General features: G+C 71.9%; 40 protein-coding genes, 1 rRNA gene and 1 other RNA gene (1 of these 42 running past the window's edge). 31 read left to right on the forward strand and 11 right to left on the reverse strand.

What is annotated here, in order from left to right; genetic code table 11:
• Window positions 1-148: 148 nt before the first annotated feature.
• Window positions 149-265, forward strand: a 5S ribosomal RNA gene (gene rrf, locus AB0F13_RS10060).
• Between the two features lie 158 nt (window positions 266-423).
• Here the strand turns inward: rrf and AB0F13_RS10065 are convergent.
• Window positions 424-1,560 carry a hypothetical protein gene (locus tag AB0F13_RS10065; RefSeq protein WP_362078112.1) on the reverse strand — a complete coding sequence of 379 codons (1,137 nt, stop codon included), beginning with the start codon at window positions 1,558-1,560 and terminating at the stop codon, window positions 424-426.
• Window positions 1,561-1,757: 197 nt separating this feature from the next.
• Between AB0F13_RS10065 and mtnA the strand changes: the two genes are divergently transcribed.
• The 7 genes from mtnA (at window position 1,758) to AB0F13_RS10100 (ending at window position 10,332) form a co-directional block, all read left to right on the forward strand.
• Window positions 1,758-2,888 carry an S-methyl-5-thioribose-1-phosphate isomerase gene (gene mtnA, locus AB0F13_RS10070; protein WP_362078115.1) on the forward strand — a complete coding sequence of 377 codons (1,131 nt, stop codon included), beginning with the start codon at window positions 1,758-1,760 and terminating at the stop codon, window positions 2,886-2,888.
• Window positions 2,885-3,562: a two-component system response regulator MtrA gene (mtrA, locus tag AB0F13_RS10075; protein ID WP_031076503.1), complete on the forward strand. Its 678-nt coding sequence runs from the start codon at window positions 2,885-2,887 to the stop codon at window positions 3,560-3,562. Before mtnA ends, mtrA begins: the two co-directional genes overlap by 4 nt.
• Before the next feature lies 1 nt (window position 3,563).
• Complete coding sequence (mtrB, locus tag AB0F13_RS10080) at window positions 3,564-5,651, forward strand: MtrAB system histidine kinase MtrB (protein ID WP_362078120.1); 2,088 nt, start codon at window positions 3,564-3,566, stop codon at window positions 5,649-5,651.
• Entirely contained in the window at window positions 5,635-7,464 is a 1,830-nt protein-coding gene (locus AB0F13_RS10085) for an LpqB family beta-propeller domain-containing protein (RefSeq protein ID WP_362078123.1), read from the forward strand. The genes mtrB and AB0F13_RS10085 overlap by 17 nt, the downstream gene beginning before the upstream one ends.
• 147 nt (window positions 7,465-7,611) lie before the next feature.
• Window positions 7,612-8,337, forward strand: a complete 726-nt coding sequence (locus AB0F13_RS10090) for a phosphoribosyltransferase family protein (protein WP_362078126.1) — start codon at window positions 7,612-7,614, stop codon at window positions 8,335-8,337.
• A 337-nt stretch (window positions 8,338-8,674) separates the two neighbouring features.
• On the forward strand, window positions 8,675-9,364 hold the full coding sequence (gene raiA, locus AB0F13_RS10095; RefSeq protein ID WP_362078129.1) for a ribosome-associated translation inhibitor RaiA: 690 nt from the start codon (window positions 8,675-8,677) through the stop codon (window positions 9,362-9,364).
• A 224-nt stretch (window positions 9,365-9,588) separates the two neighbouring features.
• A complete protein-coding gene (locus AB0F13_RS10100; RefSeq protein ID WP_362078132.1) occupies window positions 9,589-10,332 on the forward strand; it encodes a response regulator transcription factor in 744 nt (247 codons plus the stop codon).
• Between the two features lie 4 nt (window positions 10,333-10,336).
• Here the strand turns inward: AB0F13_RS10100 and AB0F13_RS10105 are convergent, their stop codons facing one another.
• Window positions 10,337-11,584 carry a crosslink repair DNA glycosylase YcaQ family protein gene (locus AB0F13_RS10105; RefSeq protein ID WP_362078135.1) on the reverse strand — a complete coding sequence of 416 codons (1,248 nt, stop codon included), beginning with the start codon at window positions 11,582-11,584 and terminating at the stop codon, window positions 10,337-10,339.
• A gap of 14 nt (window positions 11,585-11,598) precedes the next feature.
• A complete protein-coding gene (locus AB0F13_RS10110; protein WP_362078138.1) occupies window positions 11,599-12,192 on the reverse strand; it encodes a GNAT family N-acetyltransferase in 594 nt (197 codons plus the stop codon).
• A 224-nt stretch (window positions 12,193-12,416) separates the two neighbouring features.
• On the opposite strand from AB0F13_RS10110, the gene secA reads away from it, so the two are divergent.
• Complete coding sequence (secA, locus tag AB0F13_RS10115; RefSeq protein ID WP_362078141.1) at window positions 12,417-15,248, forward strand: preprotein translocase subunit SecA; 2,832 nt, start codon at window positions 12,417-12,419, stop codon at window positions 15,246-15,248.
• Window positions 15,249-15,343: 95 nt separating this feature from the next.
• Here the strand turns inward: secA and AB0F13_RS10120 are convergent, their stop codons facing one another.
• Window positions 15,344-15,784 carry an Rv3235 family protein gene (locus AB0F13_RS10120; protein ID WP_362078144.1) on the reverse strand — a complete coding sequence of 147 codons (441 nt, stop codon included), beginning with the start codon at window positions 15,782-15,784 and terminating at the stop codon, window positions 15,344-15,346.
• A 291-nt stretch (window positions 15,785-16,075) separates the two neighbouring features.
• Here AB0F13_RS10120 and AB0F13_RS10125 point away from each other — a divergent pair, with 291 nt between their 5' ends.
• From AB0F13_RS10125 to AB0F13_RS10140, 4 genes are all read left to right on the forward strand, one after another.
• Window positions 16,076-16,579, forward strand: coding sequence for a hypothetical protein (locus AB0F13_RS10125; RefSeq protein WP_362078147.1), 504 nt, complete (start codon window positions 16,076-16,078; stop codon window positions 16,577-16,579).
• 49 nt (window positions 16,580-16,628) lie between these two features.
• A complete protein-coding gene (locus tag AB0F13_RS10130) occupies window positions 16,629-17,291 on the forward strand; it encodes an HAD hydrolase-like protein (RefSeq protein ID WP_362078810.1) in 663 nt (220 codons plus the stop codon).
• A 334-nt stretch (window positions 17,292-17,625) separates the two neighbouring features.
• The gene (locus tag AB0F13_RS10135) at window positions 17,626-22,632 is read left to right on the forward strand and encodes an NAD-glutamate dehydrogenase (protein WP_362078150.1); all 5,007 of its coding nucleotides are present in this window, start codon (window positions 17,626-17,628) and stop codon (window positions 22,630-22,632) included.
• A gap of 83 nt (window positions 22,633-22,715) precedes the next feature.
• The gene (locus tag AB0F13_RS10140) at window positions 22,716-23,873 is read left to right on the forward strand and encodes a hypothetical protein (protein ID WP_362078153.1); all 1,158 of its coding nucleotides are present in this window, start codon (window positions 22,716-22,718) and stop codon (window positions 23,871-23,873) included.
• Here AB0F13_RS10140 and AB0F13_RS10145 read toward each other — a convergent pair.
• Window positions 23,801-24,298, reverse strand: a complete 498-nt coding sequence (locus AB0F13_RS10145; RefSeq protein WP_362078813.1) for a GtrA family protein — start codon at window positions 24,296-24,298, stop codon at window positions 23,801-23,803. The two genes, AB0F13_RS10140 and AB0F13_RS10145, sit on opposite strands and share 73 nt — an antisense overlap.
• Window positions 24,299-24,471: 173 nt before the next feature.
• Here AB0F13_RS10145 and AB0F13_RS10150 point away from each other — a divergent pair, with 173 nt between their 5' ends.
• From AB0F13_RS10150 to AB0F13_RS10175, 6 genes are read left to right on the forward strand one after another with little or no spacing between them, the layout of a single operon-like run.
• Window positions 24,472-25,551 (forward strand): NDP-sugar synthase, encoded by a 1,080-nt coding sequence (locus AB0F13_RS10150; protein WP_362078156.1) that lies wholly within the window; start codon window positions 24,472-24,474, stop codon window positions 25,549-25,551.
• Between the two features lie 58 nt (window positions 25,552-25,609).
• The gene (locus AB0F13_RS10155; RefSeq protein WP_362078159.1) at window positions 25,610-26,449 is read left to right on the forward strand and encodes a polyprenol monophosphomannose synthase; all 840 of its coding nucleotides are present in this window, start codon (window positions 25,610-25,612) and stop codon (window positions 26,447-26,449) included.
• 3 nt (window positions 26,450-26,452) lie between these two features.
• Window positions 26,453-27,952: a hypothetical protein gene (locus tag AB0F13_RS10160; protein ID WP_362078162.1), complete on the forward strand. Its 1,500-nt coding sequence runs from the start codon at window positions 26,453-26,455 to the stop codon at window positions 27,950-27,952.
• Window positions 27,949-29,190 carry a glycosyltransferase family 87 protein gene (locus AB0F13_RS10165; RefSeq protein WP_362078165.1) on the forward strand — a complete coding sequence of 414 codons (1,242 nt, stop codon included), beginning with the start codon at window positions 27,949-27,951 and terminating at the stop codon, window positions 29,188-29,190. The genes AB0F13_RS10160 and AB0F13_RS10165 overlap by 4 nt, the downstream gene beginning before the upstream one ends.
• A gap of 3 nt (window positions 29,191-29,193) precedes the next feature.
• On the forward strand, window positions 29,194-31,980 hold the full coding sequence (locus tag AB0F13_RS10170; RefSeq protein WP_362078168.1) for a CDP-glycerol glycerophosphotransferase family protein: 2,787 nt from the start codon (window positions 29,194-29,196) through the stop codon (window positions 31,978-31,980).
• A complete protein-coding gene (locus AB0F13_RS10175; RefSeq protein WP_362078171.1) occupies window positions 31,977-33,131 on the forward strand; it encodes a glycosyltransferase in 1,155 nt (384 codons plus the stop codon). The genes AB0F13_RS10170 and AB0F13_RS10175 overlap by 4 nt, the downstream gene beginning before the upstream one ends.
• A gap of 209 nt (window positions 33,132-33,340) precedes the next feature.
• On the opposite strand, the gene AB0F13_RS10180 is transcribed toward AB0F13_RS10175, so the two are convergent.
• Entirely contained in the window at window positions 33,341-34,990 is a 1,650-nt protein-coding gene (locus tag AB0F13_RS10180; RefSeq protein ID WP_362078174.1) for a glycosyltransferase family 2 protein, read from the reverse strand.
• A 510-nt stretch (window positions 34,991-35,500) separates the two neighbouring features.
• On the opposite strand from AB0F13_RS10180, the gene AB0F13_RS10185 reads away from it, so the two are divergent.
• Complete coding sequence (locus AB0F13_RS10185) at window positions 35,501-36,946, forward strand: glycosyltransferase family 39 protein (RefSeq protein WP_362078177.1); 1,446 nt, start codon at window positions 35,501-35,503, stop codon at window positions 36,944-36,946.
• A 256-nt stretch (window positions 36,947-37,202) separates the two neighbouring features.
• Here the strand turns inward: AB0F13_RS10185 and AB0F13_RS10190 are convergent, their stop codons facing one another.
• From AB0F13_RS10190 to AB0F13_RS10205, 4 genes are all read right to left on the reverse strand, one after another.
• The gene (locus AB0F13_RS10190) at window positions 37,203-38,084 is read right to left on the reverse strand and encodes a carbohydrate ABC transporter permease (protein ID WP_362078180.1); all 882 of its coding nucleotides are present in this window, start codon (window positions 38,082-38,084) and stop codon (window positions 37,203-37,205) included.
• Window positions 38,084-39,424: an ABC transporter permease subunit gene (locus AB0F13_RS10195; protein WP_362078182.1), complete on the reverse strand. Its 1,341-nt coding sequence runs from the start codon at window positions 39,422-39,424 to the stop codon at window positions 38,084-38,086. The genes AB0F13_RS10190 and AB0F13_RS10195 overlap by 1 nt, the downstream gene beginning before the upstream one ends.
• 13 nt (window positions 39,425-39,437) lie before the next feature.
• The gene (locus tag AB0F13_RS10200; RefSeq protein ID WP_362078185.1) at window positions 39,438-40,853 is read right to left on the reverse strand and encodes an ABC transporter substrate-binding protein; all 1,416 of its coding nucleotides are present in this window, start codon (window positions 40,851-40,853) and stop codon (window positions 39,438-39,440) included.
• 158 nt (window positions 40,854-41,011) lie between these two features.
• Complete coding sequence (locus AB0F13_RS10205) at window positions 41,012-44,233, reverse strand: FtsK/SpoIIIE domain-containing protein (RefSeq protein WP_362078816.1); 3,222 nt, start codon at window positions 44,231-44,233, stop codon at window positions 41,012-41,014.
• A gap of 456 nt (window positions 44,234-44,689) precedes the next feature.
• On the opposite strand from AB0F13_RS10205, the gene AB0F13_RS10210 reads away from it, so the two are divergent.
• The 4 genes from AB0F13_RS10210 (at window position 44,690) to AB0F13_RS10225 (ending at window position 50,690) form a co-directional block, all read left to right on the forward strand.
• Entirely contained in the window at window positions 44,690-46,474 is a 1,785-nt protein-coding gene (locus AB0F13_RS10210) for a serine/threonine-protein kinase (protein WP_362078188.1), read from the forward strand.
• Window positions 46,475-46,645: 171 nt separating this feature from the next.
• Window positions 46,646-48,037, forward strand: coding sequence for a serine/threonine-protein kinase (locus AB0F13_RS10215; protein WP_362078191.1), 1,392 nt, complete (start codon window positions 46,646-46,648; stop codon window positions 48,035-48,037).
• 275 nt (window positions 48,038-48,312) lie between these two features.
• Window positions 48,313-49,419, forward strand: a complete 1,107-nt coding sequence (prfB, locus tag AB0F13_RS10220) for a peptide chain release factor 2 (RefSeq protein ID WP_362078194.1) — start codon at window positions 48,313-48,315, stop codon at window positions 49,417-49,419.
• Between the two features lie 251 nt (window positions 49,420-49,670).
• On the forward strand, window positions 49,671-50,690 hold the full coding sequence (locus AB0F13_RS10225) for a hypothetical protein (RefSeq protein ID WP_362078197.1): 1,020 nt from the start codon (window positions 49,671-49,673) through the stop codon (window positions 50,688-50,690).
• 110 nt (window positions 50,691-50,800) lie between these two features.
• Here the strand turns inward: AB0F13_RS10225 and AB0F13_RS10230 are convergent, their stop codons facing one another.
• Entirely contained in the window at window positions 50,801-50,995 is a 195-nt protein-coding gene (locus tag AB0F13_RS10230) for a hypothetical protein (protein ID WP_362078200.1), read from the reverse strand.
• A 275-nt stretch (window positions 50,996-51,270) separates the two neighbouring features.
• Here AB0F13_RS10230 and ftsE point away from each other — a divergent pair, with 275 nt between their 5' ends.
• From ftsE to AB0F13_RS10265, 7 genes are all read left to right on the forward strand, one after another.
• Window positions 51,271-51,960 (forward strand): cell division ATP-binding protein FtsE, encoded by a 690-nt coding sequence (gene ftsE / locus AB0F13_RS10235; protein ID WP_071961958.1) that lies wholly within the window; start codon window positions 51,271-51,273, stop codon window positions 51,958-51,960.
• A 19-nt stretch (window positions 51,961-51,979) separates the two neighbouring features.
• The gene (gene ftsX, locus AB0F13_RS10240) at window positions 51,980-52,891 is read left to right on the forward strand and encodes a permease-like cell division protein FtsX (RefSeq protein ID WP_362078204.1); all 912 of its coding nucleotides are present in this window, start codon (window positions 51,980-51,982) and stop codon (window positions 52,889-52,891) included.
• A gap of 67 nt (window positions 52,892-52,958) precedes the next feature.
• On the forward strand, window positions 52,959-54,182 hold the full coding sequence (locus AB0F13_RS10245; protein WP_362078207.1) for a S41 family peptidase: 1,224 nt from the start codon (window positions 52,959-52,961) through the stop codon (window positions 54,180-54,182).
• A gap of 18 nt (window positions 54,183-54,200) precedes the next feature.
• Complete coding sequence (smpB, locus tag AB0F13_RS10250) at window positions 54,201-54,692, forward strand: SsrA-binding protein SmpB (protein WP_362078210.1); 492 nt, start codon at window positions 54,201-54,203, stop codon at window positions 54,690-54,692.
• A gap of 118 nt (window positions 54,693-54,810) precedes the next feature.
• Window positions 54,811-55,180: a transfer-messenger RNA gene (ssrA, locus tag AB0F13_RS10255) on the forward strand.
• A gap of 212 nt (window positions 55,181-55,392) precedes the next feature.
• Window positions 55,393-56,649: a hypothetical protein gene (locus tag AB0F13_RS10260; RefSeq protein ID WP_362078213.1), complete on the forward strand. Its 1,257-nt coding sequence runs from the start codon at window positions 55,393-55,395 to the stop codon at window positions 56,647-56,649.
• Window positions 56,650-56,890: 241 nt separating this feature from the next.
• Window positions 56,891-57,671 carry the 5' portion of a LysR family transcriptional regulator gene (locus AB0F13_RS10265; protein ID WP_362078216.1) on the forward strand. 179 nt of this gene lie beyond the right edge of the window, so 781 of the gene's 960 nt are visible here — the first part of the coding sequence; it begins with the start codon at window positions 56,891-56,893; its stop codon lies off the right edge, out of view.

Consider the following 57,671-nt stretch of genomic DNA (forward strand, 5'->3'; position numbering starts at 1 on the left):
GGTTGATAGGCCAGGTGTGGAAGACCGGTAACGGTTGGAGCTGACTGGTACTAATAGGCCGAGGGCTTGTCCTCAGTTGCTCGCGTCCACTGTGTAGGTTCTGAAGTAACGACCTGTGTTATTGCCGGGTTGGTTAACTTCATAGTGTTTCGGTGGTCATAGCGTTAGGGAAACGCCCGGTTACATTTCGAACCCGGAAGCTAAGCCTTTCAGCGCCGATGGTACTGCAGGGGGGACCCTGTGGGAGAGTAGGACGCCGCCGAACAATTTTTGAGAAAGCCCTGGTAGGAGCCGAAAGGTTCCTACCAGGGCTTTTTTGCGTTGTCCCCACGTTGTCGCCCTTTAATCTCTCCCCGCCCACTCCCTTCCGTCTCCGGGTGTCCGTACACCCGGAGACGGCGCCATGTGCTCAATGCCCTGTTCTCACACCTTGCAGACGGCCGCGTTCGCAAGCTCAATGTCGAGTGATTCGCGCCGGATGCGCTGGTCCATGTAGAGGAGCGCGGTGATACCCGCCGTAATCGGCAGCGTAAGGGCGGAGCCGATGGTTGCGGCGATTCCGCTGATGATCAAAGAGGGCCAACTCGTCGAGGCGACCTCGGACGAACCGCCATTCAAGATCAATTCCATGAAAGCGGCCGGAACCTCGGCAATTGAGCCGACCACGAAGACCAGGAGAGTAGCCAGGATCTGTATCCCGAAAATCCGCCCCCAGGAGCCGCGTACCAACTTCGCCGAACGCTGCATCGCGTCGAGGACGCCCTGCTTCTCCAGTATGAGAGCCGGTGCGGCGAGGCTGTAGCGAATCCACAGCCACGCCGCTCCCGCCGTTCCTGCCAGCCCGCCCAGGCCGGTGAGCGCGATTCCAGGGCCCTCGAATCCGGCCCGCATGAGCAGCAGGCCCGGTCCCAGTCCCAGCGCGAAGGCGCCGGTGATGAGCAGCGCGAGCAGACAGAACAGCCCCGTCAGACTGAGCAGACGGGGGCGGGCGCTTACCCAGACGTCACTTGCCGAGGCCGGTCGGCCCAGAACGGCGCGGCTGACGACCACAGTGAGCGTGCCTGCGGCGATGACCGAGCCGATGAGGCCGGCCAGCGACGCGACCGCGAGGCCGCCCAGGGCGTTCTTGAGAGCTTCCATCAGCTCATGGACGGTCACCGTGTCCTGATCGGCCAGGTTGCCCAGGCCTTCCAGGCCGCGGCGCCACAGACCCGTGACGGCCGTGTTCACCGACTGGGTCACGACCGCCACCGCCAGCGACACCCCGAGTGCGGTCCGCCAGTATCTGCGTGCCGTGGTGAAGGCGCCGTCAAGGATTTCCCCGACACTCAACGGCCGCAGGGGAATCACGCCGGGCTGGGGCACCGGCGGGGCCGCAGGAGACCAATGGCCACCGCCCCAGCCACCCGCCGGTCTGCCCCAGCCGTTGCCCGTGCTGCCCCTGCCCCCGTTGCCCCAACCACCGCTGCCCCGGCCGTCGTGTCCGTCGTCGTCGCTTCCACCGCTGTGGGCGCGCGCCCGGTCCCGGCCGGTCGGGATCCGGCCCGGAGAGTCGTTCATCTTCTGCTGCTCCTTCTGATGCCCGTGTCTTCGCCGTTCGGCCGGCGCCCGGGCCCGGTTGCCAGTCCGGCCATCGTGTCACGCACCTTCCGGGGCGCCCGAGGGCTCGTAAGGGCCCTGCTTCCGGGGAGCCACGTAAGGGGGAGCGGGGCGGAGGAGGCCTTCAATAGTTGGTCTATGCGGGGCAGACTGGACTAATGGCTGATCAGCACTCGGCACCCGTGTCCTTCACCGGATCCTCCACCGCCCCTTCTCTGCGTTGGGAGGACCTGCCCGAAGGGCCCGTGATCGTTCTGCTGGACCAACGGCGGCTTCCCGCGGACGAGACCGAGCTGGTCTGCACCGATGTACCGGCGCTGGTCGAGGCGATCAGTTCGCTGGCTGTGCGTGGCGCTCCGCTGCTGGGTGTCGCCGGCGCCTACGGAGTTGCCCTCGCGGCCGTGCGGGGCTTCGACGTGGACCAGGCGGCCGTGATGCTCGCCCATGCCCGCCCGACCGCAGTGAACCTGGCCTACGGCGTCCAGCGGGCCCTGAAGGCCTATGAGGGTGCCCTGAAGAGCGGCGCGGGCACCGGCCCGGCCGCTGCCGCGGCACTCGACGAGGCGCGCGCCCTGCACCGCGAGGACGCCGAAGCGAGCGACCGCATGGCGGAGCACGGCCTGGCGTTGTTGCGGGAGCTGCTGCCGGGCGGCGGCTTCCGTGTCCTGACCCACTGCAATACGGGCGCCCTGGTGTCGGGCGGCGCGGGCACGGCGCTGGCCGTGGTGGGGGCGGCGCACAGGATGGGCAAGTTGCGGCGGCTGTGGGTCGACGAGACGCGGCCGCTGCTGCAGGGGGCCCGGCTGACCGCCTACGAGGCCGCGCGGGCCGGAATGCCGTACACGCTGCTCACGGACAACGCCGCGGGCTCGCTGTTCTCGGCGGGCGAGGTGGACGCGGTGCTGATAGGCGCGGACCGGATAGCGGCCGACGGCTCGGTGGCCAACAAGGTGGGCAGCTACCCGCTGGCCGTGCTGGCCCGCTATCACCATGTGCCTTTCATCGTCGTGGCGCCCACCACGACGGTCGACCTGGAGACCGCGGACGGCGCGGGGATCGAGGTGGAGCAGCGGCCGGGCCAGGAGGTCACCGAGCTCCCGGGCGCGGAGGCCGGAGTGCCCGTGGCGCCCCTGGGAACGCAGGCCTACAACCCTGCGTTCGATGTCACACCGCCGGAGCTGGTGACCGCCATTGTCACGGAAAACGGGGTTGTTTCCCCTGTGACGGAGGCTGGTTTGGCGGAGCTGTGTGACAGGTCACGATCGGGTAATGGGATGATGTCGATATGAAGGGACGCGTCCTTGTCGTCGACGACGACACAGCACTGGCCGAGATGCTCGGAATTGTGCTTCGTGGTGAAGGTTTCGAGCCGTCGTTTGTAGCGGACGGCGACAAGGCACTGGCTGCATTTCGAGAGGTCAAACCTGATCTTGTATTGCTCGATCTGATGCTGCCCGGCCGTGATGGCATTGAGGTGTGCAGACTGATCCGGGCCGAGTCCGGGGTTCCGATCGTGATGCTGACGGCGAAGAGCGACACCGTCGATGTGGTGGTCGGGCTGGAGTCCGGCGCCGACGACTACATCGTCAAGCCGTTCAAGCCCAAGGAGTTGGTGGCCCGTATCCGGGCCCGTCTGCGCAGGTCGGAGGAGCCGGCGCCGGAGCAGCTGACCATCGGTGACCTGGTCATCGACGTCGCCGGGCACTCGGTCAAGCGGGACGGTCAGTCCATCGCACTGACGCCGCTCGAGTTCGACCTGCTGGTGGCCCTCGCCCGTAAGCCGTGGCAGGTGTTCACCCGCGAGGTGCTGCTGGAGCAGGTCTGGGGCTATCGCCATGCCGCCGATACGAGGCTGGTCAACGTGCACGTACAGCGGCTGCGCTCGAAGGTCGAGAAGGACCCCGAGCGGCCCGAGATCGTCGTGACCGTCCGTGGTGTGGGCTACAAGGCCGGGCCGAGCTGACATGACCGGCAACGGTGCCGCTCCGGAGCGGGACACGGGGCGGCCCGTCGACACGGCGGCGGGCGGCATATCGTTCTTCCGGCGCCTGTGGCGAGCCGGAAGGATGCTGTCCGACGGCGCGGGCGCGGCACCGGTGCACCCGCTGCTGCGCCTGTACGTGCGCTGGGTGCGGCGCCCGCTGCTGCCCGCGATGCGGCTGTGGCGGCGCAACATCCAGTTGCGGGTCGTCGCGACCACGCTGGTGATGTCGCTGGGTGTGGTGCTGCTGCTCGGTGTGGTCGTCATCGGGCAGGTGCGCAATGGCCTGCTGGACGCCAAGCGGCACGCTTCGCAGAGCCAGGCCGAGGGCGGGTTCAAGGCGGCACGCGAGGCCGCCGACCCCGGGGCCGAGGAGCGTGGCCCGGACGGTTCGCAGTCCGGGGGCCGGGGGACCGACTCCGGGACGTGGCTGACCGCGACGGTGCAGCAGCTCGCCAGCGGCGGGCAGGGCGTCTATCACGTGGTCGCGCTCAGTGCGGGCGGTCCGCGTGCCTCCGGGGACATCGATCCTGAGCACAGCGTGCCCGCTGATCTGCGAAAGCAGCTGGACCGTCACCCGGGCACGTTCGAGAAGTCCGGCACGATCAAGCGCGGCGCCTCCGACGAGGGTGAGCCGGCGCTGATCGTCGGCAAGCAGATGTATGACGTCAACGGGAAGCCGTACCAGCTCTACTACCTGTTCCCGTTCACCCAGGAGGAGAAGTCCCTCAGCCTGGTCAAGGGCACGCTGGCCACGGCCGGGGTGTTCGTGGTGGTGCTGTTGGGCGCCATCGCCTGGCTGGTGGTGCGGCAGATCGTCACGCCCGTGCGCATGGCGGCGAGCATCTCCGAGCGGCTCGCGGCGGGTGTCCTTCAGGAACGGATGAAGGTCACCGGCGAGGACGACATCGCACGTCTGGGTGAAGCCTTCAACAAGATGGCGCAGAACCTCCAGGTGAAGATCCAGCAGCTGGAGGAGCTGTCGAGGATGCAGCGGCGGTTCGTCTCTGACGTCTCGCACGAACTGCGGACGCCGCTGACGACCGTACGGATGGCTGCGGACGTCATTCATGAGGCGCGTGGCAGCTTCGATCCGGTCACCGCGCGCTCGGCGGAGCTGCTGTTCGGGCAGCTGGACCGCTTCGAGTCGCTGCTGGCCGACCTGTTGGAGATCAGCCGCTTCGATGCGGGCGCGGCGGCGCTGGAGGCAGAGCCGGTAGACCTGCGGGATGTGGTCAACCGTGTGCTGGACGGTGCGTTGCCGTTGGCGGAGCGCAAGGGCAGCCGCCTGCTGGTGCGCGGCGGGGAGCAGCCTGTGATCGTCGAGGCCGATGCCCGGCGTGTGGAGCGGATCCTGCGCAACCTGGTGGTCAACGCTGTGGAGCACGGCGAGGGCCGGGATGTAATCGTGCGGCTGGCGACGGCCGGTGGCGCGGTGGCGGTCGCGGTGCGCGACTACGGCGTGGGGCTCAAGCCCGGCGAGGCGACGCGGGTTTTCAACCGGTTCTGGCGTGCCGATCCGGCCCGGGCCAGGACGACCGGCGGCACCGGCCTGGGCCTGTCGATCGCGGTCGAGGACGCCCGCCTGCACGGCGGCTGGCTGCAGGCCTGGGGCGAGCCGGGCGGTGGCTCGCAGTTCCGGCTGACGATGCCGCGCACGGCGGGTGACGCGCTGCGGGGTTCCCCGATCCCGCTGGAGCCCGAGGACTCGCGGCGCAACCGTGGCCTGAGCGAGGCCGGGGTGCCGCCTGCGCTGCCGGGCCGGGCGACGCCGGTACCGGCGCAGAACACAAACGTACGGCCTACGGCCGATCCGACGGCGTTGCCGGGCAGCGGCGCGCGGGTGGTGACGCGCCCGGGCGGGCCGCATGGCGGCGAGAAGGCCGGTGACAAGGCGGAGGGCAGTGGCGCGAACGGCAGGTCCGGGAGCAGGACGGGCGACACGCCGGAGCGCGGCACTTCCGGCGATGTGGAGAGCAGGACGCCCCGCGGCGGCGACGGCCGGGGCGGCGACAGGCCGGGCACGCGCGGCGGGAGCAGGACCGGAGGCGACCGTGACGGTCAGGGCTAGGGGCGGCCGCGGCCGCCGGGCGGCGGGCCTGCTGGCGCTGGCGGCGGGCGCCGGGCTGCTGGCCGGCTGTGCTTCGATGCCGGACAGCGGCTCGGTCAACTCGGTGGACTCCTCCCAGCGCGCCGACGCCGACGCGCAGGTGCGGGTGTACGGGGTGCCGCCGCGCAAGAACGAGCAGCCGCAGGAACTCGTAGCGGGCTTCCTGGAGGCGACGACCAGCGACGACCCGGACTACGACACGGCCCGGATGTATCTGGCGAAGTCGGTGAAGCGCCAGTGGGATCCCTCGGCGTCGACCACGGTGCTGGCCCAGACGCCACAGGTTCGCGTGGACCGGGCCGGCGGGGACCGCGAGCAGGCGTACACCGTCACGCTCACCGGCAAGCAGCTCGCGAAGGTGGATGCCAAGCACGCCTACAAGCCCGAGCAGCGTGACTACAAGGCGCAGCTCCACATCGCGCGGGAGGACGGCGAATGGCGCATCGACGGACTGGACGCGGGCCTGGTGCTGGGCGCCTCCGAGTTCCAGCGCATCTACCGTTCGGTCAATAAGTACTACTTTGCCGAGCTGGGCTCCGGTGGCGGCGGAGGCAAGGCGCGGGACGTGCTCGTCGCCGATCCGGTCTATCTGCGCAAGCGGATAGACCCCGTGACGTCCACGGTGAGGGCTCTGCTGGACGGGCCGACGACGTGGCTCGACCCGGTGGCGGGCACGGCTTTTCCGACCGGTACGCGGCTGGAGGACCACCGGCTCTCGCCCGACGACTCCAACACCCTGAAGGTGCGACTGAACGAGCGGGCGGCGGGCGCCAACCAGGAGCAGTGCCTGCGGATGGCCGCCCAGCTCCTCTACACCGTCCAGGAGTCGGCCAAGGTCGCGGATGTGACGTTGCAGCGCAAGGACGGCTCACGGCTGTGCGCGCTCGGCAAGGAGCAGGCGAAGTGGTACGCCCCCGACCAGACCTCCGGGCGGCTGGACCGGCAGTACTTCGTGGACGGGCAGCACCGGGTGGTGAGCCTGGCCGACGGTGACGAGGAGCCGCGCCGGGTGGCGGGGCCGTTCGGTGCGGACGGTCCGGTGCAGTTGCGTTCGGTTGCCGTGGACCGGTCCGAGCGCCGGGCGGCGGCTGTGTCCGCCAACGGGCAGTCGCTCTACGTCGCCCCTCTGCAGGGCGGCGCGGCGCTGGGCGATGCCCGGCTGAGCGTGCACGGCGGCACGTCGGCGAAGGCGGGGCTGACCGCGCCGAGCTGGGACGGTCTGGGCGATCTGTGGGTCGCCGACCAGGATCAGGACCGGCCGAGGCTGTTGCGGCTGCCCGGCGGCACCGGTGCGCCGGAGGAGGTCCACGTGCCCGGGCTCGACGGGCGGATCACGGGACTGCGGGTGTCGGCGGACGGCGTGCGGATCGCGCTGCTGGTGACGAAGGGCGACCATACGGTCCTCAAGCTCGGCAGGGTCGAGCGGCAGGGCAGCGCCGGCCGGACGAACCTGTCGGTGCAGGAGCTTCGCTCGGTGGCGCCGCGCCTTGAGGACGTCAACGCCGTCTCCTGGGCGGGCGCGAGCCGGCTGCTGGTCGCTGGCAGTGAGCAGGGTGGCCTGCAGCAACTGCAGTACATCGAGACGGACGGTTCGCAGACGAACGGCTCCGGGCTGCCGGGGATCACGGGTGTGCGGGGTGTGGCCGCTTCGGAGAACCCGGGCAAGGCGCAGGCGCTCGTCGCTGAGGGCGAGGGCGGGATCGTGCGGCTGCTGCCGGACACGAACTGGAAGCTGGTGGGCAAGGAAGGCTCGGCGCCGGTCTATCCGGGATAGACCCTGCTGCGCGGCCTGCCTGTCCGCGTGCCTGCCGGCAGGTAGGTGCAGGGACGGAAGTGGCCCACGTGTCGTCGCTGGTCGCGGGGGTTTCCGGGGTTATCCACAGGGGTGGCGGGTCCTGCCCGCTGGCGGGACAGTGGATCCATGCGCGGGTGGTGGCAGGAGATCGCCGGACTGGTGCTGCCGGCCGATTGCGCGGGGTGCGGCCTGGCCCGGACGGTGCTGTGCGGCCGGTGTCGTGCGCAGCTTTGCGGCCGGGCGCCACGGCGGGTGTGGCCGGAGCCGGTGCCCGCCGGCCTGCCGCCCGTGCACGCGGCCGCACGGTACGGCGACGCGGTGCGCTCGCTGCTGCTCGCGCACAAGGAACGGGGCGGACTCGTCCTGGCGGAGCCGCTGGGTGCCGCGCTGGCGGGCGCGGTACGGGTGGCCGGTTGCTCAGGTGCGGGATGGGGCGTAAGGGCGCGCAGGAGGCCATTGCTGCTCGTGCCGGTGCCCTCCGCGCGACGCGCGGTGGCCGGGCGTGGGCACGACGCGGGCCGCCGGATCGGCCTCGCGGCGGCGCGGGCGCTGCGGGAGGCCGGAGTGGCCGCGCGAGTGGCGGCGGTGCTGCGGTTGCGGCGGGCCGTCGCGGACCAGTCGGGGCTGGACGCCCGCCAGCGCAGGGTGAATGTGGCGGGGGCGATGGGGGTAGCCGGGGGAGTGGATCGCCTCTGGCGGGAAGGAGGGCGGGTCGTGCTGGTCGACGATCTGATGACGACTGGGGCCTCGCTCGCGGAGGCGGCCCGTGCGGTCTCGGCAGCCGGCGGGCTGATCGTGGGAGCCGCCGTCGTCGCCGCTGTTCCGCGGGCCTTCGAATCGAGCCGGAACTGACGGAGAACGCCCTTCGTTGCTGAGGGAAACGGCGGGAAAACACCTGAATGGAGGTACGTCGCGGTAGGGGGTACCGACGGGCTTCCGAGCGAGATATGTTCGGTTGTGAGGAATGGCAAGAGCTATGCCTCATATCTCCGATTGGCGCGCTTCGTATGCCTTCGCTGAAGCTTGGAACAAGCCCGAAGAGCCGGGAAGCCGTGGGGTGTAAATCTTGTCGACGGGGGAGGAGGAGGTGAAAACCGCCTAGTCGGTGGCTCCGGGTATCCCCGGGGCCTGATGCAAGAGGGATGCGCTCCGCAACCTTCGGCGGAGCGATCCGGGAACGGAGTTCTGCGTGGACATCGTCGTCAAGGGCCGCAAGACAGAGGTCTCCGAGCGGTTTCGCAAGCACGTGGCCGAGAAGCTGAAGCTGGACAAGATCCAGAAGCTCGACGGCAAGGTGATCAGCCTCGACGTGGAGGTGTCCAAGGAGCCCAACCCCAGGCAGTCCGACCGCTCCGACCGCGTGGAGATCACCGTGCGTTCCCGTGGACCGGTGATCAGGGCGGAGGCCGCAGCGACGGATCCCTACGCCGCGCTCGATCTCGCGACGAGCAAGCTCGAGGCGCGGATGCGCAAGGAGCACGACAAGCGTCTTGCCCGCCGGGGCAATGGACGCATTCCGGCGAGTGGCGTCGGAGCGCTGGTCAACGGCGCGGCGGAACTCAACGACAAGGGCGAACTCACCGCGGAGCAGGACACGGGCGAGGTGCCCGTCACCCACATGGGACCGCTGGAAATCCGGGGCGAAGGCCCCCTGGTGGTCCGCGAGAAGACGCACTCCGCGGCCCCCATGGCGCTCGACCAGGCACTCTACGAAATGGAGTTGGTCGGCCACGACTTCTATCTGTTCGTCGACTCCGAGACGAAGATGCCCAGTGTCGTCTACCGGCGGCACGCATACGATTACGGCGTCATCCGTCTCAACAGCGACCCCTTCTACACCGGGGAGCCCGGTGGTGCGGGCGGTGAGCTCGGCGGCTGATCCGCGAGGCCCCGGCCGCTGTGCGCGGCCGGGGCGCGCGTGAGCCGCGGACCCGCCATGGTGCCCTCGGAGCGCTGACCGCGCTCCCGGGGCACCATCCATGCGGCCATGGAAGTGCGGTCCGGCATGGAATCATGGTCGAGTCCAACCGCCGGTCCGCCGGTACCGGTTGGTGCGGCGCAGACAGCGCAACCGAGGGGCCATGGCCTTCAGGGGGAGGAACGATGGCGGACAGGTTCGGACCCGTGACCGGGCCCGGCGAGGACGACGACGAGAGCGCCCGCGCGGACCGGGGCGCCACACGTGAGGAGCCCATCAGGGTCCTGGTCGTGGACGACCACGCCCTCTTCCGCCGGGGACTGGAGATCGTCCTGAAGCACGAGGAGGACATCCAGGTCGTGGGGGAGGCCGGGGACGGCGCGGAGGCGGTGGACAAGGCGGCCGACCTGCTGCCGGACATCGTGTTGATGGACGTGCGGATGCCCAAGCGCGGCGGCATCGAGGCCTGTACCTCCATCAAGGAGGTGGCCCCCAGCGCGAAGATCATCATGCTGACGATCAGCGACGAGGAAGCCGACCTCTACGACGCCATCAAGGCCGGAGCCACCGGCTACCTCCTCAAGGAGATCTCCACCGACGAGGTGGCGACAGCGATCCGGGCGGTGGCGGACGGCCAGTCCCAGATCAGCCCGTCGATGGCGTCCAAGCTGCTCACCGAGTTCAAGTCGATGATCCAGCGCACCGACGAGCGCCGGCTCGTGCCGGCGCCCCGGCTCACCGACCGCGAGCTGGAGGTTCTCAAGCTCGTCGCCACCGGCATGAACAACCGTGACATCGCCAAGGAGTTGTTCATCAGCGAGAACACGGTCAAGAACCATGTCCGCAACATCCTGGAGAAGCTGCAGCTGCATTCCAGGATGGAAGCGGTGGTCTACGCCATGCGGGAGAAGATCCTCGAAATCCGGTGAGCGCTCAGCCGAGCGCGGAGACCAGCGCCGAGGCCAGCCGCGGGTCGTCACAGCGCTCGATCCGCACGGCGTCGCAGCCCACCCACCCGGCCGCCTCCCGCAGCGCCCGGGCCATGGGCTCCACGGACTTGGGGTCCGCCACCGACACCTGCCGGGCCACCAGCGTGCGGCCGTCGCGCGCAGGGTCCACCCGGCCGGCCAGCCGGCCTCCCGTCAGCAGCGGCATCACGAAGTAACCGTGCACCCGCTGAGCCTTGGGGACGTAGGCCTCCAGCCGATGCGTGAAGCCGAACAGCCGCTCGGTGCGCGGCCGGTCCCAGATCAGTGAGTCGAACGGCGAGAGCAGCGTCGTGCGGTGCCGCCCCCGGGGCTCGGTGGCCAGCGCCGCCGGGTCCGCCCACGCCGGCTTGGACCAGCCCTCCACCTCCACCGGCACCAGGCCTGTGCCGGCTATGACCGCGTCCACCTGGTCGCCCTTGAGCCGGTGGTAGTCCGCCAGGTCGGCCCGGGTGGCCACCCCCATCGCGGCACCGGCTTGCGTGACCAGGCGACGGACGCACTCCGTGTCGTCGATGTCGTCGTGCAGGAGGGCGTCCGGCACCGCCCGCTCGGCCAGGTCGTACACCCGCTTCCAGCCGCGCCGCCGGGTGCAGACCACCTCGCCGGTGTCCAGCAGCCACTCCACCGCGATCTTTGTCTCGGACCAGTCGTACCACTCTCCGCCGTTCTTGGCGCCGCCCAATTCGGTTGCCGTCAGGGGGCCGTCGGCCTTCAGCCGGTCCCGGACGGCCGCGCACGAGCGCTCGGAGTCCTGCATCACGTGCCAGCGGTGGCCGCGTGCCCTCATGGCCCGCCGCCGGAATGCGAAGTGCGGCCACTCCTCGACCGGCAGGATGCACGCCGCGTGCGACCAGTACTCGAAGGCGTGGTCGCCGCTCCAGTAGGCCGACTCGACCGCATCGCGCCCTACCGCGCCCAGGCGTGCGTACGGCACCAGTTCGTGCGAGCGGGCCAGCACCGAGATCGTGTCCAGCTGGACCGCGCCCAGCCGCCGCAGCACCCCGTGTGCACCTGCTCGCCGCTCGGGGGCCCCGAGCAGGCCCTGGGCGCGCAGCGCCAGACGGCGGGCCTCGTCCGCGGAGAGCCGGAGCTCGGCCGCGGGAGATCCGGTCCAGCGTTCTTTCGCGGCCGTACGGCCCTTGGCGGTGGCGGCAGTTGTCATACCGATCACCCTAGAGGCGGCCACTGACATCGCCCCCGGAGCATTCAGCCGCGCTCGGGAAACGGCAGGTAAGGGGTCTGGGAGGGCATGCCCAGGTCCGAGGGGAGCAGGGAGCCGACCCAGGCGTCGCGTCGCGTGCCGTTGTAGGGGATCTTCGCGCGCATGGTGCCCTCCATCCGGAACCCCGCCTTCAGGGCGACGCCGCGCGAGCCCTCGTTGCCGGCCTCCGCGTACCACTCCAGGCGCTCGACCCCCAGCTCCTGGAAGGCCCAGCGGATCACCTCGCGCGCCGCCTCCGCGGTGTAGCCGCGGCCGCGCTGATCCTTTGCCGTCCAGTAGCCGAGCTCTGCCTGCCGCTCGGGGGCGCGCAGCTGTGCGAGCCGCACGAGGCACATCGAGCCGGCCAGCCGGTCGCCTTCCCGGGTGAAGACGCCGAACGTGTACATGGAGTCATCGCGCCAGCCACCGGGACACATCTCCTCGACGAAGGCGCGGGCATCCGCGAGCGCATAGGGAGAGGGCACGCTGGTGTAGCGCGGAATGTCCGGATCCTGGCAGGCGGCGTGCACCGCGGGCACGTCGGAGGGGCTGAACGGGCGCAGCACCAGGCGCTCGGTGGTCAGACACAGGGGCTCCATGAGCGGAGTCTAGATTCGGCTGCGGAAACCGTGTCCGAATACCGGTGCCCGGCACTTTCCGGGAGCGCGATTCGTTCTTGTCGCGGGTGACACCCGGCCTCGGTGATGACGGACCTCCCGGCGCGGCGGGGTCCTCGCTTACGATGGCCGTTGCGGCGGGGACTGTCCCGTCGTGCCCGCGCACCCCACCGTGCCCAGGCCCGACCGGCAAGGAGCCAGCCTACGTGTCCGTCTTCGGCAAGATCATGCGTGCAGGAGAAGGCAAGATCCTGCGCAAACTGCACCGCGTTGCGGACCAGGTCAATTCCATCGAAGAGGACTTCCTGAGCCTCTCCGACGCCGAGCTGCGTGCTCTGACCGACGAGTACAAGCAGCGGTACGCCGACGGTGAGAGCCTGGACGACCTGATGCCCGAGGCGTTCGCGACCGTCCGTGAGGCGGCCAAGCGCGTGCTCGGCCAGCGCCACTACGACGTTCAGCTCATGGGCGGTGCCGCCCTGCACATGGGGTACGTCGCGGAGATGAAGACCGGTGAGGGCAAGACCCTCGTCGGTACGCTCCCGACGTACCTGAACGCGCTGTCCGGCAAGGGCGTGCACCTGATCACCGTCAACGACTACCTCGCTGAGCGCGACTCCGAGTTGATGGGCCGGGTGCACAAGTTCCTCGGCCTTTCGGTCGGCTGCATCCTCGCCAACATGACCCCGGCGCAGCGCCGCGAGCAGTACGGCTGCGACATCACGTACGGCACGAACAACGAGTTCGGCTTCGACTACCTGCGCGACAACATGGCCTGGTCGCAGGACGAGCTGGTCCAGCGCGGGCACAACTTCGCGGTCGTCGACGAGGTCGACTCCATCCTCGTCGACGAGGCCCGTACGCCGCTGATCATCTCCGGTCCGGCCGACCAGGCCACCAAGTGGTACGGCGACTTCGCCAAGCTGGTCACGCGGCTCTCCAAGGGCGAGCCCGCCAACCCGCAGAAGGGCATCGACGAGACCGGCGACTACGAGGTCGACGAGAAGAAGCGCACGGTCGCCATCCACGAGGCCGGCGTGGCCAAGGTCGAGGACTGGCTGGGCATCGACAATCTCTACGAGTCGGTCAACACCCCCCTTGTCGGGTACCTCAACAACGCCATCAAGGCGAAGGAACTCTTCAAGAAGGACAAGGACTACGTCGTCATGGACGGCGAAGTCATGATCGTCGACGAGCACACCGGCCGTATCCTCGCCGGCCGCCGCTACAACGAGGGCATGCACCAGGCGATCGAGGCGAAGGAAGAGGTGGACATCAAGGACGAGAACCAGACGCTCGCCACGATCACCCTGCAGAACTTCTTCCGCCTCTACGACAAGCTGTCCGGTATGACCGGTACGGCCATGACCGAGGCCGCCGAGTTCCACCAGATCTACAAGCTCGGCGTGGTGCCGATCCCCACCAACCGGCCCATGGTCCGCATGGACCAGTCGGACCTGATCTACCGCACCGAGGTCGCGAAGTTCGCCGCGGTCGTCGAGGACATCGCCGAGAAGCACGAGAAGGGCCAGCCGATCCTGGTCGGCACGACCTCGGTGGAGAAGTCCGAGTACCTCTCGCAGCAGCTGGCCAAGCGCGGCATCCCGCACGAGGTCCTCAACGCCAAGCACCACGAGCGCGAGGCGTCGATCGTGGCCCAGGCGGGCCGCAAGGGCGCTGTGACGGTCGCCACGAACATGGCCGGCCGTGGCACGGACATCAAGCTCGGCGGCAACCCGGACGACCTCGCCGAGGCGGAGCTGCGCCAGCACGGCCTGGACCCGGTGGAGCACGTCGAGGAGTGGGCCGCCGCTCTGCCCGCCGCCCTGGAGAAGGCCGAGGCCGCCGTCAAGGCGGAGTTCGAGGAGGTCAAGTCGCTCGGCGGCCTGTACGTCCTGGGCACCGAGCGCCACGAGTCGCGCCGCATCGACAACCAGCTGCGCGGTCGTTCCGGCCGTCAGGGCGACCCGGGCGAGTCCCGCTTCTACCTGTCGCTGGGCGACGACCTGATGCGTCTGTTCAAGGCTCAGATGGTCGAGCGCGTGATGGCCATGGCCAACGTGCCCGACGATGTGCCGATCGAGAACAAGATGGTCACCCGTGCCATCGCCTCCGCCCAGTCGCAGGTGGAGCAGCAGAACTTCGAGACGCGTAAGAACGTCCTGAAGTACGACGAGGTCCTCAACCGCCAGCGCGAGGTCATCTACGGCGAGCGCCGCCGCGTTCTGGAGGGCGAGGATCTGCAGGACCAGATCACGCACTTCATGGACGACACCATCGACGACTACATCCGCCAGGAGACCGTCGAGGGCTTCGCCGAGGAGTGGGACCTGGAGCGGCTGTGGAGCGCGTTCAAGCAGCTCTACCCGGTCAAGGTCACCATCGAGGAGCTGGAGGATGCGGCCGGCGACCGCGCGGGCATCACCGCCGAGTTCATCGCCGAGTCCGTCAAGGACGACATCCACGAGCAGTACGCGGCCCGCGAGGAGCAGCTCGGCTCCGACATCATGCGTGAGCTGGAGCGCCGCGTCGTGCTGTCGGTCCTGGACCGCAAGTGGCGTGAGCACCTCTACGAGATGGACTACCTCCAGGAGGGCATCGGCCTGCGGGCCATGGCCCAGAAGGACCCGCTGGTGGAGTACCAGCGCGAGGGCTTCGACATGTTCACCGCCATGATGGAGGGCATCAAGGAGGAGTCGGTCGGCTACCTGTTCAACCTGGAGGTCCAGGTCGACCAGCAGCTCGAGGAGGTCGCGGTCGAGGAGAGCGCGCAGGCGCCCTCCCTGCAGAAGGCCGGGGCCGCCGAGAACTCGGTGCCCGCCGCGCGGCCCGAGATCCGCGCCAAGGGCCTCGACGCCCCGCAGCGGCCCGACCGCCTGCACTTCTCCGCCCCCACGGTGGACGGCGAGGGCGGCGTGGTCGAGGGTGACTTCGCCAACGACGACAACGGCGGTTACCGCTCCGAGGCCGACGGCATGACCCGCGCCGAGCGCCGCAAGGCGCAGAAGAACGGTGGCGGCCGCCGCCGCAAGAAGTAACCGCCCAGGCGGTCGCCGCGCCCGGCGCGCGGTGCCGCGGCGGCTCAAAAGGGGCGGGACACCTCACGTGTCCCGCCCCTTCGCCGTGCGCCGGGTCAGGTCCGGGCCCCGCCCAGCTCCACGGCCGAGCAGCGCCACCGCAGGTCCGGGCAGTGCTCCAGCCGGAAGGCCAGCGCCTGGAGCCGGTCGCCGGAGGCGATGCGGGCGAACGCCTCGATCACTCCGGGCCGGGGCTGGAACTCGTCGCAGTGGCGCACGAAGGGGGCGGCGCGCTGCGGCGCCGCCGGACGCAGGGGCGCCCCTGGCGCCAGTTCCGCCAGCTGGTCGTAGGCCGGGGGCAGGGTGTGGCCGAGCATCCAGTGCACCGGCCGCTGCCCGCTGAGGGTCAGCAGCAGCCGCTCGGCGAACCAGTAGCGCGGGTGCCGCCGCTCCCGCTCGCGGCGACCGGCCGCGGGGTCGGCGCCCGGCCGCCGGGAGTCCGTACGGTGTGGTGGTGCCTGCCTGCCGGTGCCGGCGGGCCCCTTGGTCCTGTACATGCGATCGCCCCCGCGATGCCGGGCCCGGTCTGCTGTACCGGGCGGTAGCTTCGGTCGCTGATCTTCTACCGGCGCTTTCCGGCAGGCGGCAAACGGAACCGGAGCCGCCGGAAGGGCCCGCCACGTTCACCTATCCGGGGTAGCCGGGCCGTGCCGGGCGGGCACGGCACGTGACGGCGGCGTCCACCGGGCGGCCGCGCAAGCGGGCGACCGGCACTTCGAAGGGGGACTCCCCGCCCGTATGCTGGCCCCACCATCCGTAAGTCGTCAGGAATCAGGAAAGCGGCGGTCATGCGCGTCTACGTCCCTCTGACCCTCCACGGTCTCGCCGAGGCCCACAAGGCGGGCCAGCTGGGCCCGGCACCGCTGGACGCCTACGCCGTCACCCCCGCCCTGCGCGAGTGGTACGTCTCCGACGACACCGAGGAGCTGGAGTACGCGGCGCTGGGCCAGGCCGCCCTCGGCTCGCTGCGGAAGCTCGCCGCCGAGCCGCAGGCGCCGCGCCGCCGCGTGGTCGTGGCGGTCGACGTGCCGGACGGTGCGGTGACCGTCGACCCGGACCGCGGCCCGGACTGGTCGGCGTTCGGCGAGGTCCGGCTGGAGGCCTCCGTACCGTTGAAGAAGGCCGCGGCCGTGCACGTCGACGCCGGCGACGCCGAGGAGGACGTGGCCGCCGCAGCGGCCGCGCTGGGCGCGGCGGACCAGGGCGACGACGACGCGCAGTTCACGGTGGACGGCGCCGAGGACCACGAGCTGATGTGGTTCGGCGTCCAGGAGATCCCGAACCTGATCTGACCGCGTTGTCGTACCCTCCCGGTACGGTCGACGCATGGGGACGCACAGCATGGGCAAGCACGCGGCGCACATCGTCTGGGACTGGAACGGGACCCTGTTCCACGACATCGACGCGGTGATGGCGGCCACGAACGCCGCCTTCGCGGAGATCGGCCTGGAGCCCATCACCCTGGTCCGGTACCGGGAGCTGTACTGCGTGCCGATCCCGCGCTTCTACGAGCGGCTGATGGGCCGCCTGCCCACCCCGGCCGAGTGGGACCACATGGACGTGGTCTTCCACCGCCACTACCGGGACCACCACATACGCTGCGGCCTCGCGGACGGCGCCGAGTCGCTGCTGGCGGGCTGGCAGGAGGCGGGCGGCACGCAGTCGATCATGTCGATGCACGGTCACGACGACCTGGTGCCGCTGGTGCGGGGCTTCGGGATCGAGCGCAGATTCATCCGGGTAGACGGACGTACGGGCCCTTCCGGCGGCAGCAAGACCGAGCACATGGCCCGCCATCTCGCCGGGCTCGGCGGGGTCAGCGCGAGCCGTGCGGTCGTCATCGGCGACGCCGTGGACGACGCGGTCGCCGCGGCGCACGTGGGCGCCCGTGCCGTGCTGTACACGGGTGGCTCGCACAGCCGGGAGAGCCTGGTGGAGGCCGGAGTGCCGGTGGTGGACAGCCTGGCGGAGGCCGTCGCCGAGGCCGAGCGTCTCGTCGGCTGAGCCGTCGCTGTCCACAGCGTCAAAGTTCGGACCCCGGATTTGTACAGAAGACGCTCGTGACGCTTTCGGGGGGAAGAGCGATAGCCTTACCAGGTGATCAGCGCGATATCCAGCAGGGGCGCCGATGCCTCTGTCCTGCGCCCGGACCGCCATTACAGCGCCCGGGTCGCCGCTGGTCCCCGGAACCGGGTGCGGCTGACGAAATTCTTCGCCGGGAACGGCCCGGTCACCCCTCATCCCGGCATACCGTCGATGACGACCGGAGACCCCGCGTCGCGACGGGCAGCCATCACCACCTATGTCACGCAACGGCGCGCGACAGGAGCCAGAGGACATGCAGACCAAGCTGGACGAAGCCAAGGCCGATTTGCTCGAGAGGGCGGTCCGCGTCGCTGAGAACGGTCCGGCCGGAGGGCCATACCCGGCCGGTGCCAAGGGCGAGGGCGGGCTCGACCCGGAGACCCTGGCCGCCTACCTCCAGCGCTATTACCTGCACACCGCTCCCGAGGACCTCACCGGACGGGATCCGGTCGACGTCTACGGCGCGGCGATCTCGCACTACCGGCTGGCCGAGAACCGGCCGCAGGGCACCGCGAACGTGCGCGTCCACACCCCGACCGTGGAGGAGAACGGCTGGACCTCCAGCCACTCCGTGGTCGAGGTCGTCACCGACGACATGCCGTTCCTGGTCGACTCCGTCACCAACGAGCTCTCCCGGCAGAACCGCGGCATCCACGTCGTCATCCACCCGCAGGTGATCGTCCGCCGTGACGTGACCGGCCGCCTGCTGGAGGTCCTCGGCTCCGCCTGCGACGCCCACGGCTCCGGCAAGGACGCCGAGCGGCCGCACGACGCGCTCACCGAGTCCTGGATCCACGTCGAGATCGACCGCGAGACCGACCGCGACGACCTCAAGCAGATCGCCGCCGACCTGCTGCGTGTCCTCAACGACGTCCGCGAGACCGTCGAGGACTGGGGCAAGATGCGCGACGCCGCGCTGCGCATCGCCGACGGCCTGGTGGACGAGCCGACCGCCGACGTTCCGCGCACCGAGATCGAGGAGGCCCGCGAGCTGCTGCGCTGGCTGTCCGCCGATCACTTCACCTTCCTCGGCTACCGCGAGTACGAACTGACGAAGGCCGTCACCGACGGTGACGAGGAGGACGTCCTCACCGCCGTCCCCGGCACCGGTCTCGGCATCCTGCGCTCGGATCCCTCGCACACCGCCGACGGGCACCACGACGGCCACCACGCGCCGCTGGCCCGCCCCTCCTCGCCGTCCTTCAGCAGGCTCCCGGCGGACGCCCGCGCCAAGGCCCGCGAGCACAAGCTGCTCGTCCTCACCAAGGCCAACAGCCGCGCCACGGTGCACCGCCCGTCCTACCTCGACTACGTCGGGGTGAAGAAGTTCGACGCCGACGGCAACGTGGTCGGCGAGCGCCGCTTCCTGGGCCTGTTCTCCTCGGCCGCGTACACCGAGTCCGTCCGCCGCGTGCCGGTCATCCGCCGCAAGGTCGCCCAGGTGCTGGACGACGCCGGCTTCAGCCCCGACAGCCACGACGGGCGCGACCTGCTCCAGATCCTGGAGACCTACCCGCGCGACGAGCTGTTCCAGACGCCTGCCGACCAGCTGCGGTCCATCGCCACCAGCGTGCTCTACCTGCAGGAGCGCCGCCGGCTGCGGCTGTACCTGCGCCGCGACGAGTACGGGCGCTACTACTCCGCCCTGGTCTACCTGCCGCGTGACCGCTACACCACCGGCGTCCGGCTGCGCCTGATCGACATCCTCAAGGAGGAGCTCGGCGGCACCAGCGTCGACTTCACCGCCTGGAACACCGAGTCGGTCCTCTCCCGGCTGCACTTCGTCGTCCGCGTCGAGCCCGGGGCCACCCTGCCCGACCTCACCGACGCCGACGTCGAGCGCATCGAGGGCCGCCTGGTGGAGGCCGCCCGCTCCTGGGCGGACGGCTTCGCCGAGACGCTGACCGCCGAGACCGGCGAGGAGCGCTCCGCCGAGCTGCTGCGCCGCTACGGCCAGGCCTTCCCCGAGGGCTACAAGGCCGACCACAGCCCGCGCAGCGCCGTCGCCGATCTCGGTCACCTGGAGAAGCTGACCACGGCCGGCGGTGACCGCGACTTCGAGCTCAGCCTGTACGAGCCGGTCGGCGCGGCCCCCGGCGAGCGCCGCTTCAAGATCTACCGCACGGGCGAGCCGGTCTCGCTCTCCGCCGTGCTGCCGGTCCTGCACCGGCTCGGCGTCGAGGTCGTCGACGAGCGCCCGTACGAGCTGCGCTGCTCGGACCGGACGACCGCCTGGATCTACGACTTCGGGCTGCGCATGCCCGAGCACATCGAGGGCGACGACGCGCGCACCCGCTTCCAGGAGGCCTTCGCGGCGGTCTGGACGGGCGCAGCGGAGAACGACAACTTCAACAACCTGGTGCTGCGGGCCGGCCTCGACTGGCGGCAGGCGATGGTGCTGCGGGCCTACGCCAAGTACTTGCGGCAGGCCAGCTCGCCGTTCAGCCAGGCGTACATGGAGGACACCCTCAGCAACAACGTCCACACCACCCGTCTCCTGGTCAACCTGTTCGAGGCCCGGATGTCGCCCGCGCTGCAGCGCGCCGGCAACGAGCTGATCGACGGGATGCTGGAGGAGCTGGACGGCGCCCTGGACCAGGTCGCGAGCCTGGACGAGGACCGCATCCTGCGGGCCTTCCTCACCGTCATCAAGGCCACGCTGCGCACCAACCACTTCCAGCGCGACGCGGCCGGCGACCCGCACCCCTACCTGTCGATCAAGCTCGACCCGCAGGCCATCCCGGACCTGCCCGCGCCGCGCCCGGCGTTCGAGATCTGGGTCTACTCCCCGCGCGTCGAGGGTGTGCACCTGCGCTTCGGCAAGGTCGCCCGCGGTGGTCTGCGCTGGTCCGACCGGCGTGAGGACTTCCGCACCGAGATCCTCGGCCTGGTCAAGGCGCAGATGGTGAAGAACACCGTCATCGTGCCCGTCGGCGCCAAGGGCGGCTTCGTCGGCAAGCGGCTGCCGGACCCGTCCGTGGACCGCGACGCATGGCTGACCGAGGGCATCGCCTCGTACAAGACCTTCATCTCCGGTCTGCTCGACATCACCGACAACATGGTCGGCGGCGAGGTCGTGCCGCCCAAGGACGTCGTGCGCCACGACGAGGACGACACCTACCTCGTCGTCGCGGCCGACAAGGGCACCGCGACCTTCTCCGACATCGCCAACGAGGTCGCCCAGTCCTACGGCTTCTGGCTCGGTGACGCCTTCGCCTCCGGCGGCTCGGCCGGCTACGACCACAAGGGCATGGGCATCACCGCCCGCGGCGCCTGGGAGTCCGTCAAGCGCCACTTCCGGGAGCTGGGCCACAACACCCAGACCGAGGACTTCACGGTCGTCGGCGTCGGCGACATGTCCGGTGACGTGTTCGGCAACGGCATGCTGCTCTCCGAGCACATCCGTCTGGTGGCCGCCTTCGACCACCGGCACATCTTCCTCGACCCCACACCGGACGCGGCCGTCTCCTACGCCGAGCGCCGCCGCCTGTTCGAGCTGCCCCGCTCCTCCTGGGCCGACTACGACACCTCGCTGCTCTCCGCGGGCGGCGGCATCCACCCCCGTACCGCCAAGTCGATCCCGGTCAACGCGCACGTGCGCAAGGCCCTGGGCATCGAGGCGGGCGTCACCAAGATGACCCCGGCCGAGCTGATGAAGGCCATCCTCAGCTCCCCCGTGGACCTGCTGTGGAACGGCGGCATCGGCACGTACGTCAAGGCGTCCACCGAGTCGCACGCCGATGTGGGCGACAAGGCGAACGACGCCATCCGCGTCGACGGCCAGGACCTGCGCGTCAAGGTGGTCGGTGAGGGCGGCAACCTGGGCCTGACCCAGCTCGGCCGCATCGAGTTCGCCCTGTCCGGCGGGCCCGAGTCCACCGGCGCCAGGATCAACACCGACGCCATCGACAACAGCGCCGGTGTGGACACCTCCGACCACGAGGTGAACATCAAGATCCTGCTCAACTCCCTGGTCATCGACGGCGACATGACCATCAAGCAGCGCAACAAGCTGCTGGCGGAGATGACCGACGAGGTCGGCGAGCTGGTCCTGCGCAACAACTACGCGCAGAACGTCGCGCTGGCCAACGCCGTGGCCCAGGCCCCCAGCCTGCTCCACGCCCACCAGCGGATCATGCGCCGGCTCACCCGCGACGGCCACCTGGACCGAGCCCTGGAGTTCCTTCCCTCCGACCGGCAGATCCGCGAGCGGCTGTCCGCCGGTCGCGGGCTGACCCAGCCCGAGCTGGCCGTCCTCCTCGCCTACATCAAGATCACCACGGCCGAGGAGCTGCTTGCCACCGAGCTGCCCGACGACCCGTACCTGCAGCGGCTGCTGTACGCCTACTTCCCGCAGGCGCTGCGCCAGTCGTTCGGCGAGCAGATCGAGGGCCACGCACTGCGGCGCGAGATCATCACGACCGTCCTCGTCAACGACACGGTCAACTCCGGCGGCTCGACCTTCCTGCACCGCCTGCGGGAGGAGACCGGCGCCTCCCTGGAGGAGATCATCCGGGCGCAGACCGCGGCCCGTGAGATCTTCAGCCTGAACTCCGTCTGGGATGCCGTCGAGGCGCTCGACAATGTCGTCGCCGCCGACGTCCAGACCCAGATCCGGCTGCACTCGCGCCGCCTGGTCGAGCGCGGTACGCGCTGGTTGCTCAACAACCGGCCGCAGCCGCTGGAGCTGGCGGGGACCATCGAGTTCTTCCGGGACGACGTGGACACCGTCTGGAACGAGCTGCCCAAGCTGCTGCGCGGCGCCGACATGGAGTGGTGGCAGTCGATCCACGACGAGCTCACCGGCGCCGGGGTCCCCGACGAGCTGGCGACGCGGGTCGCGGGCTTCTCCTCGGCCTTCCCGGCGCTGGACATCGTGGCCACCGCGGACCGCACGGGCAAGCAGCCGCTGGACGTGGCGGAGGTCTACTACGACCTGGCCGACCGGCTGCACATCACCCAGCTGATGGACCGGATCATCGAGCTGCCGCGGGCCGACCGCTGGCAGTCCATGGCCCGCGCCTCCATCCGTGAGGACCTCTACGCGGCCCACGCGGCGCTCACCGCCGAGGTCCTGTCGGCCGGCGACGACGCCTCGACGCCGGAGCAGCGGTTCCAGGCCTGGGAGGAGCGCAATGCCGCGATCCTCACCCGGGCGCGCACGACGCTGGACGAGATCCGCGGCTCGGACGCGTTCGACCTGGCCAATCTGTCGGTGGCCATGAGGACGATGCGCACGCTGCTGCGTTCGCACAGCTGACACGTCGGCTCCGCATCCGAGTAAAAGGGGCGGCTCCGGGGAAAACCCCCGGAGCCGCCCCTTTTGCATGCTAAGAGAGACGGATGAGAGTCGTTTCGCGGCTTGTGTCCACCCCGGAGCGCCGGGAGACGACCGGCGCGGTGGCCGTCCACCTGGCCGTCGCGGGCATCGGTTTCACCGTCCTCCTGCTGATCAACCGGCATCTCGGGCATGACGTGGAGTGGCTGCTGTACCGCTGGGACAGCGGAAACTACCTGCGGGTCGCCGAGCGCGGCTATCCCAGCTTCATCCCCTATCGCCCCGACGGGACGCCCGAGTACAGCCGGCTCGCCTTCTTCCCGCTCGTTCCCGCGCTGATCCGGGGCGTCCATCTGCTGACCGGCCTGTCCTACGCCTACGCCGGAGTGCTGATCTCCTGGTGCGCGGCGACGGTGGCCGCGGCCGGCGTCCACCGGCTCGTACGGTCGGCCGGGGGTACGGCCGGTGCCGGGTACGCGTGCGTGGCGCTTTGGTCCTGCTCGCCGTACGCCTTCGCGCTGTGGGTGCCGTATTCGGAGGCGGTCTTCAGTGCGTTCCTGGTGTGGGCCCTGGTGGCGCTGATGGCCGGGCGGTGGCTGACGGCCGGTGTGCTGTGCCTGCTGGCCGGCGCGGTGCGGCCGACGGCGGTGGTGCTGATCGCCACGCTGGTGCTGACCGCTGCCTGGGCGCTGCTGCACGGGCGGGGCGGCCGGCGGCCGTGGGCGGCGCTCGCGCTGGCGCCGCTGGGGCTGCTGGCCGGATGGCTGTACCTGGGGAGCCGGGTGGGCCGCTGGGACGGCTGGTTCGAGGCGGAGCGGGCCTGGGGGCAGTCCTTCGACCTCGGCATCAGTACGGTGCGGTTCGCCGGGGACCTGCTGATCTACCGCGACCCCCGGACCGCGATGGACATCCGGCACGCCGCCGTGCTCGCCGTGGTGTTGCTGACGGCCGTCGCGGTGCTGGCCCTGGCGCTGGACCGGGGCGTGCCGCGGGTGCTGGTCGTGCTGGTCGCCGGGGCCTGGGTGCTGATGATGGGAACGCCCGGCTCCCATTACTCCAAACCACGCTTCATGCTGCCGTTCCTGCCGGTTCTGCTGCTATTGGTGGCCCGGCCGCTCGCGCGTGCTCCGCTTGGCGTGCGGATCTGTCTCTACGGTGGAGGTGCGGTGGTCTCGGGGTGGTACGCGGCCGGGTTGCTCGTGCTGTTCGAGGGCTCGCCGTGACTGGAGTCGTGCCGGGCGCCGTGGCCGGGCAGGGCTCTGAAGACCCAGGCCCGGTAGGACCAGAAGCGGAACAGGGTGGCCGTGCCGATGCCCAGGAACTTGAAGAGGTTGCCGAGCAGCGGGCCGCCCCAGCCGAAGCCGTAGGTGGCGATGTAGAGCACGCCGTTCTCGATGACCAGGCCGATGACGCTGAAGACCGCGAAGAGGGCGATCTCCCTGCTGCGGTGGCTCTTGTCGCGGTCGCGGTAGGTGAAGTAGCGCAGCCCCAGATAGTTGAAGGCGATGGCGACCACGGTCGCGATCACGCTGCACCGCACCACCGGCAGTCCGGTGGCCCCCCGGCACACGTTGAAGACGCCGAGGTTGACGAAGATTCCCAGCCCGCCCACCGTCCCGAACTTCGCGAACTCGTGTCCGAGTGCCACCAGGCGGGCCCGGCCGGACGGGCGCTTCTCCCTCGAGTGCGTCGGTTGCAAGGGCTTCTCCCGTACGGTCGCCACGCGCAGCGGACATTTCACGTAGACAGCAGATTGTAGTGTAAATTGCCGCAAAAACTGACGCAGTGCGACGAGGTGACCACAGTGGGCGAGGAGTCGGCATGACAGAGGCGGTACTGCTCGTCGGCGGCAAGGGCACTCGGCTCCAGCCGCTCACCATCAATACGCCCAAACCGATGGTCCCGGCCGCCGGAGTGCCCTTCCTCGCGCACCAGCTGGCCCGCGCCAGAGCCGCCGGCGTCGATCACGTCGTGCTGGCCACCTCCTACCTCGCCGAGGTCTTCGAGCCCTACTTCGGCGACGGCTCCGCCCACGGGATCCGGCTCACCTACGTCCATGAGCACGAGCCCCTCGGCACGGGCGGGGCGATCCGCCACGCCTCCCGGGCCCTGACGGCCGGCCCGGGCGAGCCCGTGCTCGTCTTCAACGGCGACATCCTCACCGGCCTCGACATCGCCGGCCTGCTGCTGCGCCACCAACGGGCCCAGGCCGACGTCACCCTGCACCTGACACGGGTCGCCGACCCGCGGGCCTTCGGGCTCGTCCCCACCGACGCCGACGGCCGTGTCCTGGCCTTCACCGAGAAGCCGCGCCACCCCGACGAGATCGTCACCGACCAGATCAACGCCGGCTGCTACGTCTTCCGCCGCGAGATCATCGACTCCATCCCCGCCGGCCGCCCGGTCTCCGTCGAGCGCGAGACCTTCCCCGGGCTGCTGGCCGCCCGCGCGCTGCTGCACGGCGTGGTCGACGCCTCGTACTGGCTGGACCTGGGCCGCCCCGCCTCCTTCGTCCAGGCCTCCGCCGACCTCGTACGCGGCATCGTGCGCTCACCGGCCGTCCCCGGCGGCCCCGGCGAGTACCTCGTGCTGCCCGGCGCCCACGTCGAGAGCGGGGCCAGGCTCGGCGGCGGCACGGTCGTCGGGGCCGGGGCGCACGTCGCGGCGGACGCCGAGGTCGAGGGATCGGTCGTCCTGGACGGTGCCCGCATCGAGGCGGGCGCGCGGGTACGGGCGTCGATGGTCGGCACCGGCGCCCGGGTGGGCCCGCGGACGGTGCTCGACGGCGCGGTGATCGGCGACCACTCCGAGATCGGCGCGGACAACGAACTGCGCGAAGGGGCCCGCATCTGGTGCGGCACCGCCATCCCCGACGCCGCCATCCGCTTCTCCGCCGTGTGACCGGTGCCTGTTTTTGAACAATCGTTTGGTACGCCCTCCCCGTCGCAAGGACCAGCCCATGAGTTCCCCGCGCACCCCCGCCGCCCCGCCCCCGCTGCCCGCCGAGTGGGGCCGCACACCACTGACCGTGGTGATGCCCACGTACAACGAGGCACAGAACCTGCCCACCATGGCCGAGTCGCTCATGGGCCTCCCCCTGGAAGGCCTGCGGCTGCTGGTCGTCGACGACAACAGCCCCGACGGCACCGGAACCGTCGCCGAGCAGCTCGCCGACAAGTACAACGAGGCCGAGCGGCGCGACGAGACCGGCCGCATCCGCATGGGCGTCCTGCACCGCACCACCAAGGACGGACTCGGCCGCGCCTACGCGGCCGGTATGGAGCGCGCCGTCACCGAGGGCGCCGCCTACGTCCTGCAGATGGACGCCGACGGCAGCCACCCCGCCGACAAGATCGCCGAGATGCTGGGCGTCGCCCTGGCCACCGGCGCGGACGTCGTCGTCGGCAGCCGGTACGTCCCCGGAGGCACCCTCTCCGACGCCTGGAAGGCCCACCGCAAGCTGCTCTCCCGCTGGGCCAACGCCTACGCCAGCGGCATCCTCGGCACCCGCGTCCGCGACATCACCGGCGGCTTCAACCTGTGGAGCGCGAACGCGCTGCGCACCATTGACCTGAGCAGCGTCGACAGCACGGGCTACAGCTTCCAGGTCGAGACCAAGTACCGCGCGCTACGGGCCGGGTTCACCGTCATGGAGGTGCCGATCCACTTCGAGGACCGCACCGCAGGGGAGTCGAAGATGGATCTGGCCGTACAGCTCGAATCCGTGGCCATGCCCTGGCGGCTGCGTGCGAAGGCCCTCCGCGCGACGGCGGCCGGCACCGGCAAGCACACCCGCTGACCCGTGACCCCGGCCATGGCCTTCAGGGCGAGCCTCCCGCACCGGGCGGCCGCCGTCGCGGCCCTGCTGCTGGCCGTTCTGCTGCTGCTCATGGTGGTCCGGCTGCCGTGGTCCGGTGACCTGGGGATGCACGGCGCGGTGCTGGAGCGGTTGCGGACGGACCTGCTGCACCCGGGCAACCCCCTGGTGGACGCGGACACCACCAGCGCCTACTACTCCCCCTGGGCGGTCGCGCTCGCCCTGGTGGCGACGGCGAGCGGCTGGGGCACCTTCGGAGTCCTGAGGCTGGCCGCCCTCATCGGCCTCGCGCTGCTCGGCACGGGGACCGGGGCGTTCGTGCGGACCTTCACCCGCCGGCGGGCGGCTGTTCCGCTGGCGTTTCTGTGCGTCCTGCTGCTGTACGGAGTGCGCGTCTTCGCCTGGAGCGGAGTGCCGGGTCTCAGCTCGCTGTGTCTGACCCTCGCCTATCCCAGCACCTTCGCCCTGGGCCTGGCCCTGCACCTGTGGGCGCTGCTGCGCCGGGGGCTGCAGGAGGCGTGGGGGCTGCCGGCGTTCCTGGGGCTGGGGATGCTGCTGGCGGGGGTGCTGCTGAGCCATCAGTTCACGGGGGCAGTCGCGGTGCTGGGCGTCGTCGCCCTGCTGCTGGGGGCGCGGCCCCGGCCGGGCCGGGAGCTGTGGCCGCGGGTGGGTGCGGGCGGGCTCCTGGCGTCGGCGGTGCTGCTGTGCTGGCCGTACTACTCCTTCGTGGCACTGCTGGGCGGCGGGCTGGACGCGATCCACCGGCCCCTCTACAGCCATCTGGCGGCACGGTTCTGTCTGGTGTCGCTGGGGGTGCCCGCCCTGGTCGCGCGCTGGCGGCGCGACCACCGGGATCCGCTGGTGCTCCTCTTCGCCCTCGCCGCCGTGGTCTTCGCGGCCGGCTGGCTGAGCGGGCACTACGCCTGGGGGCGCGTCCTGCCCGGCGTGCTGATCCCCGCGCAGCTCGCCGTCGCCGTCGAGGCCGCCGGGGCGGGGAGCGGCGGGCTGCGGCGGGCGCTGCCGGCCGTGACGGCGGCGGCCCTGCTGGCGGGGGCGTGGACGCAGGCCGGGGTGTTGTCCTACGTCCTGCGGAGGGACGCCATCCCGCCCGGGCTGCGTGAGGCGCATGTCATCGGTGTGTGGCCGGGGTTCGGCTGGGCGGCGGCGCGGGTGCCCAAGGGGGCGACGGTGATGACGGACGACTTCTACGCCCTGCGCACACTGCCCGCGTACGGCCCCTACACCGTCGCCCCCGCCTACCCCGACCTGTTCCTCCGCGACGAGAAGCGGCGCCGGGACGCGACGCGCCGCTACTTCGCCCCTGCCACTTCCCGGGCCGAACGGCTCGGCATCCTCAAGGAGTACGGCGTGCGATGGGTGCTGCAGAAGAACGGCGGCGCAGGCCTGCCCCCGGACGACCCCGCGCTCAGGAGGACGGCCCGGGGTCCGGGCGGGCTCGCGCTGCTGGAGGTCGTCGGACCGTGACCGCCGCCGGAGCCCCTGCGCCGCCCGCCTGCGCCGCCGACTTCGCCGGCTGGCTGCGCGGCCGCGCCCCGCGGCCGGTGCTGACCGCGGCGCTGCTGCTGTTCACGCTGAGCTCGATCCGGGCGTACGCCAAGGACCGTACGGGCATCGACAACGCCGTGGTGGTGCGGGCGGCCAGCACCCTGCTGGAGGGCGGCTCGCCGTACGCGGACAAGCGGTTCCTGTATCTGCCGGGGGCGGTGTTCGCGGCGGTTCCCCAGACTCTCTTCCCGGTGCGGGTGCTGTTCTACGCCGTGCCGGTGGTGACCGGCGCGCTGGTGGCGGTGGGTGCGGTGCTGGCGCTGCGGATCTTCGGGGTGCGGGCGGACAGCCGGCTGGCGGCGGCGATGGCGGTGGGCATCGCGCTCTTCCTGCCGTTCCACAGCCTCGTCTTCCTCGGCAACTGGACGGCGGCCTCGGCGGTGGCCTTCCCGGCGGCGCTGCTGCTGGCGCGGCGCGGGCGGTGGTCCGGGGCCGGCGCGGTGGTCGGGGCGGCCATCGCGCTGAAGCCGATGCTCGTACCGCTGCTGCTGATGTTCTTCCTCGCCCGGCGGTGGCGGGCGCTGGGCTGGGCGGTGGCGATTCCGGTCGGAATCTCCCTGGCGGCGGCGTCGGCCATGCCACGGCCGGGGCTGTTCTTCACCCGGACGCTGCCCTTCCTGTTGCATGGCCAGGATGCGTACGCACGTCCGTACGACGCCTCGTGGCCGGCCGTCCTGCCCCGGCTGGGGGTGCCGCACCTGCTGGCCTTCGGGCTCGCGGCGCTGGTGGGGGCGGCGGTGCTGTGCTTCGCGCGGATGAGGTGGCGGGGCGGAGGCGAGGCGGGGCTGCGGCTGGTGGAGTGCGCCTCGTTGCTGATGCTGGCGGCGTTCGTGGTCTCGCGTCCCTCGTTCCTGAACTACGCGCTGGTCGTGGTCCCTTCGCTGGCCGCCTCGGTGGTGGAGCGGGCGGCGGCGGTGCGGTCGGTGTGGTTCTGGATGCCTCTGGTGCCGCAGCTGGGCGGGGTGCCCTGGCCGGGGCTGGACACCGCGCAGCGGCACGCGTTCCGGGACGTCGTGATGTTCGGGGGGCTGGCGGCGGTGCTGGCCCTGACGGCCTGGCGGGAGCGGTGCGGGAGCGACCGGGGGGTCACTGTCAGTGGTGGTGATTACTCTCTGTGTAGTGCCGCCGCGTCTCGCGCCGACTCCGAAGTGAGGTGACGTATGTCCACTGCCGACGTCAGCGTCGTCGTGATCGTCTACAACGACGCCGAGCGACTGCCCCGCGCCGTGCGCTCGGTCCTCGGCCAGTCGCTGCGCAACCTCGAAGTGATCATCGTCGACGACTGCTCGACGGACGGCACCCACGCCGTCGCCCGGGAACTGGCCGCAGCCGACCCTCGCGTGCGCTGCCTGCGGCTGCCGGCCAACAGCGGCGGCTGCGGTGCCCCGCGCAACGCCGGCATCGACGCCGCCCGGGCACCGCACGTGATGTTCCTCGACAGCGACGACGAACTGCCCTACCACTCCTGCAAGTCACTGCTGCTGGCCGCCGAGGAGACCGGCGCCGACTTCGTCACCGGCGAGGTCACCCGGCTCTTCGAGGAGACCGGCACGACCGGCCTGTGGTACCCCGAGCTCTTCCAGGACGCCCGCCTCGTCGACGGCATCCGCGCGGCACCCGAGTACTTCCAGGACCACCTCTCCACCAACAAGCTCTACCGCACCGACTTCATCGCCCGGCACCACCTGCGCTTCCCCGAGGACCTGCACTACGAGGACCAGCTCTTCACCGCCAAGGCCTTCACCCTGGCCCGGGCCTTCGCCGTCGTCCCGTGGCCCGTCTACACCTGGCGGCTCGCCGGCGACCCGGCCGCCGGCCCGTCCATCTCCTCCAGCCGGCACAAGATCCAGAATGTGGCCGACCGCATCACGGTGGCCCGGCTCATCGACACCTTCCTGGACGAGACGGGCAACGCCGCCCTCAGACCGGCCAAGGACACCAAGTTCCTCACGCACGACCTGCGCCTCTACCTCGGCGACCTGCCCTTCAGAGACCACGGCTGGACCGAGGAGTTCGCCGCCACGGTCACGCCCTACCTGGACGGCGTCGCCGCGCAGGCCTTCGAGGCGGTGCCGCGCGAACAGCAGATCTGCCAGTACCTGCTGCGCGCCGGCCGCCTCGCGGAGGCCGCCGAGTGCGCGCGCACGCTGGACCGGCCCCTGCTCGCCCCCCGCCACGCCGTGCGGGACGCCACCGGGCGCACGTACTGGGGGCGCACCCCGCCCGAGGACGAACGGGCCGCCGCTGCACTGGACATCAGCGCGTGGCGACTGCACGACCAGCCCTTCGCCACCGGCCCCGTGCGGCACGAGGTGACGCGGCTCGACCCGGCGGGGCCGTGCCTGCGCATCTCCCTGCGCACCTACGACCCGGCGCGGCTGCTGGGCGGCACCGCGCCCGTCCTGGCGGAGCTGCGCGTCGCCACCACCACGGAGCCGCTCACCGTGCCGTTCCGCTACGCCCCCGCCGGGGAAGGCACCGACGCGGAGGTACGCACGGCCGAGATCGAGCTGAACCTGCGCCGGGTACCGGTCGGCCCCAAGGGCTTCCGCGGACGACGGCACCCCCTGGTCGTCCTGAACCGGCTGGGCCTGACCCGCAGCGACCCGCTCCTGGCCCCCGCCGGGCTGCCGCCCCTGCGCGCGCGAGTGGGCCTGCACGCGGTGCGCGCCGGTTGCGAGGGCCAGGGCGCGGGACGGCTGGAGCTCACCTGGGAGCGCGCGGGCGTCCTCGGCCGCGCCGAGACCGTGGCACCCGGCCTGTCGCCCGTGCGCCGCCGCGTCCACCGGCTGACCCGCCGGGTCACCGGGCCCCGGGCCAAGGCCCTGACCTACCACGAACTGCAGAAGCTGCCCATCGACGACGGCCTGGTCGTCTTCGAGGCCCTGGAGGGCCGCGGCTACGCCGACAGTCCCCGCTACATCCACGAGGAACTGCTGCGCCGCGGGCTCCCGCTGCGCGCCGTCTGGTCGTACTCCGGCAGCCGCTCCTCCTACCCCGAGGGCGTCGAACTGATCAGACGCGGCAGCTGGGAGTACGTCCGCACGGTCGCCCGGGCGCGCTACTGGGTGGACTCGCACGGCTTCCCGGTGCTCTTTCCCAAACGGCAGGGCACGCGGTATCTGCAGACCTGGCACGGCCAGGCCTTCAAGCACATGGGCTTCGACACCCCCGAACTGCGGCTCGCGGGCGCCGAACGGCAGCGGCAGCACCACGAGATGGTGGCCCGCTGGGACGCGTTGATCTGTCCCAGTCAGGAGTTCGAGCGGACGTTCGTGCGCGCCAACGCGTACGACGGAGAGCTGCTGCGCACCGGCCTGCCCCGCAACGACGTCCTCGTCCGGTGGAACGACCCGGCGCAACGCGACCGCGCCGCCGCCGCCCGCGAGCGGCTGCAGATCCCCGACGGGCGCAAGGTACTGCTCTACGCACCCACCTTCCGCGACGTGGCGCGCGGCAGCGGCGAGTCCATCCGGGTGGACCTGGCGGAGCTGGTACGCGAGACGGGCGAGGAGTGGACGGTCGTGGTCCGGCCGCACTACTACGAGCGGTTCACCGTCCCGCGCGAACTGGGGCACGCGCTGCGCGACGGAAGAGAGTTCAGCGACCTCAACGACCTGCTGCTCGCCTCGGACGCGCTGCTCACGGACTACTCGTCGGTGATGTTCGACTACGCCAACCTCGGCCGGCCCATCCTGCTGTACGCCGACGACTACGTGGGCTACCGCTCCCTCTCCCGCGGGACCTACTACGACCTGGCGGACATCGCCCCCGGCCCACTCCTCACCACGACGCGCGAACTGGCCGCCGCGCTGCGGGATCCGGCGGAGCTGCGCGAGCGGTGGGCCGGGGCGTACGCGCGCTTCCAGGCGCGGTTCAACCCCCATGAGACCGGGCGGTCCAGCAAGGCCGTGGTCGACCTGTTCTTCGAGGGGAGCGCCCGGTGAAGCGAAGGCACCTCTTCCTGGTCGGCATCGACGTCGACTCCATGGGCGGCTCCCAGCGGGTCCTGCACACCCTCGCCCAGGGCTTCGCCGAGCGCGGCCACGACACCGAGCTGATCGGCATCCGCCCCAGCCCCGAGCCCCACACCTACCTCGCCCACCCGGCGTACCGGCGCACCACGCTCTATGACGGGCCCGCACCGCCCGCCTGGCAGGCCGCCTCCCTGGCCGAGCGGCTGAGCCCGGCCCGGCTGCGCCGGGTGCGCGGCGAGCGGGCGGCACGGGCCCGGGCGCGGCGGCGGCTGGCCCGGCGGTTCGCGGCGGTGCCGGAGGGCGGTGAGGGCCTGGTGATCGTCGGCTCGCCCTGGGCGGCGGTGTGGCTGGACTCCGTCGAGTGGCCGCCGTACCTCAGGGCCATCGGGCAGTACCACGAGTCCTTCCTGCAGGCCTGTCACACCGTCAACCTCCGGTTGATCCTGCAGTATTACCCGGCCCTGGAGAAGGCGGTTTTCCTCAGCGAGGCGGACGCGGCGGAGTTCCGCCGCAGACGGCTGCCGAACGCCGTCGTGATGCCCAACCCCCTGCCCTTCGCCCCCCTCGGGCCGGCATCGCTGGAGACCCGGCGGGTGGGCGCGGTCGGGCGGCTCGATCCGGTCAAGCGCCTGGACCGGCTGCTCGACGCCTTCGCCGCGGCCTGCCCCGCCCACCCCGGCTGGGAGCTGCACTTCTTCGGCGACGGCCCTTTGGAGCCGGAGCTGCGGGAGCGGGCGGTACGTCTCGGCGTCGGCGAGCGAGTGTGCTTCCGGGGCGGCGTCCGCGACATGGCCGCCGCCTACCGGGAGCTGTCGGTGGTGGCTCTCACCAGCGAGCGCGAAGGCCGCCCCATGGCCCTCGCGGAGGCCTCCGCGGCCGGAGTGCCCTGCGTGAGCTTCGACCTGTCGGGCGGAGTGCGGGAACTGGTCGGGCACGGCCGTACGGGGATCCTCGTGCCGCACGGCGACACGGCGGCGTTCGGGGCGGCACTGGGGGAGCTGATGGAGGACGGCGAGCTGCGGCGGCGTTACGGGCGGGCGGCGCGCGAGCATGTCGCGCCGCTGGCGCTGCCGGCGGTGCTGGACCGGTGGGAGGCGCTGTTCGAGGAGGTCGACCGCTGATGCGCGCGCGTCGTTTCCTTCCCCGGCCCCGTCCTGTCACCTCCCCCAGCTACCGCTGGGAGGCGCCATGTTCTGAAGCGCCGGGCGGGCTTGATTCCGCTGCCGGTCCGGGCACGGATCCGGCCCGGTTCCGGGCAACGGATCAACCCGTCGAGCGCTTGAGAACATGGGGCCCGGGCGCGGAGCCTCCGCTCACGGGCAGGGACGGGTCAGGGAAGCAGCCCCCGTCCCAGCCGGCGCAGCCTGCGCAGCGCGATGCCGAGCGCGCATCGCGCACCCGGCGCGAGCCGCAGCGCGAGCGAGCCGCCGGCCGTGGCGCGGCACCGCACCAGCAGCACGCCGTACCGCCCGCTGGCCAGGACGGCCGACCGCGGACCACCGTCACCGGTGCGCACGGCCCGCACGGCCGTCCGCAGGGTGCCGCCGTGCGCGCAGCGGATACGGACGCGGATGTCCCACGCCTGCGGGACGCCGCGCGTGCGGTCCAGGGCGGCCAGCGTGCCGAGGCCCAGAGGGAGGGCCGCGGTCCAGGCGGAGCCCTCCGCGGCCAGCGCAAGGGTGTGTTCCACGACCGTACTGCCGTCCCGCAGCCGGAGTTCGATGTCGATGGTGTGCGGTTGGGCCGCCGCCAGGCGGCCGTAGAGGTCGTGGACGCGCAGGCGCAGTTCGGCGTGCGAGCCGTAACCCGTGCGCAGGGCCGCGTCGACGGTGACCGGCAGTCGGCGGGCCGGCTTCGCACCGGGGCCGGTGAGCCCGTCGAGCGGCACCTGGGGCAGGTCCGGCGCCCAGACCGGCCGGCCCGCCACCTCGGCGTACGGGGGGAGCAGCCGGGCGGGGCAGGCGGCCAGCTGGGCCAGGCGGTCGAGATCGCGCGGGGCCTCGGAGGCCAGCACGACCCGGGCGATCCAGCGGGCCGGAGCCCGGGCGGCGCACAGGTCGGCCTCGTCGTAGGCGGCCAGAGCGGCGCGGGCCTCGTGCCACCAGGCGCGCCGGTAGGCGGGGTCGTGGGCGGGCAGTTCGCGGGCGTACATGCGCAGGTCGTGGTCGAGGAACTTCACGCGTGCCGCGCGGGCGAGCGGTTTGCTTCCGGCGTCGAGATAGACCTCCACGCCGCGCTGGTGGGCCAGGACGCGCGCCTGCCAGTTGGTGATCCGGCCGCGGTCCAGGGAGATCGACTGCCGGGTCGCGTCCCGTCGCACATGCCAGATGTAGACGGGGTCGGGGACGGTCGCCACGCGCGGGCCCGCCGCGAGGACCCGGGCGGTGAAGACGAAGTCCTCATACGGGAAGGCGCCTTCGGGGAAGGTGATGCCGTGCCCGGTGAGGAAGGCGCGGGCGTAGAGCTTGTTGACGCAGAGGGTGTCGTGCAGCAGCGCGGGGTGCGCCTCGGGCGAGCCGTGGACGGCGGCGCGCCGGTAGAGGCCGGGCTGCCAGGGCGTGTCGCGCCGCCGGGGGAGCTCGCGGCGTACGCACAGGCCCGCCGCGACGGGGACGTCGTGCTGCAGCGCGGCGCGCAGCAGTGCGTCCACGGCTCCTTGGGGCAGCACGTCGTCGCTGTCCAGGAACATCACATACGGCGCGGTGGCGGCCCGTACGCCGTCGTTGCGGGGGGTGCCGCAGCCGCCGCTGTTGACGGTGCGGTGGATGACCCGAAGGCGCGGTTCGTGCTCGGCCAGCCGGTCGAGGACGGCGCCGGTGCGGTCCGTCGAGGCGTCGTCCACGGCGATGACCTCGGCGACGACCGGGCCCTGCCCGAGGGCGGAGCGGACGGCGTGACCGACGTGCCCGGCATCGTCGTAGCCGATGACGATCACGCTGACCTGTGCGGCGGCAGGGGTTCCGCTCCCGTTCACTGTCATGGAACGCAGCTTTACCCAAAAAGTGTGACAAACCAGATCATTCTTCACCCGTGCGTGGAAGGCGGGAATGGGGAAGGGGCGGAGATGGGACGGATGGCACAGCGGTCGGGGCCCGGGGAGGAACGCCGGAAGGAGCGCCGGGAGGAGTGCCGGGAGGAGTGTGGGGCGGGACCCGGGGAGGAACGTCGGGAGGAGCGCGGGAAGGGACACCGGGAGGCGCCCCGGTCGGCACCTGAGGATGCGCCTCGGGCGACACAGCGAGCGACACAGCCGTTGGCACCTCGGGCGACACCTCGGGCGACACCTCAGGTGGCACGGCCGGTGGCACGGCCGGTGGCACGGCCGGTGGCACGGCCGGTGGCGCCTCGGGCGGCACCTTGGACGGTTCCTCGGGTGGCACTTCGGGCGGCACCTCAGTCGGCACCTCGGGCGGTTCCTTGGGCGGTGCTGAGACCGGTCGGGCGGAGGCCCGCGTTCCCCTCACTGCCGGGGTCCGCGACGGCCGTGCTCGTGGCCGCCGTGCCGGCCGGCGTCATGCTGCTGCTCGGGCTGTGGGGGCTGGACCGGGGCACGATGTGGCGGGACGAGGGGGCCACCTTCCAGGTGGCTCGCCGCTCGCTGCCGGAGATCGGGCATCTGCTCGGCAGCATCGATGCCGTGCACGGCCTGTACTACCTGCTGATGCACCCCGTCCTGGCCCTGCGGGCCGACGAGACGGCACTGAGGCTGCCGTCCGTCGCGGCGGCGGCCGCCACCGCCGCCCTGGTCGCCGTCATCGGCAGCCGCCTGGCCCGGCCCCGGGTGGGCCTGTGGGCGGGGCTGCTGTACGCGGTCACGCCGTTCGTCAGCCACTACGCCCAGGAGGGCCGCTCGTATGCGCTGGTTGCGGCGGGCGCCGCGCTGGCCACCTGGCTCCTGATACGGGCGGCCGAGAACGACTCACCGTACGGGCGGTGGGCGGCCTACGCCGCGGTGGTCGCGGTCACGGCGCTGCTGCACGAGTTCGCCGTCCTGCTGCTCGCCGCGCACGCCGTGACGCTGCTCGCCTCGCGCGTGCCCTGGCGCGTCCTGGGTCGCTGGGGCTGCGCGGCCGCGGGGGTGTGCGTGGTCCTGGCACCGCTGGTCGTGGTCTCCCGCCGTCAGGGCGAACAGGTCTCATGGATCCGTACCCCCGGCTACGAGCAGGCCGAGGCCCTCCTCTACGCCTTCGCCGGGCCCGGCGAGGCCGTCGTGACCGTCACCGTCCTCCTGGCCGTCGTCGCCCTGCTCGTCCCGCTGCCCCGCACCGAGCGGCTCGGGCTGAACGCGGTCGCCCTGCCGCTGGCCGTCGTCCCGCCGGTCCTGCTCTACGCCGCCTCGCAGCGGCAGCCGCTGTTCCTCGACCGGTACCTGCTGTTCAGCCTGGCGGGTGTGCCGCTGCTCGCCGCGGCCGGCGCCGAACGGCTGCTGGGGTTCCTGCCGTGGCGGCGGGTGGTGACGGCCGCCGGAGTGACCGCCGTCGCGGTGGCGTTCGTCACCCAGCTTCCCTTTCACGAGCGTGAGCGGCTTCCGGCCGGTCGGGGGGACGAACTCGCCCGCGTTGCCGCGGTGGTGGGGCGGGTGGCTCAGCATGGCGACGCGGTGCTGTTCCTGCCGCTCCACGAGCGCCGCACAGCGCTGGCGTACCCGCGGGACTTCTCCGGGCTGCGCGATCTCACGCTTGGGCAGTCGCCGGCTGCTTCCGGCACGCTCTTCGGCGAGGAGGTCGGGGCCGAGGAACTGGCGGCTCGTATGCGGCGGCTTCCCGCGCGGCAGCGGGTATGGGTGGTGGCGGACACGACAACGGTCGGTACGCCGTGGTTCCGGGCGCAGCGGGCGGAGGCGGCGAAGGTGAGGGTGCTGCGGGACGGGGGGTGGCGGGAGGAGTCGGTGGTGTTCGTGCGGGGTGGTGCGGTTTCGTTGTACGTGCGCCGATAGGGGGGGCCGCGCGGTGTGCGTACTCCGGGGGAAGTTGCCCCTGCCCCGCCCTTTCACCGTTTCTTGTCCTCAAGCGCCGGACGGGCTGGGTGTGTCCTGGTTCTCAAGCGCTGGAGGGCTGGGTGTGCCTTGGTTCTCAAGCGCCGGACGGGCTGGGTGTGCCCTGGTCCTCAAGCGCCCGAGGGGCTGGGTGTGTCCTGGTCCTCAAGCGCCGGGCGGCGCGATTCGCGTCCGTCCGGCGCTCGAGGGCAAGAGGTCACTTGACCGCGCCCGCCATCACCCCGCTCACGAACTGGCGCTGGAAGGCGAAGAAGACCGCGAGTGGCACGATCATCGAGAGGAAGGCGCCCGAGGCGAGGACGTCCACGTTGTCGCCGAACTGGCGGACCTGCTGCTGCAGGGCGACCGTGATCGGCGGGTTGCCGCTGTCCGCGAAGATCAGGGCGACCAGCATGTCGTTCCAGACCCACAGGAACTGGAAGATGCCCAGTGAGGCGATGGCCGGCCCGCCCAGCGGCAGTACGACGCGGGTGAACAGCCGCAGTTCGCCGGCCCCGTCCAGGCGCGCCGCCTCCAGGAGCTCGCGCGGGATCTCCGCGAAGAAGTTGCGCAGCAGGAACACCGCGAACGGCAGCCCGAAGGCGGCGTGGAAGAGGACGACGCCCACCGTGGACTCGAAGATGCCCAGCAGGTTGAAGAGCTTGGCCACGGGAATGAGCGCGACCTGCACCGGGACCACCAGCAGTCCCACGACCACCATGAACCACCAGTCTCGGCCGGGGAAGTCCAGCCAGGCGAAGGCGTACCCCGCGAGGGCGCCGATGAGGATCACCAGCACCGTCGCCGGGACGGTGATCAGGGCGGTGGTCAGGAGGGAGTGCATGACCTTGTCGTTGCCGAAGAGGTTGCTGTAGCTCTCCGTGGTGAGCTGGGCGGGATGGCTCAAGACCTGCCACCACCCCGAGTCCGCGATGTCGGACTTGTCGCGCAGTGAGGACAGCAGCAGTCCCACCGTCGGCATCAGCCACAACAGCGCGACCACGATGAGGAAGACGCGCGTCGTGCCCCCGCCGAGGCGGGCGACGATCCGGGCCGGCAGCGACTGCTCGGCCTTGACGACCGTGCTCGTGGTGGCCATCACCGGCCCTCCCTCTCCTTGCGAATCCGGCGGATGTTCACGATGACCACCGGTGTGACGAGCAGCAGCAGGAAGACGGCGATGGCGCTGCCCACGCCCTGGTTGACGTCGGTGCCGAAGGACGACTGGTAGAGCTGCAGCGCGAGGACGTTGGCGTTGTCGAGGCTGGAGCCGGGCGCGATGATGTAGACGAGGTCGAAGATCTTCAGCACGTTGATCATGAGTGTGACGACGACGACCGCGAGGACCGGCGCCAACAGGGGCACCGTCACCCGCCGGAAGACCTGCCACTCGTTCGCGCCGTCGACCCGCGCCGCCTCCAACAGCTCGCGCGGCACGCTCGCCAGGCCCGCCGCGATGAGGACCATCGCGAAGCCCGCCCACATCCAGATGTAGGCCCCGATGATGGCCGGCGTCACCAGCGAGGGGCCCAGCCAGTCGACGCCGTTGTAGGCCGAGGCGAAGTTCGCTGCGGGCAGGCGCAGCCGGGCGCCGTCCGCGGAGGGGGGCAGGGTGAAGGTCCCGTCGGAGTCCGTCGTGGCCGAGGCGACGGACCTGCCGTCCTTGACCGCCTCCACCGTGATGCCCGCCAGCGCCCGCTCACCCGCGTCGATCTTGCCGGCGGTCCCGCCGCCGCCCCGGGTGAAGTCCATCCACACCGTGCCGGTGACCTTCCCGGCCATGTCCCGCGCGGGTATCGCCTCCTTCGCGCCGCCCACGTCCTCCGGCTTCACGGCGACCAGCGGCAGCGCGACCGCCGTCCCGGCCCGTACCGCCGTCTTCGTGGTGTACGAGCCGCCGCTGCTCGCCGCGAGGTCCCCGGTCGGGCGGGGGCGGGCGCCCGGGTAGGGAGCGGGGGCGGCGAAGGTGTCGTGGATGCCGACCCACACCGCGTTCGCGACGCCGCGGTCCGGGTTCTGCTCGTACACCAGACGGAAGATGATGCCCGCCGCGAGCATCGAGATGGCCATCGGCATGAAGACGACCAGCTTGAACGCCGTGCCCCAGCGCACCCTTTCGGTGAGCACGGCGAAGATCAGGCCGAGGGAGGTGGCGACGGCCGGGGCGACGACGACCCAGATGACGTTGTTCTTCAGGGCCGTGCGGATGCGTTCGTCGGTGAAGACCTCCTGGTAGTTGTCGGCGCCGACGAAGCCGTCGCCCGAGGCGTCGAAGAGGCTGCGGTAGACGGAGTAGCCGATGGGGTAGACGACGAGGGCGCCGAGCAGGGCCAGCGCGGGCAGCAGGAAGCAGGCGGCCACCCAGGGACGGGTGCCCAGCACGCTCTTGCGCTTGCCGGCCGGTGCGGCCGGCGGTGGGGGAGCGGTCGCGGTGGTCACGGTGCCGGTCCCGTCAGCTCTTGAACGCCTTGGCCGCGTCGGACTCCAGCCGCTGCTGGGTGCCCTCCACGTCACCGGGGTTGCGCAGGAAGTCCTGCAGCTGCTTCCACTCGCCCTGGCCGGGCTTGCCGCCGAACGAGGCGGGGGCCTGGTCGGACATGTCGAAGCGGAAGTCGTCCCCGGCCGCTACGAGCGCCTTGGCGATCGAGCGCAGCACGTCGTCGGGGTAGGCGGCCGGGTCGAGGTTCTTGTTGGCCGATACAAAACCGCCCTCCTTCGCCCAGATCCCCGCGGCGTCGGAGGAGGCCAGGAACGTCAGCAGCGCCTGCGCGGCCTGGCCGTCCTTGAGCGCCACGCCCACGTCACCGCCGGTCACCACGGGGGAGCGGCTGCCCACCGCCGGGAACGGGAAGACCTTGGCATCCGTGCCGATCCTCGCCTTGGCGCCGGTGATGTTGGCCGCCGCGAAGTCGCCCTCGAAGACCATGGCGGCCTTCGCCTTCTCGCCGCCGGAGAAGGTCTGGGTGACGGAGGTGGGGAACTGGGTCTGCAGCGCGCCGTCGTTGCCGCCCGTCAGCAGTTCCTTCTTGCCGAAGAGCTGGCCGAGGGTGGTCAGCGCGTCCTTCACGGACGCGTCCGTCCACTTGATCTTGTGCTGGGCGAGCTGGTCGTACTTCTCCCGGCCCGCCTGCGAGAGATAGATGTTCTCGAACCAGTCGGTGAGGGTCCAGGCGTCCGCCCCGCCGACCGAGACGGGGGCGATGCCGTAGTCGGCGATGGCCTGCGCGGTGCTCAGGAACTCCGGCCAGGTTTTGGGTTCCTTGGCGCCCGCCGCGGCGAAGACCTTGGTGTTGTACCAGACGAGGGACTTGTTGGTCGCTTTGAAGTACACACCGTACTGCTTGCCCTCGTACGAGCCGAGCTCCCGCCAGCCCTTGGCGAAGTTCTTTTCGAGTTGCGCCGTGACATCACCGCTGAGCGGCTTGAGCCAGCCCTTCTGCGCGAATTCCCGCAGGACACCGGGCTGTTGCAGCATCGCCACGTCCGGCGGGTCGCCGCCGGCCACCTTCGAGCCGACGAAGGCGGACATGTCGTCGCCGCTGGGCACGAAGGAGACCTCGGCTCCCGTGCGCTTGGCGAACTCGTCCAGCACCTTGGTGAAGCTCTTCTGCTCGGCGCCCGTCCAGACGGCCGTCACCTTGAGCTTCTGGCCGTCGAGTTTGGGGAGTTGGACGGTATGGGGGATGACGTCGGACTTGCCCGGCACCGGCGAGGAGGATTGTTTGCCGCCGTCCTCCTTGCCCCCGTCGCTGTCACCGCACCCCGTGGCGGCGAGGGCCAGGGCCCCCGCCGAGGCCAGCGCGAGTATGCTCCTTGCCGCGCGTGTCGCGCGGGTCGTGCCCAGCGATGTACGTGTTGCCGTGCGCATGGCCGTACCTCCTGTGCCCGGTCCCCGTAGACGGCCTCGCCGCACGTCACCCCCGGCGTATGGCCGCACTCCCGTGCGACAGTCCTACGCCCGGTCACGAGCTGCCGCAATACCGTCTCCGGTGTCAACTCGCCTATCGTGACCGGGCTGTGACGCGGCTACAGCAGCGGAGGAGCCGCCTGCGCCCCCGCGGACTGGGCCGCGCGCTGCAGCGCGCTGGCCAGGAGGGCCAGGTCGGTGGGGCCGTTACCCAGCTCGCGCAGCGGGCGGCGGGTGGGCGGATCGCCCATGCGCTGCCAGTCCAGCGGCACCACCGTGGGGCGGAGCGTGGCCGTGCGGGGAATGCGGCCGGTGACCCGGCCGGCCTGGAAGGGCGTCGCCGCGGCATCGTCCGGGCGCTGCAACCGGCCGCGGCCCGGCGCCGGTTCACCCCCGCCACCGCTGCCGTCCGCCCCCGCGGGGGCATCGGGCGCCGGGGGCGCGATCTCCAGTGCCGCGCGCAGCCCCGCGCGCTCGACCGCCGCCGTGTCGGCCGTGCGCTCCGGGCGGCCGGACGCGGCGATCAGGTGCACCCCGAGCCGCTCGCCGTCCCGGGCGACGGCCTCCAGCGCCCGTACGACCGAACCGGCCGCCGGGCGGCCGGTGCTGCCGAGGGCGGGCGCGACGAGGGCGTCGAAGTCGTCGACGAGGACGACGAGCCGGGGCAGGGCCGTGTCCGCCGTGCGTGCCGGAGCGTCGCGCTGCGTGCGCAGCTTGAGCGTGCCGCTGGGCTCGAGGTCGGCGGAGAGCGGCTCCGGGGAGCGTCTGGGTGCGACGACGCCCGGGCCCGGGGAGGGGGCGGGGTGCCGGTCGTGCCAGCCGGTGAAGTCGAGGGTGCCCAGCAGCTCGGCGCGGCGCTTGAGCTCCGAGCCGAGCGCCTGGGCGAACTCCCGCATGCGCACCGGGTCGGCGGCGGCGAGATACGTCGACACGTGAGGCAGGTCCGTGCACACGCGCAGGCCCTCGCCGCGCTCGGCGGCGGCCCCGTCGACCAGGACGAGCGAGAGCCGGTCCGGCCGGTCGGCGGCCGCGAGCGAGGCGGCGAGCGAGCGCAGCAGCTCGGTCTTCCCGCTGCCGGGACCGCCCTCCACCAGCAGATGCGGCCCGTCCGCCGCCAGGTCGACGGTCAGCGGACCGTGCGGCCCCGCGCCCAGCACCGCGACGGCGCGTCCGCCGGGCCGGGCGCCGCGATCGGTGGCGGCCGCCCAGCGGGCGGTGAGGGAGGCGGGCGTGGCGCGGGCGAGGCCCAGCTCGTCCAGCAGCCGGGCCGTGCGCGGCAGCGCCGCGGCGATCCGCGAGGCGTGCGCCGGGTCGCCGGCCGTGTCGGCCATCCGCAGCGGCGCCAGCGCCCGCGCGAAGCGCTCGGCCCAGGCGCCGGACACCGCGTCCAGGGCGCCGATCACGGCGGCGCCGGCGGGTGCCGCCGGGGCCGGACGGGAGGCCTGTCCGTTCCCCGCCGGGAGCGGCACGGGTGCCGGGGGGCGGCGGATGACCTGGACCACCGTGGCCACGTCGCCGCTGAGCAGGGCCACCGCGCCGCAGTGCGGGAACGCGGGCGAGGCCGCCTCGGCCGTCGCGAGCGTGGCCGAGACGGGCGAGGACGGCGTGGTGGCCGGGGCCTCCGCCAGGCACAGCAGGTGGACGCCCGCGGCCGGGCCGCCCGCGGCCAGCCGCGCGACCGTCTCGCGCAGCGCCGCCGATCCGGGGTCGCCGTCGACGATCAGGACCGTGTACGGGCCCCGGTGGCCGGCGGCGGCCGTCGCGACGGCCTCGGGGGAGGCCGTGGCCCAGTGCGGGCCCAGCGGGCCGTCGTCCAGTCGGCGTACGAGCTCGGCGACGCGGGCCTCGGCCTGCTCGCGGTCGTAGGCGAGCAGCATCCGGCAGTCCTGGCCGTGCGCGGGGCGCAGCTGCGGCAGCCAGCCCAGCCAGGACCACTCCGCCAGCCGCTCCTCGACCGGACGCGAGCGGTCCGCGCTGATCAGGACGTACTCGAGCGTGGTGGGCGCGTGCAGCGCGGCGAGCTGCGCCAGGACGGAACGGGCCAGTCCGGACAGTCGCGCCCGGGGTCCGGCCAGGCCGAGTGCCCCGGCCTGGCGCAGCCCGACCGTCACCGGCACGCACGGCAGCGGCCCGCTGCCGTCGGGGTCGTACCGGTCGGCCGTTCCCAGTCGCACGGTCAGCAGGTCAGGGTGGTCCGGTCCGCGCTCCCACAGCCGCGGGCCCGGCCCGAGGGCGGTCAGCAGCACCGCCGCCGGGTCCGGCCAGCGCTCGCGCAGCGCGGCGGCGGTGGTGGCGGTGGCGTCCTGGACGTCGGTGTCCGCACCGGGAGGAAGGCCCTCGGCGGCGGCGTCGCCGGGAATGCGCTGCGCGCCGCGCCCGCCGGCCAGGCGGCGGGCCCAGGCTCCTATGCCGCGGTTGCGCCGGCCGCCCTCGGCGGGCCCGCCCTCCGGTCCGGGGACGGGCGTGCCGGCCGGCGGGGTGGGGCTCTCGCTCCGCCCCGGGCCGGTGTGGCCGGGAAGTCCGGCGAAGCCGGCGGCATGGGACGTACTGCCCCGGCCCACGGAACCGGGGGTGGCGGGTGCCCCGGTATCCGTCGTTCCACCGAAGCGGGCGAGGCCCGTGCCGTTCGACGTGGCGGCCCCGGCGGCGCGCTCCGGGGCCGCGGCGGCGGTCGTACCGACCCGCAGGTGGCCCTCCCCGTCCGGGGCGGCCGGCAGCGCGGCGGGCTCCGGGGCACCGGTGCCGTACAGGCTCAGCGTCGACTCCCCGACGCGCAGCAGCGCGCCCGGGGGCAGCGGGACGCGGACGCCGTCGACAGCTTCGCCCTCCAGGGTCGTGCCGTTCGTCGAGCCCAGGTCGTGCAGGGTGACGCTGCCGTCGTCGGCGAGGGTCACCGCACAGTGCAGGCGCGAGACGTCGGGGTCGTCCAGCGGGATGTCCGCCGAACTGGAGCGGCCGACGCGGACCTCGCCGCCGTGCAGGAGGTGGACGCCGCCGGCGTCCGGGCCCGAGACGACGTGCAGACGCGCGGCGGCGTCCGGGGCTCCACAGGGGAGCACGCCCGCGTGCCGCTCGGGGTCGGCGGGGGCGCCCAGGGAGAGCACCGCGCCGTCGATCAGTGGGGGCTCGCCCAGCGCGCACCGCTGCGCGTCGAGCCGCTCGGTGCCGGCGTGGACGACGACGGCACCGCTGCCGAGGTCGGAGCCGGCCGCGGCCACGGCGGCGGCGAGGCCGCTGGAGACAGCGGCCAGCGCGGTCCCCGCAGGGGCGGTCACGAGCACATCGCAAGCGCACGTGGTGTGGCCGCTGAGCGGCCCGAGGACGGTCAGCCGGATCTGCATCGCCGTCAACGGTCCCTTCCTGCCCCAGGTGCGCGACAGGGGCAGGCGGCCTTCCCCCACCTCGCACGGGCGCGTCGGCACGTACAGGTCACCACGTAGCGCGGGGTTTCCCGCTCCCTCCCCGGCATCCGTGCTGCGAGCATCCTCGCACCTGCCACCGACAACTCGCCCGGCGAGAGCCGATTCGTGATCTTGAAAGACCATCCGAGTATGCGGAAGCTCCAGCTCACCGTCGGGCGATGGCTGAATTCTTCCCTGAGTTGCCCGGTCTCGACCCCTTTCTTGCCGTTATTTACGACAGCATCGCCTCCCCGGCAACCATCCATCCGTGGGCCGCGTCTTTCTCCTGAGCCCCACCGGATTCACCGGACCAACGGTCCGCCGGTGCGGCACTACAGTGGGCGGAAGGCGAAAGCTGGATCGCAAAGCTCGGATCACGACCAGGGAGCGCATGACGTGCGGCCGGTAGGCAGCAAATACCTGCTCGAGGAGCCGCTCGGACGCGGAGCCACGGGCACCGTCTGGCGAGCCCGCCAGCGTGAGACGGCCGGCGCCGAGGCGTCGGTGGCCGGACAGCCGGGCGAGACCCTGGCGATCAAGGTCCTCAAGGAGGAGCTGGCCAACGACGCGGACGTCGTGATGCGCTTCCTGCGCGAACGCTCCGTCCTGCTCCGGCTCACCCACCCCAACATCGTCCGCACCCGCGACCTCGTCGTCGAGGGCGACCTGCTCGCGCTGGTCATGGACCTCGTCGAAGGCCCGGACCTGCACCGCTACCTGCGGGAGAACGGACCGTTCACCCCCGTGGCGGCCGCGCTGCTCACCGCGCAGATCGCCGACGCCCTCGCCGCGAGCCACGCCGACGGTGTCGTGCACCGGGACCTGAAGCCCGCCAACGTCCTGCTGAAGAACGACAGCGGCCAGATGCACCCGATGCTCACCGACTTCGGCATCGCGCGCCTCGCGGACTCACCGGGTCTCACCCGCACCCACGAGTTCGTCGGCACCCCGGCCTATGTCGCGCCCGAGTCGGCCGAGGGCCGCCCGCAGACCTCCGCCGTCGACATCTACGGCGCCGGCATCCTGCTGTACGAGCTGGTCACCGGCCGTCCGCCGTTCGGGGGCGGCACCGCTCTGGAGGTACTGCACCAGCACCTCAGCGCGGAGCCCCGCCGCCCCACCACCGTCCCCGAGCCGCTGTGGACGGTCATAGAGCGCTGCCTGCGCAAGCGCCCCGAGGAGCGGCCCAGCGCCGAGAACCTCGCCCGCGCCCTGCGCGTGGTCGCAGCGGGCGTCGGCGTGCACGCCTCGCCGGCCCAGGCCGAGGCCGCGCTGGGCGTCGCCGCGCTGCTCGCCCCCGACCCCGAGCCCACCCACGTACCCGGCACGGGCCTGGGCACGGCGCCCGGGGCCGGCGACGCCGAGCCCACCCAGGTGCTGCCCGCCGGCGGCCGCGCCCCGGGCGCGTACGACCCCTACGACCCGAACGCCGCGACCAGCGTCCTGCCGGGCACCCCGCCCGGTCCCGGCGGACCGGGCGCCGAGCCCACGCAGGTGCTGCCAGCGGGCCAGGGCCCGCACGGCGGCCCTGACGGCACCCGGGTCATGCCGCCGGTGCCCCCGGGGCCGGAGCAGGGCGACAGCCCGCACCCGTGGCAGACCCAGATGCGCGCGGCCCGCGACCGCAACGACCAGACCCAGGCGCAGTACCTCGACCCGAGCGAGGACCCGCTGCGCCGCCGCCCCCAACGCCGCGCGGCGCCTCAACAGCCCCAGCAGCCGCCGCAGGGACAGCAGCGACCCCAGCAGCACTACGGGCAGCAGCCGCCGCACTACGCGCCTCAGCCCCAGCAGCAGCCCCAGCCCTACGCACCTCCGCGGCCTCCGCAGCGGCAGCAGCCCCAGCGGGCGCCCCGCTACCAGACGCCGCAGCCGCCCCAGCCGCAGCCTCAAGCCCAGCCGCAGCGGTACGCCCCGCCCGCGCCCGAGCCGGCCCCCGCCCCTCGCCGCGAGCCGCGCGCGCCCCGGCAGCGCAGCGCGAACCCCATGCGGATCCCGGGCCTGGGCTGCCTCAAGGGCTGCCTGTTCATGATCGTCATCCTGTTCGTGGGCTCCTGGCTGATCTGGGAGTTCACCCCGCTCAAGGACTGGGTCGCCGACGGCAAGAGCTTCTGGGACGCCACCTGGGACTGGGCCACCGACGCGAAGGACTGGATCTCGAACCTGATTTCCAGCCGGTGAACCGGTAATCCGACAGGCCGGGGACGAGGCGGTCGATATGTCGACACCCGAAGGGTGTTTTCTGCCTCAGAAGTAACGGTTGGCGCCGAATCGGTGTCCCCAACGCCCCCTCGGCCGCGTAGCTTGGTCGCCAGCGAGCCTGTCGGATGACGGAGGAGTCGGGGAACAGTCTTGGCACGGAAGATCGGCAGCCGGTACACCGCCCACCAGGTCCTGGGGCGCGGCAGTGCCGGGACGGTGTGGCTCGGCGACGGCCCCGAGGGCCCGGTCGCCATCAAGCTCCTGCGCGAGGACCTCGCCTCCGACCAGGAGCTCGTCGGCCGTTTCGTGCAGGAGCGCGCGGCCCTCCTCGGCCTCGACCACCCGCACGTGGTCGGCGTCCGCGACCTCGTCGTCGACGGCGCCGACCTCGCCCTGGTCATGGACCTCATCCGCGGCACGGACCTGCGCACGCGCCTCGACCGCGAGCGGCGCCTCGCGCCCGAGGCGGCCGTAGCCATCGTCGCCGACGTCGCGGACGGCCTCGCCGCCGCGCACGCCGCCGGGATCATCCACCGCGACGTCAAGCCGGAGAACGTCCTCCTCGACATGCAGGGCCCCCTCGGGCCCGGCGGCGCGCACCCCGCGCTGCTCACGGACTTCGGCATCGCCCGGCTCGTCGACTTCCCGCGCCCCGCCCGCGAACGCGCCGAGCGGGGCGAGCGGCCGGCCGGCGCGGACGGCGGCGGCCGCCCGCCCGGGGCGCGCAGCATCATCGGGACCCCGGACTACCTGGCGCCGGAGATCATCGAGGGCCTGCCGCCGCGCGCGTCCGTCGACGTGTACGCCCTGGCCACCGTCCTGTACGAGCTGCTGGCCGGCTTCACGCCCTTCGGCGGCGGCCACCCGGGCGCGGTACTGCGCCGGCACGTCACGGAGACCGTGGCCCCGCTGCCCGGCATCCCCGACGAGCTGTGGCAGCTCGTCGTGCAGTGCCTCGCGAAGGCCCCCGCCTCCCGGCTGCGCGCCTCGGAACTCGCGGCACGGCTGCGCGAACTGCTGCCCGGACTGGCCGGCATCCCGCCGCTCGACATCGACGAGCCGGACGAGAACGAAGCCGACGACGCCGAGCGCGAGGGCGCGTACGGAAGCGGTGCTGCCGGGTCCGGCCCGCCCGTCGCCGCTCCCGGCCCCCGCCGCCGCGGCGCGGTGCCGCTCGTACCGGGCGCCGTCTCCGACTCCAGCCGGGACACCCACACCAGCATGCGCGTGCCGGGCCCGGAGGAACTGGCCGGTGGTGCGCACGGCACGGCGCGGGCCCCGCGCTCGCCCGGCCAGCGCCGCGCCGGTTCCGCACGGCACCGGTCGTCGGCGGAGGAGGTGCGGCGGCGCCGCATCCGGCTCGGCGCGGCGGCGGTCGCGCTGGCCGCCGCGGCCGGGGTGGGCGGCTGGTTCGCCACGAGCGGCGGGACGGACCCGGGCGACGCGAAGCCGGGCGGCAAGCAGCCCGGCGTCCACCGCACGGAACCGCCCCGCACCCCCACCCAGGACCCGGCCCAGGGGTCGGTGGCCCCTCTGCGGTAGCCCGCGGCACCGGGGCACGCGGGGCGGCCGGTCCGGCACCGCCGGACCGGGACCTCATGGCGGACCGCGGTTCCGGCGGATCGCAGTTCCGGTGCCGGCGGATCACCGCCGCGGTGGATCTCCGTCGCGGCGGTCATGAACAGGCCGGTCTTCTTCTTTCCGCCGCTGCGGCGGGACGTCCGGCCCGGGCCGTGAGCCCAGAACGGCGGGTTCCGGATACGGCAGGGTGCCGCCCTTCGGACCGGGGAGCCCGGCGTAGCCGTTAGGCTGGGTGCGTGGCAGTCGTTGATGTATCCGAAGAGCTGAAGTCCCTCTCCTCGACCATGGGGTCGATCGAGGCCGTTCTGGACCTCGACAGGATGAGGGCCGACATCGCCGTGCTCGAGGAGCAGGCGGCGGCCCCGTCGCTCTGGGACGACCCGGACGCGGCACAGAAGATCACCAGCAAGCTGTCGCACCTCCAGGCGGAGCTGCGCAAGACCGAGGCGCTGCGCAGCCGCATCGACGATCTCGGGGTGCTCTTCGAGCTCGCCGAGGCCGAGGCCGACGCGGACACCCAGGCCGAGGCCGAGGCCGAGCTGGAGTCGGTGAGGAAGGCGCTGGACGAGATGGAGGTCCGTACCCTCCTCTCCGGCGAGTACGACTCCCGTGAGGCGCTCGTCAACATCCGCGCCGAGGCCGGCGGCGTCGACGCCTCCGACTTCGCCGAGCGCCTGCAGCGCATGTACCTGCGCTGGGCCGAGCGGCACGGCTATTCGACCGAGGTGTACGAGACCTCGTACGCGGAAGAGGCCGGCATCAAGTCGACCACCTTCGTGGTCAAGGCCCCGTACGCGTACGGCACCCTCTCCGTCGAGCAGGGCACCCACCGCCTGGTCCGCATCTCCCCCTTCGACAACCAGGGCCGCCGCCAGACGTCCTTCGCGGGCGTCGAGGTGCTCCCGGTCGTCGAGCAGTCCGACCACGTCGACATCGACGAGTCCGAGCTGCGCATCGACGTCTACCGGGCGTCGGGCCCCGGCGGCCAGGGCGTCAACACGACCGACTCCGCCGTCCGCATCACGCACCTCCCCACCGGGATCGTGGTCTCCTGCCAGAACGAGCGCTCGCAGATCCAGAACAAGGCGAGCGCCATGAACGTCCTCCAGGCCAAGCTCCTCGAGCGCCGCCGCCAGGAGGAGCAGGCGCTCATGGATTCCCTCAAGGGTGACGGCGGCAACTCCTGGGGCAACCAGATGCGTTCGTACGTCCTGCACCCGTACCAGATGGTCAAGGACCTCCGCACCGAGTTCGAGGTCGGCAACCCCACCTCCGTCCTCGACGGCGACATCGACGGCTTCCTGGAGGCCGGGATCCGCTGGCGCAAGCAGCAGGAGAAGTAGAACCACCTGGCCCGACAAAGTTGATCAACCCCCGCGTAGCGGGACATCACGCCCGTAACTGCCTTGACGCTGCCCTGAAAACTGGGAAGGCTGGCGTGCGGCATGCGTATCACTGGGGCACGTGTGGCGGGGGGCGAGCGTCCCGGCGCGTACGACTGTATGCGGCCGGTTCGGTCACGCCGCCCCCGAAGCGCCACCGCCCTGTGCATAGCTGCTCCATTGACGAGATCAGCTACTGGGGGTAGCAGGCAATGACGAACAAGACGCGGCTGCGCGTTGCGCGAATAGCCGCCGGCGCGATGATCGCCGCGGGTGCTTCGCTGACGGCCGCCGGCGCGGCTTCGGCCGCCGGTGTCGGCGTCGAGGTCCCCGGCATCGGGGTGAAGGCGAGCGTGGACGTCCACACCGCCGGCGCCGATGACCCGACCTCCGGCCCCACCGAGATCCCGCAGCCCACCACTCCCGGTGGCACCACGGGCGGCGGTACGACGGGCGGTGGTACCACGGGCGGTGAGACGACCGGCGGTGGCACCACGGGCGGTGGCACGACCGGTGGCGGCACCACAGGCGGTGGCACTACGGGCGGTGAGACGACCGGTGGTGGCACCACTGGCGGTGGTACCACGGGTGGTGGCACTACGGGCGGTGAGACGACCGGCGGTGGCACGACCGGCGGTGGCACCACAGGCGGTGGCACGACCGGTGGTGAGACGACCGGCGGTGGCACCACGGGCGGTGGCACGACCGGCGGTGGCACCACGGGTGGTGAGACGACCGGTGGCGGCACCACGGGCGGTGGCACGACCGGCGGTGGCACCACGGGCGGTGGCACGACCGGCGGTGGCACCACGGGTGGCGGCACGACCGGCGGCGACCACGGCTCCACCGGCGGCAGCGGTTCGACCGGCGGTAGCGGTTCCACCGGTGGCGACCACGGCACCTCCGGTGGCAGCGGCTCCACCGGCTCCACCGGCGGCGACAACCACAACGGCTCCGCCACCGGCGGCACCGGCGGCGGCAACAGCGGCGGCGACGACGCCCGCACCTGCCCGGTGGACACCGACGGCAACTGCAACACCAGCACCGACAGTGCCGGCTCGCAGCCCGTCCAGCAGGGCAAGCCCAAGGAGGAGCTGGCCCAGACCGGCGAGCTGGCGCAGACCGGTGCCGGTCAGACCGCCTTCCTCGTGGCCGGTGCCGCGACGATGATCGCGGGTGGCATCGGCTTCCGGATGCTGCCCCGCCTGATCAACCGCAGCACCGCCGCCTGACAGCGGTAGTCCCCAGCGGTACCCGTCCCTGCGTACCGCACACGTCCGAGGCCCGAGGCGCGCTCCCAGCGCCTCGGGCCTCGCACATTCACGAATATGTAGCCGTGCCGCTACCCTGCGAAGCCGCGGAGCAGTACCGTCACCGCGACGAGCGCCACGAGCAGCACTATGAGTGCCGTCGGGGTCAGCCCGCCGAAGCCGCCTTCCTGGTGCTGCAGCCGTTCGCGGCTCGCCCGGCAGACCGGGCACCTGCCCTCCATGACGGGGGCCGCGCAGTTGGCGCACACCAGTCGGTCGCATGTCATGCGATGTCCTCCTCCGGTACGTCCAACGCGCGGGAGCGCCCTGCGGTTCCCCTTACCACTGTGCCAGCTTTCCCGCTGTTCGGCGCGTGCGGTCCCGCAAACCGCGAGACGGGGGCCGATTGTCCAGGATTTGCCCCCGATCGTGCCAGTAATGGCGGCGCCGACCCCCGATGCCGACTGCGCGTACACGGGCGGTTCGGTATGGTCACGCACACCGACGGGCGCCGTGAACGCGGCGTTCCGTGCCGCTATCCAGGTCGACGCGTGGTGCTCTCGTGATCCGATTCGACAACGTCTCCAAGTCCTACCCCAAGCAGAACCGTCCGGCGCTCCGGGACGTCTCGCTCGAGATCGAGAAAGGCGAGTTCGTCTTCCTGGTCGGCTCCTCGGGCTCCGGGAAGTCCACGTTCCTTCGGCTGCTGCTTCGTGAGGAGCGGGCCAGTCACGGCCAGGTCCATGTGCTCGGCAAGGATCTCGCCCGGCTCTCCAACTGGAAAGTGCCGCAGATGCGTCGCCAGTTGGGCACCGTCTTCCAGGACTTCCGGCTGCTGCCGAACAAGACAGTCGCGCAGAATGTCGCGTTTGCCCTTGAGGTCATCGGTAAGCCGCGCGGGGAGATCCGCAAGGCCGTCCCGCAGGTTCTGGAGCTGGTGGGGCTCGGCGGCAAGGAGGAGCGGATGCCCGGCGAGCTCTCCGGCGGTGAGCAGCAGCGCGTCGCGATCGCCCGCGCGTTCGTCAACCGCCCGATGCTGCTGATCGCCGACGAGCCCACCGGAAATCTGGACCCCCAGACGTCGGTCGGCATCATGAAGCTGCTCGACCGCATCAACCGGACCGGCACCACGGTCATCATGGCCACCCACGACCAGCAGATCGTCGACCAGATGCGCAAGCGCGTCATCGAACTCGAACAGGGCCGTCTCGTGCGCGACCAGTCGCGCGGCGTCTACGGCTACCAGCACTGAAAGGCAGTGAGAGGACGCCATGCGCGCCCAGTTCGTCCTGTCGGAGATCGGCGTCGGTCTCCGCCGCAATCTCACGATGACCTTCGCCGTCATCGTCTCCGTCGCCCTGTCGCTCGCCCTGTTCGGCGGTTCCCTGCTCATGCGTGAACAGGTGAGCACGATGAAGGGCTACTGGTACGACAAGGTCAATGTCTCGATCTTCCTCTGCAACAAGATCGACGCCGAGTCGGACCCCGCCTGCGCCAAGGGCGTGGCCACCGACGAGCAGAAGAAGCAGATCAAGACCGACCTGCAGAAGATGTCGGTCGTCCAGAACGTCCAGTTCGAGACCGCCGACCAGGCGTACAAGCACTACAAGGAGCAGTTCGGTAAATCACCGATCGCCGGCTCCCTCACCCCGGACCAGATGCAGGAGTCCTTCCGCGTCAAGCTCAAGGACCCCTCCAAATACGCGGTCATCTCCAGCGCCTTCTCCCAGCGCCCCGGCGTGCAGGTGGTGCAGGACCAGAAGACCCTGCTCGAGAACCTGTTCAACCTCCTGAACGGAATGAACATCGCGGCGCTGGGCGTGATGGCCCTGATGCTCGTGGTGGCGCTGATGCTGATCGTCAATACGGTCCGCGTCTCGGCCTTCAGCCGCCGGCGGGAGACCGGGATCATGCGGCTGGTCGGCGCGTCCAGCTTCTACATCCAGATCCCGTTCATCATGGAAGCCGCCTTCGCCGGGCTGCTCGGCGCGGGCTTCGCCTGTGTCCTGCTGGTCGGCGGACAGTACTTCCTGGTGAACAACTGGCTCGCCCACCACATCGACGTCATCCAGTTCATCGGCTGGGACGCAGTGCTGGCCAAGCTGCCGCTGGTGCTCGCCATCGGTCTGCTCATGCCCGCGCTGGCGGCCTTCGCGGCCCTGAGGAAATACCTCAAGGTGTAGGACGTGCCAAGGGCGCCGTGCGGTCAACTCCCCGTGCGGCGCCCTTCGGTGTCCTAGACTCACGCGCATGCCCGGCCCGACGATGCCCGCTCCGCCGCGCCGCGCCCGCCGCGGGGCCGCTCTGACATTGGTCTTCGTGGGTGTGCTGGCGACGGGTGCCGCGACGGGCTCCTGGGACGACGAGGGACAGGATGGCCGGAGTCCGACGGGGCACCGCACCCCGCCCCGTACCGCCGCCCGGGCCGTCGACCGCAGCGCCCTGGAGGCCGCGGCGCAGGAGGCCGCCCGGGACGGCAGGTCCGGCTCGGAGGCGGCCGCCGAGGTCCTCGACCGCAGCGGTGATGCCTGGAGCGCGGTCTACAGCCCCCGGGAGTACGAAGGATTCGCGCTGGCGCTCGACGGCGCGTACGTCGGCGTCGGCCTCACCACCCGGCGCACGGGCGGCGGGCGGATGGAGGTCGACAGCGTCCGGCCCGGCAGCCCCGCCGAGCGGGCCGGGGTCCGCTCCGGTGACCGGATCCGTACCGTCGACGCCATGGACGTCACCGGCCGCCCGGTGACCGAGGTCGTCTCCCTGCTGCGCGGCGACGGCCGGTCCTTCGCCGCCTGGCCCGCGGCCGCACCCGGCACGCCCGTACGGATCGGGCTGCAGCGCGGCGACCGCAGGTGGGAACGGATGCTGCTGAGGGAGCGGCTGGTCACCGAGAGCGTCGAGGTCGGCCGGCTGGGCGGTGGGCGCGGGGCCGGCGGGACCCCCGCGACCATGATCAAGGTGGCGGCGTTCACCAAGGGCACCGGCGAGCGGGTCCGGGACGCGGTGCGGGCGGCCGCGCCCGGCGAGGGCGTCGTGCTGGACCTGCGCGGCAACTCGGGCGGGCTGCTCGCCGAGGCCGTCACCACGGCCTCCGCCTTCCTCGACGGCGGCCTCGTCGCGACCTACGACGTCCACGGCCGGCCGCGGGTCCTGCGGGCCGGGCGGGGCGGCGACACCCGGCGGCCCCTGGTCGTGCTCGTCGACGGCGGCACCATGAGCGCCGCCGAGCTGCTGGCCGGTGCCCTGCAGGACCGGGGCCGGGCGGTCGTCGTGGGCTCACGGACCTTCGGCAAGGGGTCCGTGCAGATGCCCAGCCGGCTCGCGGAGGGCTCGGTCGCCGAGCTCACCGTCGGCCACTACCGCACCCCCGCCGGGCGCCGGGTCGACGGCTGCGGCATCACACCCGACCTGGTGGTGCGCGGCGCCGCCGAGCAGCGGGCCCGCACAGTATTGAGTGGCCTCGGGGGTGGGTCGTAGTGCGAGAATGGCGGCGCTATGGCTAAAGAGAAGACGGGTCGCAAACTGGTCGCGCAGAACAAGAAGGCGCGGCATGATTACCACATTCTGGACACCTACGAGTGCGGCATGGTGCTGACCGGTACCGAGGTGAAGTCGCTGCGTCAGGGCCGCTCCTCGCTGGCGGACGGCTTCGTGCAGATCGACGGCGGCGAGGCGTGGCTGCACAACGCCCACATCCCCGAGTACACCCAGGGCACGTGGACCAACCACAGCGCGCGCCGCAAGCGCAAGCTGCTGATGCACCGGGCCGAGATCGACAAGCTCGCCTCGAAGTCGCAGGAGACGGGGCACACCATCGTGCCGCTCGCCATCTACTTCAAGGAGGGCCGGGCCAAGGTCGAGATCGCGCTGGCCAGGGGCAAGAAGGAGTACGACAAGAGGCAGACGCTGCGCGAGAAGCAGGACACGCGCGAGTCGAACCGCGCGATCGCGGCGGCGCGCAGGCGCCAGCGGGCCCAGCGGGTGTAGCCGGCCCAGCGGGTGCAGCACCCGCCGGGAATTAGCTGGCACCGTCGTGCGTTGGTCACGTACGATGGGCTGCATGCACACCGGGTGGTGCCGCGTGCGTACCTTGAAAAAACAACATGGGGATGATCGGTTTCGACAGCGGATGTCGAAGCAGGGGAAGCGTGTCGAGGAAGCGGCAATGATCTCGTAAACCATATGTCGCAACCAATAATCGCCAACACCAAGCGCGATTCCTTCGCCCTCGCTGCCTAAGTAGCGACTTGCGAAGTGTCAGCCCGGGGCTGTTCCCGACCCGGATCCTGGCATCAGCTAGGGAACTAAACCACTAGGTCCGGTCACGGGACCTGGTGGGAAATCAAACAGTGACTGGGCCCGTCGGAGACTTGTTCGCGTGATCTCCGGGGCCGAGAAAAGCGCAGCGAACTGCACACGGAGAAGCCCTGATTCTGCACCGTTGGACGCGGGTTCGATTCCCGCCATCTCCACCAGACGGAGGGACGGATCTGCTCGCAAACACGCGAGCAGATCCGTCTCATCGATCTCTGGGGGCATGACCCCCAGACCCGTCATCCCATGTGAGGCCGAGGCCCCACCGCTCTTTCCGGCGGTGGGGCCTCGGTCGTTCCCGGGCACACGTCGCCGGGGCGCAACCGATGGCCCCGGGCGGGCCTCTTACAGAGCGACCAAGGGGGTGGACCCGGTGCAGTGGACGCAGCGGACACGGACAGTGGTCGCCACCGCGGTGGGCATGGGCGCGCTGTGGCTGGGCGGAGCCCCGGCCGCCGTCGCCGACGACGGCCGGGGCTCCGTCGTCGCCGACGACGGCCCCGGCGAGGTGCACCTGCTGCTCAACGGCGCCTTCGGCAACCGCCCCGGCGAGCTGATCGACATCGACGTGCGGGGCGTGCCCGACCGGGACGGTGTCACCGTCACCTCGCCCGTCTTCCGCCACCGGGTGCGCCTGGCGCCCTACGGGCACGGGCACGACGGGCGCGGCCACCACGCGCGGCCCGCGATCACCATGGGCGTCGCGCCCGGCACGTACCCCCTCACCGTCCACGCCGGCGGCCGGGTCGTGGCCGAGGACCGCGTGGAGGTCACGGCTCCGCGGCCACCGGAGTTCCGGGTGAGCGCCCCGGACGACGTGCTGCGGCCGGGGGAGCGGCTGGGGCTGTCCTTCGACGATCTGCGCCCGGGAGCGACGGGCGACTCCTTCACCGCACTCTCCCCGGCCTTCCGCTCGAAGGTGCGGCTGACCCACGATCCCAGGGGCCGGCACTGGAACAACCCCCGGATGTTCACCGCGCTCGTCGCGCTGCCCCTGGACGTCAAGGACGGTACGTACAAGGTCACGCTCACCGGCCCCGACGGCAGCCGGGTGCAGGAGCGGCCGCTCGTCGTCCGTGCGGCCCGGCCCGGCGACAGCGACTACGTCGGCAAGGTGCGCGGTCCGGCGTTCTTCGCCACCGCGGGGCGGCCCGGCGCGGCCCGGGCGCATGGCCACAAGGCCGAGGCCGGCGGGACCGTCAACGTGCTGTGGCGCGACGCCTCCCCCGACCCCGGCGAGGACGAGCGCCTGACCGCCACCTCACCCGCCTTCGAGAGCCCCGTCCCGCTCACGCGCGACGACAGCAAGGCGGGCGATGGCGCCGGGCCGCGGTACTTCGGCCCGGCACGGGTGCGGCCCGGCCTGCAGTCCGGCCGCTACCCCGTCACGGTCATCAGCCACCACGGCCGGGTGAAGAGGACGGGCCACCTGCTGGTCACCGGCGCCGCCCCCGCCGCCTCCGCCGGCCCCGGCGGCCCGGACCGCGCGCTGCTGATCGCGGGCGCGGGCGCGGGCGCGGGCGGCGCGGCGCTGGCGGCCTGGGCGGGCGTTCGGGTCCTGCGGCACCGGTCCCGCGGGCCGGAGGCGGCCGGGACTGCCGCCGTCGGCGAGCGCGAGCCGCAGGTCTGACCAGGCCGGTGGCCTTCATCGCGCGGGCGAGCCGCAGGTCTGACCGGCCCGGTGGCCTCCGTAGGTCTGATGCGGGGGCGAGCCTCAGGTCTGACCGGGCCGATGGCTTGCACTGGTCTGATGGATGCGGGGACGGTGCGCGGGTCTGACCGGTCCGGTGGCCTTGGCCTCCACAGGCCTGATGCCGGGACGATGCGCGGGCGGTGGCGCCGGGGTGGCCGGGCGCTGTTGACTGCCGGGCGTGCCACACGACATAGAGCCACGGCTGCTGAGAGCCTTCGCCGCCGTCGCCGACGAGCTCCACTTCACACGGGCCGCCGCCCGGTTGTACGTCGCCCAGCAGGCCCTCAGCCGCGACATCCGGCGGCTGGAACGCGACGTGGGCGCCGAACTGTTCGCCCGTACGACCCGGGCCGTGGCCCTCACGGCTGAGGGCGCCCGGCTGCTGCCCTACGCGCGGCGGGTGCTCGCCGCGCACGACGAACTGGCGGCGGCGTGCGCGGGGGAGAGCCGGCCGCTGCTCGTGGACGTCGGCGGCCCGGTGAGCACCGGGCAGCGCGTGCTGTCCGGGGCCCGCGGCGCGGCGCCCGAGCTGGAGCTCGTCGCCCGCTACCACAGCGGCCTCAGCGGTGCCGCCGAGCAGATCCTGGCGGGGCGGCTCGACGTGTCCTTCGGGCGGGTGGCGGGACTGGCGGACGGGGTACGGGCCGGGCTGTGCCATCAGCCCGTGCGGCTGGAGCGGATGGCCGTGCTGCTGCGGGACGACCACCCCCTGGCGGGGCGCGGCGCGGTGGAGCTGGGCGCGCTGCGGGGCGAGACGCTCTACGCGGGCGCCGGGAACCCGGCCACCGAGGAGTGGACCGCTCTCGCACAGCTGCTCTTCGAGGGGCGCGGGATCGCCGTGGCCGAGCCGTTCCCCGAGATCGAGGGCGAGGAGGAGTTCGTCCGCGTCGTACGCAAGCGGGGCTGGTCGGTGCTGGCGAGCGACGAGTTCATCGACGTGCCGGCCATGGTGCTGCGGC

Source organism: Streptomyces sp. NPDC026206, assembly GCF_040638465.1.
Taxonomy (GTDB): Bacteria; Actinomycetota; Actinomycetes; order Streptomycetales; family Streptomycetaceae; genus Streptomyces.

What these genes read in the sequence shown, in the direction of transcription:
- AB0F13_RS10065 (WP_362078112.1), bottom strand. Translation starts at nt 1,560, where the DNA reads ATGAACGACTCTCCGGGCCGGATCCCGACCGGCCGGGACCGGGCGCGC.
- mtnA (WP_362078115.1), top strand. Translation starts at nt 1,758, where the DNA reads ATGGCTGATCAGCACTCGGCACCCGTGTCCTTCACCGGATCCTCCACC.
- mtrA (WP_031076503.1), top strand. Translation starts at nt 2,885, where the DNA reads ATGAAGGGACGCGTCCTTGTCGTCGACGACGACACAGCACTGGCCGAG.
- mtrB (WP_362078120.1), top strand. Translation starts at nt 3,564, where the DNA reads ATGACCGGCAACGGTGCCGCTCCGGAGCGGGACACGGGGCGGCCCGTC.
- AB0F13_RS10090 (WP_362078126.1), top strand. Translation starts at nt 7,612, where the DNA reads ATGCGCGGGTGGTGGCAGGAGATCGCCGGACTGGTGCTGCCGGCCGAT.
- AB0F13_RS10100 (WP_362078132.1), top strand. Translation starts at nt 9,589, where the DNA reads ATGGCGGACAGGTTCGGACCCGTGACCGGGCCCGGCGAGGACGACGAC.
- AB0F13_RS10105 (WP_362078135.1), bottom strand. Translation starts at nt 11,584, where the DNA reads ATGTCAGTGGCCGCCTCTAGGGTGATCGGTATGACAACTGCCGCCACC.
- AB0F13_RS10110 (WP_362078138.1), bottom strand. Translation starts at nt 12,192, where the DNA reads ATGGAGCCCCTGTGTCTGACCACCGAGCGCCTGGTGCTGCGCCCGTTC.
- AB0F13_RS10120 (WP_362078144.1), bottom strand. Translation starts at nt 15,784, where the DNA reads ATGTACAGGACCAAGGGGCCCGCCGGCACCGGCAGGCAGGCACCACCA.
- AB0F13_RS10125 (WP_362078147.1), top strand. Translation starts at nt 16,076, where the DNA reads ATGCGCGTCTACGTCCCTCTGACCCTCCACGGTCTCGCCGAGGCCCAC.
- AB0F13_RS10130 (WP_362078810.1), top strand. Translation starts at nt 16,629, where the DNA reads ATGGGCAAGCACGCGGCGCACATCGTCTGGGACTGGAACGGGACCCTG.
- AB0F13_RS10135 (WP_362078150.1), top strand. Translation starts at nt 17,626, where the DNA reads ATGCAGACCAAGCTGGACGAAGCCAAGGCCGATTTGCTCGAGAGGGCG.
- AB0F13_RS10140 (WP_362078153.1), top strand. Translation starts at nt 22,716, where the DNA reads ATGAGAGTCGTTTCGCGGCTTGTGTCCACCCCGGAGCGCCGGGAGACG.
- AB0F13_RS10150 (WP_362078156.1), top strand. Translation starts at nt 24,472, where the DNA reads ATGACAGAGGCGGTACTGCTCGTCGGCGGCAAGGGCACTCGGCTCCAG.
- AB0F13_RS10155 (WP_362078159.1), top strand. Translation starts at nt 25,610, where the DNA reads ATGAGTTCCCCGCGCACCCCCGCCGCCCCGCCCCCGCTGCCCGCCGAG.
- AB0F13_RS10170 (WP_362078168.1), top strand. Translation starts at nt 29,194, where the DNA reads ATGTCCACTGCCGACGTCAGCGTCGTCGTGATCGTCTACAACGACGCC.
- AB0F13_RS10180 (WP_362078174.1), bottom strand. Translation starts at nt 34,990, where the DNA reads ATGACAGTGAACGGGAGCGGAACCCCTGCCGCCGCACAGGTCAGCGTG.
- AB0F13_RS10190 (WP_362078180.1), bottom strand. Translation starts at nt 38,084, where the DNA reads ATGGCCACCACGAGCACGGTCGTCAAGGCCGAGCAGTCGCTGCCGGCC.
- AB0F13_RS10200 (WP_362078185.1), bottom strand. Translation starts at nt 40,853, where the DNA reads ATGCGCACGGCAACACGTACATCGCTGGGCACGACCCGCGCGACACGC.
- AB0F13_RS10205 (WP_362078816.1), bottom strand. Translation starts at nt 44,233, where the DNA reads ATGCAGATCCGGCTGACCGTCCTCGGGCCGCTCAGCGGCCACACCACG.
- AB0F13_RS10225 (WP_362078197.1), top strand. Translation starts at nt 49,671, where the DNA reads ATGACGAACAAGACGCGGCTGCGCGTTGCGCGAATAGCCGCCGGCGCG.
- AB0F13_RS10230 (WP_362078200.1), bottom strand. Translation starts at nt 50,995, where the DNA reads ATGACATGCGACCGACTGGTGTGCGCCAACTGCGCGGCCCCCGTCATG.
- ftsX (WP_362078204.1), top strand. Translation starts at nt 51,980, where the DNA reads ATGCGCGCCCAGTTCGTCCTGTCGGAGATCGGCGTCGGTCTCCGCCGC.
- AB0F13_RS10245 (WP_362078207.1), top strand. Translation starts at nt 52,959, where the DNA reads ATGCCCGGCCCGACGATGCCCGCTCCGCCGCGCCGCGCCCGCCGCGGG.
- smpB (WP_362078210.1), top strand. Translation starts at nt 54,201, where the DNA reads ATGGCTAAAGAGAAGACGGGTCGCAAACTGGTCGCGCAGAACAAGAAG.